52 protein-coding genes and 1 pseudogene (1 of these 53 only partly in view) are annotated in these 56,790 nt (G+C 61.0%); 15 read left to right on the top strand and 38 right to left on the bottom strand.

Going from position 1 to position 56,790, the window contains the following annotated elements:
• Positions 1-32: 32 nt before the first annotated feature.
• From PSV26_RS21095 to PSV26_RS21140, 10 genes are all read right to left on the bottom strand, one after another.
• Positions 33-1,658, bottom strand: a complete 1,626-nt coding sequence (locus PSV26_RS21095) for an NAD(P)/FAD-dependent oxidoreductase (protein WP_300573809.1) — start codon at positions 1,656-1,658, stop codon at positions 33-35.
• Between the two features lie 13 nt (positions 1,659-1,671).
• Complete coding sequence (locus PSV26_RS21100) at positions 1,672-2,589, bottom strand: alpha/beta hydrolase (protein ID WP_300573812.1); 918 nt, start codon at positions 2,587-2,589, stop codon at positions 1,672-1,674.
• A gap of 22 nt (positions 2,590-2,611) precedes the next feature.
• Complete coding sequence (locus PSV26_RS21105; protein ID WP_300573815.1) at positions 2,612-3,802, bottom strand: ABC transporter substrate-binding protein; 1,191 nt, start codon at positions 3,800-3,802, stop codon at positions 2,612-2,614.
• 68 nt (positions 3,803-3,870) lie between these two features.
• Positions 3,871-4,569 (bottom strand): ABC transporter ATP-binding protein, encoded by a 699-nt coding sequence (locus PSV26_RS21110; RefSeq protein ID WP_300573817.1) that lies wholly within the window; start codon positions 4,567-4,569, stop codon positions 3,871-3,873.
• Positions 4,570-4,627: 58 nt separating this feature from the next.
• Positions 4,628-5,347 (bottom strand): ATP-binding cassette domain-containing protein, encoded by a 720-nt coding sequence (locus tag PSV26_RS21115; protein WP_300573820.1) that lies wholly within the window; start codon positions 5,345-5,347, stop codon positions 4,628-4,630.
• On the bottom strand, positions 5,344-6,321 hold the full coding sequence (locus PSV26_RS21120) for a branched-chain amino acid ABC transporter permease (RefSeq protein WP_300573823.1): 978 nt from the start codon (positions 6,319-6,321) through the stop codon (positions 5,344-5,346). Before PSV26_RS21120 ends, PSV26_RS21115 begins: the two co-directional genes overlap by 4 nt.
• Positions 6,322-6,335: 14 nt before the next feature.
• Entirely contained in the window at positions 6,336-7,184 is an 849-nt protein-coding gene (locus PSV26_RS21125; RefSeq protein ID WP_300573826.1) for a branched-chain amino acid ABC transporter permease, read from the bottom strand.
• Between the two features lie 11 nt (positions 7,185-7,195).
• A complete protein-coding gene (locus PSV26_RS21130; protein ID WP_300573828.1) occupies positions 7,196-7,534 on the bottom strand; it encodes an NIPSNAP family protein in 339 nt (112 codons plus the stop codon).
• Positions 7,518-9,290 (bottom strand): FAD-dependent oxidoreductase, encoded by a 1,773-nt coding sequence (locus PSV26_RS21135; protein WP_300573830.1) that lies wholly within the window; start codon positions 9,288-9,290, stop codon positions 7,518-7,520. Before PSV26_RS21135 ends, PSV26_RS21130 begins: the two co-directional genes overlap by 17 nt.
• Positions 9,291-9,321: 31 nt before the next feature.
• A complete protein-coding gene (locus tag PSV26_RS21140; RefSeq protein WP_300573833.1) occupies positions 9,322-10,140 on the bottom strand; it encodes a glucose 1-dehydrogenase in 819 nt (272 codons plus the stop codon).
• A 169-nt stretch (positions 10,141-10,309) separates the two neighbouring features.
• Here PSV26_RS21140 and PSV26_RS21145 point away from each other — a divergent pair, with 169 nt between their 5' ends.
• The 3 genes from PSV26_RS21145 (at position 10,310) to PSV26_RS21155 (ending at position 12,097) form a co-directional block, all read left to right on the top strand.
• Complete coding sequence (locus PSV26_RS21145) at positions 10,310-11,263, top strand: helix-turn-helix domain-containing protein (protein WP_366946021.1); 954 nt, start codon at positions 10,310-10,312, stop codon at positions 11,261-11,263.
• Positions 11,264-11,474: 211 nt separating this feature from the next.
• On the top strand, positions 11,475-11,873 hold the full coding sequence (locus tag PSV26_RS21150; protein WP_300573836.1) for an SDR family oxidoreductase: 399 nt from the start codon (positions 11,475-11,477) through the stop codon (positions 11,871-11,873).
• 74 nt (positions 11,874-11,947) lie between these two features.
• Positions 11,948-12,097 carry an SDR family oxidoreductase gene (locus tag PSV26_RS21155; protein WP_300573839.1) on the top strand — a complete coding sequence of 50 codons (150 nt, stop codon included), beginning with the start codon at positions 11,948-11,950 and terminating at the stop codon, positions 12,095-12,097.
• Positions 12,098-12,135: 38 nt separating this feature from the next.
• On the opposite strand, the gene PSV26_RS21160 is transcribed toward PSV26_RS21155, so the two are convergent.
• Genes PSV26_RS21160 through PSV26_RS21185 form a run of 6 tightly spaced genes read right to left on the bottom strand, consistent with a single transcriptional unit; the run spans position 12,136 to position 21,139 of the window.
• On the bottom strand, positions 12,136-13,104 hold the full coding sequence (locus PSV26_RS21160) for a tripartite tricarboxylate transporter substrate binding protein (RefSeq protein ID WP_300573842.1): 969 nt from the start codon (positions 13,102-13,104) through the stop codon (positions 12,136-12,138).
• 43 nt (positions 13,105-13,147) lie between these two features.
• Positions 13,148-15,421 carry an acyl-CoA dehydrogenase gene (locus tag PSV26_RS21165; RefSeq protein WP_300573845.1) on the bottom strand — a complete coding sequence of 758 codons (2,274 nt, stop codon included), beginning with the start codon at positions 15,419-15,421 and terminating at the stop codon, positions 13,148-13,150.
• 25 nt (positions 15,422-15,446) lie between these two features.
• Positions 15,447-16,235, bottom strand: a complete 789-nt coding sequence (locus PSV26_RS21170; RefSeq protein ID WP_300573848.1) for an enoyl-CoA hydratase-related protein — start codon at positions 16,233-16,235, stop codon at positions 15,447-15,449.
• Between the two features lie 33 nt (positions 16,236-16,268).
• Entirely contained in the window at positions 16,269-18,407 is a 2,139-nt protein-coding gene (locus PSV26_RS21175; RefSeq protein ID WP_300573850.1) for an acetate--CoA ligase family protein, read from the bottom strand.
• Between the two features lie 6 nt (positions 18,408-18,413).
• Positions 18,414-20,006 carry an acetyl-CoA acetyltransferase gene (locus PSV26_RS21180; RefSeq protein WP_300573852.1) on the bottom strand — a complete coding sequence of 531 codons (1,593 nt, stop codon included), beginning with the start codon at positions 20,004-20,006 and terminating at the stop codon, positions 18,414-18,416.
• Entirely contained in the window at positions 20,003-21,139 is a 1,137-nt protein-coding gene (locus PSV26_RS21185) for a nitronate monooxygenase (RefSeq protein ID WP_300573855.1), read from the bottom strand. Before PSV26_RS21185 ends, PSV26_RS21180 begins: the two co-directional genes overlap by 4 nt.
• Positions 21,140-21,560: 421 nt before the next feature.
• Here PSV26_RS21185 and PSV26_RS21190 point away from each other — a divergent pair, with 421 nt between their 5' ends.
• Both PSV26_RS21190 and PSV26_RS21195 read left to right on the top strand, forming a co-directional pair.
• Entirely contained in the window at positions 21,561-22,154 is a 594-nt protein-coding gene (locus PSV26_RS21190) for a hypothetical protein (RefSeq protein ID WP_300573858.1), read from the top strand.
• On the top strand, positions 22,151-22,489 hold the full coding sequence (locus PSV26_RS21195) for a hypothetical protein (protein WP_300573860.1): 339 nt from the start codon (positions 22,151-22,153) through the stop codon (positions 22,487-22,489). Before PSV26_RS21190 ends, PSV26_RS21195 begins: the two co-directional genes overlap by 4 nt.
• 139 nt (positions 22,490-22,628) lie before the next feature.
• On the opposite strand, the gene PSV26_RS21200 is transcribed toward PSV26_RS21195, so the two are convergent.
• The 5 genes and pseudogenes from PSV26_RS21200 to PSV26_RS21220 all read right to left on the bottom strand — a co-directional run bounded on the left by PSV26_RS21200 (position 22,629) and on the right by PSV26_RS21220 (position 28,366).
• Positions 22,629-23,498 carry a competence protein CoiA family protein gene (locus PSV26_RS21200; RefSeq protein WP_300573862.1) on the bottom strand — a complete coding sequence of 290 codons (870 nt, stop codon included), beginning with the start codon at positions 23,496-23,498 and terminating at the stop codon, positions 22,629-22,631.
• Between the two features lie 129 nt (positions 23,499-23,627).
• Positions 23,628-24,041: pseudogene (locus PSV26_RS21205) on the bottom strand (hypothetical protein); the annotation flags it as partial.
• A gap of 867 nt (positions 24,042-24,908) precedes the next feature.
• The gene (locus PSV26_RS21210) at positions 24,909-26,198 is read right to left on the bottom strand and encodes a hypothetical protein (protein ID WP_300573865.1); all 1,290 of its coding nucleotides are present in this window, start codon (positions 26,196-26,198) and stop codon (positions 24,909-24,911) included.
• A 16-nt stretch (positions 26,199-26,214) separates the two neighbouring features.
• Positions 26,215-27,951, bottom strand: coding sequence for a hypothetical protein (locus PSV26_RS21215; RefSeq protein WP_300573868.1), 1,737 nt, complete (start codon positions 27,949-27,951; stop codon positions 26,215-26,217).
• Between the two features lie 223 nt (positions 27,952-28,174).
• The gene (locus PSV26_RS21220; protein WP_300573870.1) at positions 28,175-28,366 is read right to left on the bottom strand and encodes a hypothetical protein; all 192 of its coding nucleotides are present in this window, start codon (positions 28,364-28,366) and stop codon (positions 28,175-28,177) included.
• A 501-nt stretch (positions 28,367-28,867) separates the two neighbouring features.
• Here PSV26_RS21220 and PSV26_RS21225 point away from each other — a divergent pair.
• Complete coding sequence (locus PSV26_RS21225) at positions 28,868-29,674, top strand: GntR family transcriptional regulator (protein WP_300574311.1); 807 nt, start codon at positions 28,868-28,870, stop codon at positions 29,672-29,674.
• A 33-nt stretch (positions 29,675-29,707) separates the two neighbouring features.
• Here PSV26_RS21225 and PSV26_RS21230 read toward each other — a convergent pair whose 3' ends face one another.
• A complete protein-coding gene (locus PSV26_RS21230) occupies positions 29,708-30,391 on the bottom strand; it encodes a nitroreductase (RefSeq protein ID WP_300573873.1) in 684 nt (227 codons plus the stop codon).
• Between the two features lie 111 nt (positions 30,392-30,502).
• Here PSV26_RS21230 and PSV26_RS21235 point away from each other — a divergent pair, with 111 nt between their 5' ends.
• Genes PSV26_RS21235 through PSV26_RS21255 form a run of 5 tightly spaced genes read left to right on the top strand, consistent with a single transcriptional unit; the run spans position 30,503 to position 35,166 of the window.
• Positions 30,503-31,765: a CoA transferase gene (locus tag PSV26_RS21235; protein WP_300573876.1), complete on the top strand. Its 1,263-nt coding sequence runs from the start codon at positions 30,503-30,505 to the stop codon at positions 31,763-31,765.
• Between the two features lie 41 nt (positions 31,766-31,806).
• Positions 31,807-33,000, top strand: coding sequence for a thiolase family protein (locus PSV26_RS21240; RefSeq protein WP_300573879.1), 1,194 nt, complete (start codon positions 31,807-31,809; stop codon positions 32,998-33,000).
• Complete coding sequence (locus PSV26_RS21245) at positions 32,997-33,452, top strand: OB-fold domain-containing protein (RefSeq protein WP_300573881.1); 456 nt, start codon at positions 32,997-32,999, stop codon at positions 33,450-33,452. The genes PSV26_RS21240 and PSV26_RS21245 overlap by 4 nt, the downstream gene beginning before the upstream one ends.
• A 45-nt stretch (positions 33,453-33,497) precedes the next feature.
• The gene (locus tag PSV26_RS21250) at positions 33,498-33,971 is read left to right on the top strand and encodes a MaoC/PaaZ C-terminal domain-containing protein (RefSeq protein WP_300573883.1); all 474 of its coding nucleotides are present in this window, start codon (positions 33,498-33,500) and stop codon (positions 33,969-33,971) included.
• Positions 33,972-34,008: 37 nt separating this feature from the next.
• On the top strand, positions 34,009-35,166 hold the full coding sequence (locus PSV26_RS21255; protein ID WP_300573885.1) for an acyl-CoA dehydrogenase family protein: 1,158 nt from the start codon (positions 34,009-34,011) through the stop codon (positions 35,164-35,166).
• Positions 35,167-35,323: 157 nt separating this feature from the next.
• On the opposite strand, the gene PSV26_RS21260 is transcribed toward PSV26_RS21255, so the two are convergent.
• The 6 genes from PSV26_RS21260 to PSV26_RS21285 form a co-directional block, all read right to left on the bottom strand.
• A complete protein-coding gene (locus tag PSV26_RS21260) occupies positions 35,324-36,751 on the bottom strand; it encodes an IS1182 family transposase (RefSeq protein ID WP_300573887.1) in 1,428 nt (475 codons plus the stop codon).
• 122 nt (positions 36,752-36,873) lie between these two features.
• Positions 36,874-38,271, bottom strand: a complete 1,398-nt coding sequence (locus tag PSV26_RS21265) for an MmgE/PrpD family protein (protein ID WP_300573889.1) — start codon at positions 38,269-38,271, stop codon at positions 36,874-36,876.
• Positions 38,272-38,332: 61 nt separating this feature from the next.
• Complete coding sequence (locus PSV26_RS21270; protein ID WP_300573891.1) at positions 38,333-39,292, bottom strand: tripartite tricarboxylate transporter substrate binding protein; 960 nt, start codon at positions 39,290-39,292, stop codon at positions 38,333-38,335.
• A gap of 72 nt (positions 39,293-39,364) precedes the next feature.
• On the bottom strand, positions 39,365-39,718 hold the full coding sequence (locus PSV26_RS21275; protein WP_300573894.1) for an NIPSNAP family protein: 354 nt from the start codon (positions 39,716-39,718) through the stop codon (positions 39,365-39,367).
• Entirely contained in the window at positions 39,715-41,463 is a 1,749-nt protein-coding gene (locus PSV26_RS21280) for an FAD-dependent oxidoreductase (protein WP_300573897.1), read from the bottom strand. Before PSV26_RS21280 ends, PSV26_RS21275 begins: the two co-directional genes overlap by 4 nt.
• 96 nt (positions 41,464-41,559) lie before the next feature.
• Positions 41,560-42,528 (bottom strand): tripartite tricarboxylate transporter substrate binding protein, encoded by a 969-nt coding sequence (locus tag PSV26_RS21285; protein WP_300573900.1) that lies wholly within the window; start codon positions 42,526-42,528, stop codon positions 41,560-41,562.
• A gap of 123 nt (positions 42,529-42,651) precedes the next feature.
• Between PSV26_RS21285 and PSV26_RS21290 the strand changes: the two genes are divergently transcribed.
• The 3 genes from PSV26_RS21290 (at position 42,652) to PSV26_RS21300 (ending at position 45,701) form a co-directional block, all read left to right on the top strand.
• Positions 42,652-44,142 carry a hypothetical protein gene (locus PSV26_RS21290; RefSeq protein WP_300573903.1) on the top strand — a complete coding sequence of 497 codons (1,491 nt, stop codon included), beginning with the start codon at positions 42,652-42,654 and terminating at the stop codon, positions 44,140-44,142.
• A 6-nt stretch (positions 44,143-44,148) separates the two neighbouring features.
• Positions 44,149-45,279: a CaiB/BaiF CoA-transferase family protein gene (locus PSV26_RS21295; protein WP_300573905.1), complete on the top strand. Its 1,131-nt coding sequence runs from the start codon at positions 44,149-44,151 to the stop codon at positions 45,277-45,279.
• A gap of 254 nt (positions 45,280-45,533) precedes the next feature.
• On the top strand, positions 45,534-45,701 hold the full coding sequence (locus PSV26_RS21300; RefSeq protein ID WP_300573908.1) for a hypothetical protein: 168 nt from the start codon (positions 45,534-45,536) through the stop codon (positions 45,699-45,701).
• Here the strand turns inward: PSV26_RS21300 and PSV26_RS21305 are convergent.
• The 6 genes from PSV26_RS21305 to PSV26_RS21330 form a co-directional block, all read right to left on the bottom strand.
• Entirely contained in the window at positions 45,692-45,832 is a 141-nt protein-coding gene (locus PSV26_RS21305) for an MbcA/ParS/Xre antitoxin family protein (RefSeq protein WP_300574313.1), read from the bottom strand. The two genes, PSV26_RS21300 and PSV26_RS21305, sit on opposite strands and share 10 nt — an antisense overlap.
• A 20-nt stretch (positions 45,833-45,852) precedes the next feature.
• The gene (locus PSV26_RS21310) at positions 45,853-46,821 is read right to left on the bottom strand and encodes an AMP-binding protein (protein WP_300573911.1); all 969 of its coding nucleotides are present in this window, start codon (positions 46,819-46,821) and stop codon (positions 45,853-45,855) included.
• A gap of 495 nt (positions 46,822-47,316) precedes the next feature.
• Positions 47,317-48,876, bottom strand: a complete 1,560-nt coding sequence (locus PSV26_RS21315; protein WP_300573913.1) for a YfjI family protein — start codon at positions 48,874-48,876, stop codon at positions 47,317-47,319.
• A 579-nt stretch (positions 48,877-49,455) separates the two neighbouring features.
• A complete protein-coding gene (locus PSV26_RS21320) occupies positions 49,456-50,274 on the bottom strand; it encodes a hypothetical protein (protein WP_300573916.1) in 819 nt (272 codons plus the stop codon).
• Positions 50,275-50,440: 166 nt separating this feature from the next.
• Positions 50,441-51,595 carry an inovirus-type Gp2 protein gene (locus PSV26_RS21325; protein WP_300573919.1) on the bottom strand — a complete coding sequence of 385 codons (1,155 nt, stop codon included), beginning with the start codon at positions 51,593-51,595 and terminating at the stop codon, positions 50,441-50,443.
• Between the two features lie 523 nt (positions 51,596-52,118).
• Positions 52,119-53,174, bottom strand: a complete 1,056-nt coding sequence (locus PSV26_RS21330; RefSeq protein ID WP_300573922.1) for a hypothetical protein — start codon at positions 53,172-53,174, stop codon at positions 52,119-52,121.
• 257 nt (positions 53,175-53,431) lie between these two features.
• Here PSV26_RS21330 and PSV26_RS21335 point away from each other — a divergent pair, with 257 nt between their 5' ends.
• Positions 53,432-53,737 carry a helix-turn-helix transcriptional regulator gene (locus PSV26_RS21335; RefSeq protein ID WP_300573925.1) on the top strand — a complete coding sequence of 102 codons (306 nt, stop codon included), beginning with the start codon at positions 53,432-53,434 and terminating at the stop codon, positions 53,735-53,737.
• A 23-nt stretch (positions 53,738-53,760) separates the two neighbouring features.
• On the opposite strand, the gene PSV26_RS21340 is transcribed toward PSV26_RS21335, so the two are convergent.
• The 4 genes from PSV26_RS21340 to PSV26_RS21355 form a co-directional block, all read right to left on the bottom strand.
• Complete coding sequence (locus PSV26_RS21340; protein ID WP_300573928.1) at positions 53,761-54,447, bottom strand: hypothetical protein; 687 nt, start codon at positions 54,445-54,447, stop codon at positions 53,761-53,763.
• Positions 54,434-55,138 (bottom strand): lambda-exonuclease family protein, encoded by a 705-nt coding sequence (locus tag PSV26_RS21345; protein WP_300573931.1) that lies wholly within the window; start codon positions 55,136-55,138, stop codon positions 54,434-54,436. The genes PSV26_RS21340 and PSV26_RS21345 overlap by 14 nt, the downstream gene beginning before the upstream one ends.
• A gap of 123 nt (positions 55,139-55,261) precedes the next feature.
• Entirely contained in the window at positions 55,262-56,242 is a 981-nt protein-coding gene (locus PSV26_RS21350) for a DUF932 domain-containing protein (protein WP_300573934.1), read from the bottom strand.
• A 165-nt stretch (positions 56,243-56,407) separates the two neighbouring features.
• Positions 56,408-56,790, bottom strand: the 3' portion of a protein-coding gene (locus PSV26_RS21355; protein ID WP_300573937.1) for a hypothetical protein. Its footprint extends 106 nt past the window's final position; 383 of the gene's 489 nt are visible here — the last part of the coding sequence; its start codon lies beyond the right edge, outside the window; its stop codon occupies positions 56,408-56,410.

Here is a 56,790-nt window from a genome sequence, read left to right on the forward strand (position 1 = left end):
TGTAGATTAAAAAAAAAGCCTATCAGCCCATATCAGCTCAGCAAAAACCCGCGATAGCCGTCGATCACCACCTGGTCGCAAACAACCCGGTAGTTGCCAACGCCGCCTGCATAGGGCATGAAGACGCGGGGCTTGCCTTCCACGTTGGCGCCCAAGTACCACGAGTTACCTTTGGGGAGCAAGGTGGCGTTGGCGGCTTCGTTGACGGTCTGGACCCAGCGGTCTTCCGCTGCAAGGTCCGCATCCATGCGGGCGATGCCGTGCTGGCGCAGATGCGCCAGACAGTCGGCAATCCACTCCACGTGCTGTTCAATGGAAGTCACTACGTTGCTAAGCACCGAGGGGCTTCCCGGTCCGGTAATCAAGAACAAGTTGGGAAATCCCGATGTCATGAGGCCTAGATAGGCGCGTGGTCCCGCCTCCCACTTTTGCGCCAGTGACTGGCCCCCGGAACCACGGATATCGATGCCCTTGAGGGCACCAGTGATGGCGTCGAACCCCGTGGCCATTACGATCGCGTCGAGTTCGTACTCGCGCGCCGTGGTGCGGATGCCGTGTTCAGTGATCTGATCAATTGGCGCTTCGCTCACATCGACCAGTACCACGTTCTCGCGGTTGTAGGTCTCGAAGTACTGGGTGTCCAGGCACAAGCGCTTGGTGCCGATCATGTAGCGCGGCGTGAGCCTCGTCGCCACGGCTGGGTCGCGTACAACCTGCTGGATGCGCATTTTCACGAAATCGGATGCCGTGGCATTTGCCACTTCGTTCTTGAGGATGTCGGTGTAGATGCGCGTGTACCCAGTGCTACCGCGTTCCCAACCCATGCCGTAGGCCTCGGTGCGTTCTTCGGCGCTCACCTCGAGTGCAGATTGAGTGGGCACCGGGAAGCCCGCGATGCCGATGGCGGATTGACGTGCCGCTTCGCGGTGCTCTGGATAGCGTGCCTTGTAACGGGCGGTTTCGCCTGGATCAAGCGGCCTGTTCTTCGCTGGCACGCTGTAATGCGGCGTCCGCTGGAACACATGCAGGTGTTTGGCCTGCTGCGCAATGTGCGGAATGACTTGCACGCCCGAAGAACCGGTGCCGATCACACCCACCCGCAAGCCGGTGAAGTCCACGCCTTCGCGCGGCCACAGACCCGTGTGGTACAGACGGCCGGCGAAACTGTCCCGACCCTTGAATGCGGGTAGGCTGGGCAGCGAGAGACAGCCCACCGCCGAGATGCAGTAGCGCGCGGTAAAGGTCTCGCCCCCCTCGCTACTCAGCGTCCACAGGTTGTTCTGCTCGTCGCGCGCGGCCGAAGCCACCCGGGTGTTGAACCGGATATCGCGCCGGAGATCGAACCGGTCAGCCACGTGGTTGATGTAGCGCAGGAGCTCTGGCTGCGTCGCATACCGTTCCGACCAGTGCCATTCCTGCTGTAGCGCGTCGTCGAACGAATACGAATACTCCAGACTTTCTACGTCGCAGCGCGCGCCAGGGTATCGATTCCAGTACCAGGTTCCGCCCACATTTTCGGCGGCCTCCAGCACCACGGCTTTCATACCCAGCGCCCTTAGCTTGTGCAACATGTACAAGCCCGCGAAGCCCGCGCCGATAACCACGACGTCCAGCGGTTCGCGCTTCTGTGTTTCATCCATCAATTGATCTCCGTTCATTTGTCATTCGTCATCAACTTGACGCCGCCCGGCGAATAGCCGCAGCCGCGGCATCGACCGCCTCGTTGGCTACATCCACCAAATTGAACCAGCGAGCAAAGCCGTGGGTGAGACTGGGCCATGTTCTGGTTTCCACGGCTACACCCGCCTCCTTGAGTTGCTGTGCGTAGCGCTCGCCGTCGACGCGCAACACGTCGTATTCGGCTACGGCGATCCACGCCGGCGGTGATCCCGCGAGCGGGGCGCGCATCGGAGCGATGCGCGGATCACTCCACTGCGCCTCAGGAGCGTAGTTCGAGAAAAACCAGCGCATGTCTTCACGCGTGAGCGAGAAGCCCTCAGCGCATTCCTGATAGCTCGACGTGTCAAAGTCTTGATCGGTCACCGGATAAAAGAGCAGTTGCAGCGCGATCTCGATCTCGGCCGCGAGAGCGCGCGCCGCCACGGTGACGAGGTTGGCACCCGCACTGTCACCGACCACGATGAGTGCAGCATCTTTAACTGCCAGCTCGGCGCGCTGAGCCCAAGCCCAGCGAATTGCATCTTCGGCGTCTTCAAGGCCGGCAGGGAAGGGGTGCTCCGGCGCTAGGCGGTAGTCCACGCTGAGCACCGCGCAGTCGCTGCGGGCGGCTAACGCCCGGGCCAGTGCATCGAAGCCTTCCACCGAGCCCGCCACCCAGCCGCCACCGTGCACGTAGACCACCAGGCCGAGCACCTGACCCGCTGGCCGGTACAGCGTGGCCGGCACCGGGCCGCTGCGCCCGGGCAGCGTCAGCGGACGAACCGATCCGAGCTCCGGTCCGACCCCCAGCGACTTGGCACCGGCGGCCACCGCCTCGCGCGCGGCGGCGATGGTGCCGGCCGAGAGCGCCGGCCGACCCGCGGCTTGGGCGGCGTTCAACGCGGCCTGAAATACAGGATGCAAGGGCATGGCAACGGTCCTTCAGGAAGGGTCACATCTTGCAAAGCGGCGAGGGCGGCGGCGTGAGCGCGGCGCCGAAGCGCTGCTCGACCACCGGTCTCAGCACCCCCTCAACGCGCTTGACGCGCCCGGCATAGTTCGGTAGGACCAACTGGTTGTCCTGTGCACGCATGAGCGCCGGACCATACAGGCTCTCGACGGTGGCGCCGCGCAGCGCCTTGGCCACATCCTCGGGCTTGACGCTGCCGGCCTTCTTGACACCATCGAACATGACCAACATGCCGTTGTAGGCCTGGCCTTCGTTGTCGGTGGGCAGGCGGTTGAAGCGCGCCTTCCAGTTCGCCACGAAGGCCTTGTTGCGCGGGGTGTCGATGTCCGGCGAATAGGCCGTGTTTCCGATGGTGTTCTCCAACGCAGTGCCGGTGGCGTCCACCACGAAGTTCTGGATCAACGCATGGCCGATGATCTTCTTGGCGGGGATCAGGCCGAACTCCTGAGCCTGCTTGATGAACGCGATCGCATCGCGTCCGACTTCGGCCACCCAGATCGCTTCGGCGTCAGAGGCCTTGAGCTGGGCGATGTAGGGCGAAAAGTCCTTCGTTCCCAGCGGCGCGTAGAGGCTGAGCGACACGCTCTTGCCCATCGATTTCACCGCGCGTTCGAAGGCTTCGCCGGAGTCACGTCCCCACACGTAGTCGGCACCCAGCACGGCGAACTTTTTCTCTTTGAAGGTCTTCGACCACTCGACGATCATGGCTAGATCCATCGCATCTGAATGGTTGGTGCGGAAGTGGCGGGGGCGGCAGGTGTCACCGGTGAGCTTGTCGCTCTTGCTTGCCACGGTGAAATACAGCGCATTCCAGCGGTCTAGGCTCTGGGACAGGGCCAGCGATGCCGACGAAGGAATCGATCCGATGAGCAGGTTGTGACCGTCACGCGCCAGCTTCTCGGCCACGCGCCGTGCCGCCTCGGGTGTGCTCTCGTCGTCAGCCGTCTGTACCAATACCTGTCGGCCGTCGACGCCGCCCCGCGCGTTGGCCTCTTCCACTGCGAACTGCACCGCGCGGATAACTTCCTCGCCCTGTTGTGCAAAAACGCCTGACTTCGACGACGCGAGCCCAATCTTCATTGGCTCCTTGCCTTGCGATAACGCCGCCAGGGGTGCTGCGGCCAGCAGCGCAAATGCCGCGATCGTGCGGCGGGTAAAACGGAATGCCTGCATGTTGTCTCCTTGTGTATGCTGAAAAAACCGGCGTGCCGGCAACGGCACTCCGTCGAATGACGTGCCCGCTACACCATGACGTGCTGATGCAATGTCTCCAGGCTGGCTGCGTCCACATCGCCCTGCGCCACGATCGACCCCTTGGCCATGGCGCAATAGCGCTGCGCGACGCGCATGACCAGGCTCATGTTCTGCTCGATCAGCAGCAGGGAGATGCCCTGTGCGGCCACCTTGTTGAACACCACCGCCAACTGATCGACGATCACCGGCGCCAGGCCTTCGGTGGGTTCGTCCAGCAGAATCAGCGACGGGTTAGCCATGAGCGCCCGGCCGATCGCCAGCATCTGCTGCTGGCCGCCCGACAGCGCCACCCCGGGCGTGTACGCGCGCTCTTGTAGGATGGGGAAAAGCTCATACACCGCCGGCAGGTTCCAGGGGCCTTTGCGCCTTGTGGCGGCGCCGAGCAGCAGGTTTTCCTCCACCGACAGATTGGCCACGATGCGCCGGCCCTGCGGCACCACGGCCACACCGGCCTTGGGTGCGATGTAGGGCCGCGGGCGGGCCACCATGCGATTGCCCACATTCACCGTACCGCCACGCAGCGAGGCCAGGCCGAGCACTGTGTTGACCACGGTTGTCTTGCCGACGCCGTTGCGGCCGATGAGCGCCAGGCGGTCGCCCTCCCCGATCGACAGGCTCAGTTTGTGCAGGATGTGGGCCGAGCCGTAGAAGGCATCCACGTCTTCGAGTGCGAGCAACGTGCTCATGGGGTCACCTCCGTGCGATCTTGCGCACCCGCCGCCGTTGAGCGGTTCAAGACTCGGTTCATGCCGTGCTCCCCAGGTAGGCCTCGCGCACGCGCGGGTTGGCGCGCACGCTGGCGGGCGAGCCGTCGGCGATCACGCGGCCCAGTTCGAACACGGTGATGACGTTCGAAATGCCGAAAACCACGTCCATGTCGTGTTCGACCAGCAGTACCGAGACGTTGCGCCGTGTTGTCAGGGCCTGCAGGTGCTTGGCCAGATCGTGCGACTCTTGTACCGACAGGCCGGCCATCGGTTCGTCCAGCAGCAGAACAGCGGGCCTGCCCACGAGCGCGAGGGCTAGGTCCAGGCGGCGTTGTTCACCATAGCCAAGGTCGTTCGCCAGCACGTCGCCTAGGGGTTCGAGCGCGAGTTCGCGCAGCACGTCCCGGGTGTCGGCCTCGGCATTGGCCGGGTCCATCATGTGCGAGGCAAGTTCCACCTGCCGGCGCACCGTCATGCCGCCGAAGATGCTGGTACGCTGAAAGCTGCGGGAGAGTCCGCGCTGGCGTCGAGCCCGCACGTCGAGCGCGCTCACATTCTGGCCCAGCAGGTGGACCTGGCCGCGCGTGAGGCGCCGCCGCCCGGTGATGGCATCGATGACAGTGGACTTGCCGGCACCGTTCGGGCCGATCAATCCACGAATTTTTCCGCGCTCCAGGCGCAGATCGACGCCGTCTACCGCCTTGACCCCACCATAGTGGATGGCGACGTCGGTCGCCTGTAACACGACGTCGCTCATGCCTTGCCTCCTTTGAGATGACCGGGCCGCGCTATCGAGCGGCCCAACCGCGCCAGCGCGCCGGCGATGCCTTCGGGGGCGAACACCGTCACGACGATGAGCGCGATGCCGAAGATCGCCATCCAATGGTTGGCAAAGTCGCCCAGCAAGTCCTTGACGAGAAAGTAGACGATGGCTCCTAGTGCTGGCCCCCAGAGCAGGCGTGTGCCGCCCACCACCACCATCATCAGCGCCACGCCCGAGACGCTCCAGTGCAGGCTCTCGGGCGAGACGAAACCGGTGTTGATGGCCGATAGCACGCCGGCCACCGATGTGATCCCGGCCGACAGCGCGAAGATCGCCGCGCGCGGCAGCAGCGTGCGGATGCCGATGAAGCGCGCGCGCTCCTCATTGTCGCGCGCGGCTTCGGTGATGGCGCCAAACCTTGTGCGAAGCAACAGCGTGAGAATGATAAGCAACACGATCAGGCTGCCCCAACACACCAGAAACATCGCGCCTGGTTTCAGGATCATGGAGGTTGACACGCCGAACAAGGTGGAAGGCCAGTCGATGTTCATGCCGTCGGCGCCGCCCGTGAGGCCGCGCGAGCGCGACGCGGTGAGGAAGAACATTTGCCCGATCGCGAGCGTTAGCATGCCGAAGGCGATGCCCGGCACGCGCACGATGATCAGACCGAGCATGAAGGCGAACAGACTGACGCCACCCACCGCCAGAACGATGGCGAGTTCGGCAGGCAGGCCCCGCACCTGCAGCAACAGGCCGATCGCATAACCCGTGGTGCCGAAGAAGGCGGCGTGGCCGAAGCTCGCCATGCCGTTCTGACGCAACAGAAGCCCCAGGCCCAGCGCGAACACGGCATAGATGGCGGCCTGGGTGAACAGCGACAGCACGGTGTTGGAGCCGACCGCAGTGGCCAAGACACCCCCGAGCGCGAACGCCGCAGCAGCGAGAAGAAGGATGCGCAACAAGCTCATGCGATATCCCCTGCTCAGGTGCGGCTGCCAGCGAGGCCGGAAGGCCTCCACAGCAACACGGCGATCATCAGGGCGAACGGAAGCACTGCGGACGCCGCCGGGAGATATACCGCGCCTAGCGACTGCACCAGACCCAGCACGATGGCCGCAACGAAGGCGCCAGCGAGACTGCCTAAGCCGCCGATCACCACCACTACGAAGGAATCGATCAGCACGTCGCTGCTCATGGACGGTGAGAGCGCCAGGAAGGGCGCGGCCACCACACCGGCCAAGCCCGCCAGCGCAGTACCCAAGCCCACCACGCCGGCCGACAGAGCGTCGGTGTTGACGCCCTGCATAGCAGTGGTGGTCGGGTCGGTGCTGGAGGCCCGCACGAACAGGCCCGCGCTCGAGTAGCGCAGCCACAGGCTCAGGCCGATAGCCACCAAGGTGCCCACACCGATCACGGCCACGCGGTAGGCCGGCACGGACATGCCCAGCAGTTCGATTGAGGTGCTCAGCAGGCCGGGCGCGGGCATGGAGAGATTGCCGCGTCCCCACACCGTTTGCACGAAGTCCTCGACCACGAGCAGGAGCCCGAAGGTCACCAGCACGACAGTGAGCGGATCGCGGTCCTGCAGAAGGCGAAAACCAAAGCGGTCTAGCAGGACGCCCAGCGCCGCCATTACGGCCGGCGCCGCGACCAGGGCCACCCAGAAGTTGCTGTGCACGGCGATCGAGTAGCCCAGATACGCACCGAGCATGTAGAGCGAACCGTGGGCGAAATTTACCACACGGCGTAAGCCATAGATGAGCGCTAGGCCAGAGCACATGACGATCAGCAGCGCGCCATAGACCAGTCCGTTGAAAATGTGGATGAGCATCGGTGTCCTTGTCAGAGTTGCCGGACGCAGGGCAGATCGGTGCGACGGATGAGTTGTGTCTCTTGGGAGATGATGAGGTGCTCGGAGGCCGAGAGGTAGGCCGGGAAGTCCGGATGCGCATCGCGCCCCCTAGAGCGGCGCTCGTAGTCGGTCATGTCGTCGTAGCCCCAGAGGTGAACGAACTGATTCTGCCGGCCGACGAAGCTGGTGTAGAAACCCAGAGGCGTGCCTAGGGTCTTGAGCAGCACCGGCATGGCCAGGCGGTCGAAGACCTCCAGGAACTCCGGCATCTTGCGAAGCGTGATGGTGTAGATGCGGTGATCGACCAGCGCTTTAGACGGCGACAGCATGGGCCTCCTCCTGTTGAACGGCTGTCTCCAGGCCAGGTTCGAGGCCGGCCATGAAACGCCCGGTGAGGTAGCCGAAGGTCATGATCGGCCCCAGAGTGATGCCCGCGCCGGGGTAGTTGCCGCCCATTACGCTGGCGCGGTCGTTGCCTACGGTGAACAGGCCGGTGATCGGCTCACCCTGTGGGCCGATCACGCGGCCGGCCACATCGGTGGTGATGCCATCGAAGCTGCCTAGGTCGCCCACCAGCAGCTTGAGCGCGTAGTACGGGCCATCACCGATCGGTGCCACGCAGGGGTTGGGCTTGTGTTCTGGGTCGGCCAGGTAGCGGTTGAACGAGTTGCGACCACGGCCGAACTCGGGGTCTTCGCCGCGCACCGCCCCTTTGTTGTAGGTGCGCACCGCCTGCTCCAGGCCGGCAGGATCGATGCCGGCGCTCTTCGCCAGATCGTCCAGCGTGCGGCCCTTGTTCAGGTACCCATTGCGTACAAAGCCGCCCAGGGGCATGGGTGCGGGCTTGGCATAGCCCAGGCCGTACTTGCTGATGGTGGCCTGATCGCAGATCAGCCACATCGCAGTCTCGCGGTCGTTCTTGCAAGCCTCGATCATGGCCGCGCCGACGTCGTGGTACGAGTTCGATTCGTTGGTGAAGCGCCGCCCGTTCCTCAGCACTCCGATGATTCCGGGCTTATAGCGGTCTAGCAGGTGCGGGAAGGCGCCAAAGCTGCCGTCCTTGCGGGGCACCTTGGACGTGGGCATCCACGCTGCGGCCGAGGCGAAGCGGATCGGCACCGAGCCACCCACCTGTTCGGCCATGCGCGCACCGTCGCCGGTGTTATCGGTGGGCACGGGCGAGAAGTGCTCGCCGCCGCGCCGCACGTGCGGGTAGGCACTTTGCAGGCGCTTGAGGTCGTGCGCGAATCCACCGGTGGCCAGCACCACGCCCTTGCGCACGCGGATGACGCGTTCGCCGTCCGGGCCGCTGACGCGCGCGCCAACCACGCGGCCGTTCTCCACCAGCAGCTCTTGCGCCGGCGTGGCGGTGTGAATGGGAATCCTTAGATCCAGCGCCGACTTGGCCAACCGCGCCGCCAGCGCGTTACCACTGGTGACCTGCACGCCGCGGTGGTAGAGCACCAGTTCCTGGACGTGGTTGACCAAGCGCTTGCACACATACATGGCCGACTTCAACGACTTGGTCGCGTTGAAGAAGTGTTTGAGGTCGGCGTTGGACGAGTTGAACATCATGCCGATGAAGGTGATGGTCTTCAGCGGCGGGCGCAAGCGCGCCATGTCTTCACCCAGGCCGCGAATATCAAACGGTGCGGCCAGAATCGAACGACCAATATCCACGCCACCGTCGACATCGGGGTGGTAGTCGGGGTAGAGCGTGGGGATGAACTTGACCTCGGTCTCGCGCTCGAAGAAGTCCACCATCTCCGGGCCTCGGTCCACGAAAGCCTCGACCGCCGGACCATCGAAGTAGGCGCCCGTTTCGGCGCGCATGTAGCGCATCACCGCTTCGCGACTGTCCTGAATACCGGCTTTGCGCGCGTGTGAGGTGCCGGGAATCCAGAGCACGCCGCCCGAGAATGCGGTGGTTCCGCCGAACACTGGCGCTTTCTCGACCACCACCACGTCCAGCCCGTGGTGCTTGGCGCTGATCGCGGTGGACAGGCCACCGGCGCCCGCGCCGATCACCAGCACGTCGCATTCGGTTATCGGGGCCTTTGGCCGTATTGCAGCAGAAATAGTCATTTGCGAAGTGCCTCGTAAAAGGGCGATGCCGTCACAGCGGCCCGCCGTCATTGAAACCCGGCCTGGGCACCAGATCCATGAGCATGGAAGACATGCCGCCATCGACCAAAATATCCGTTCCGTTGACGTACGCTGAACGCTTACTGATAAGAAAGAGTGCAACGTCGGCGATGTCACAAGGCTCGCCGATGCGCTTGCTGGCCGTGATGGCCGAACGCCGTTGCTCGATGCCGGGCTGCGCATAGAACGCTGCCGACAGTGCGGTACGGATCATCCCGGGGCAGATGGTATTGCTGCGGATGCCCAAGGGACCCCACTCCACCGACATCTGCCGGGACAGTAGGCGCACACCGGCTTTGCTCGCGCTGTACGCGCCGCTGTTCGTCTGGGGGAAATGGCCCGCGATGGAGGCCACGTGCACCATGGCACCGCCGCCCTGCTCACGCATGTCGCGCGAAAACGCGCGCGCGCACAAGAGATAACCCGTTAGGTTGACGGCCATCACGGCATTCCACTCCTCCAGCGAGATGTCATCCAAGCTGTTCGAGCGCAGCATACCTGCGTTGTTCACAAGGCCTGTGCACGGCCCCAGCCGCGCGCGTACTTCATCGGCGGCAGCGGCGACCTCGTCTTCGCGTGAAGTGTCGCAACCGATGGCAATCACCTCCGAACCCGTCAGGGACAGTTCTTCCCCTACGCGCTGGCAGTTGCCCTCGTCTCGGTCTAGCAATGCCAAACGCGCACCAGCCTGCGCCAGCGCGCGCGCCACGGCCGCGCCAATGCCGCTTGCGGCTCCGGTGACCACGCAGACGCGATCCGACAAGTCCAACCAGTCGCGCAAATCAGCCACGCTGCGTCCCTGCTTCGATGCTCAAAAAGCTGGTGAAAAACCGGCTGTGAGATGGGGCAATGACGAGATGAAAATCGAACATTGCGCGAACGCTATCGCTAGGTTTATACATAGAAATGTCTCCTGACTTTTATAACCGGAAGTGTGCATTGAGGGGAAGGATGAAACCTTGACGATTTCTGCAAAAACCAGGACAATTTCGGCATCAAAAGCCAGTGTTTTCCCTATGTCACGAAACATTCCCGACTATGCGCTCTACGGTGATCAAGCCCAGCCCAGCTGGATCGATTCTTTCCATTTCGAACGAATTCCTGACCGCTCACGGCCCTACAACTGGGAAATCCAGCCCCATGTGCACAACGCTTTCATTCAGTTGTTGCTGATCCAACGAGGGGGTGGAAAGGTTCTGCTGAAGGGCGCGAACTGGCCGATCAATACGCCTTGCCTGGTCAAGATTCCTGCGCAAAACGTGCATGGATTCCACTTCTCGTCCGACATTGATGGACCGGTTGTAACTGCAACGCAGAAGCCCCTGGAATCGCTCGCCGGTATCGTCGCGCCTGATTTGCTCCAGTCCATCCGGACGCCCGAGGTACTGCCGGTCACCGCGCGCGACTCAGACGCGTTGATGCCGCTGTTCACCGCGATCGAACATGAATGGCGCACCAGCGCGGTGGGAACGGTGGCGGCCGGCATGTTAATCGTCACTGCGCTGCTGGTGCAGGTCGCACGAATCAGCGATGCCCTGAAACCGGTGTCCCATCCTGCCCCAGCGCGCAAGGCAGTGCAATTGGAAAAGTTTCGGGCACTTGTTGACGAACACTTTCGCGAGCACCTGTCGGTCGATGCGTATGCTCAGGAACTAAGCGTGACCGGCGGACAGCTCACCAGAATCTGCCGCGATGTGCTGGGCATATCGGCGCTGAACGTGATCAATGCCAGATTAGTGCACGAAGCTCAGCGCGACTTGGTATACACCATCAGCAGTGTGAAGATCATCGCGATGAACCTTGGCTTCGCCGATGAGGCCTATTTTGCACGCTTCTTTCGCAAGCACACCGGTCTGAGTCCAAAAAATTTCAGGAACAAAGCCCTGGACAACATCGGAAGTCTCCGTCGTTGACTGAGGTTTCATTGCACGGTTGACTTTTCGATCCGTTTTTCTTGTTGCGTCAGGCGTATCAATATGCCCTACGAGCGCAGCGCATCCGGGTGTTTTTGACCAACAGTTTCTCTCTTGCTTTTGCCATGTGCGAATTTGCGCTTGGCTGCTGGCCGTGATGAATCTCGATTGAGCCAGCGAACGTGCTGCCGGCTAGAACCGCAGCTACGATGTGATCAACAAATTAGCTCGAGCCAAGCAGGACGGCAGCATTGACGAATTCACCGCGTCGTTCGCCTTGCAGAAGTTTGGCCGACTCGATGTGCTGGTCAACAATGCCGGCATCGGCGAGCAATCGGTCGGCACGCTCGAACAGACGGTGGCTGGCTTCGACCTGACGCTCGGCGTTCATCTGCGGGGAACGTTCCTCGCGAGCCGCGAAGCGGCACGTGTATTCATCCCGCAAGGCAGCGGCGCCATCGTCAACATCAGCTCCATCGCCGGTTGGGGTGGGCATCCTGGCCGGAATGCCTACGGCGCCGCCAAGGCCGGCATATCCGCCCTGACGGCCACCATGGCCAGCCAATGGGCTCGCGACGGCGTGCGGGTCAATGCGGTGGCTCCGGGCTAAGTGCTGACCGAGCTGGTCCGCGACCTGGCGAAACGCGGCGCGCTGGATCTTCAGCCCACGAGGGACATACGCCCATGGGCAGGCTCGGAGAAGCCGCCGAGATTGCCGAGGCCATCGCGTTCTTGGCCTCCTCGCGTGCCAGCTTCATCACGGGCGCCACCATGCCGGTGGACAGTGCCTGGCTAGCCTCCGGCGCGCCGGAAGGCAAGCTGCCACCGCTCTAACCGAAGCGGGTGAATTGAAGGTTCGCCCTGAAGCCGTTCTAGCCGCCGAACCGGATCGGCACAGTTTCCATAATCTTGCGGATGTTGCCGTCTTCACGCTTGAGGATTCGCGTCACGTCTGCCGCTTCTCCCAACGCCAGCGGCACACTGAACGCGAGGAATTTCTCCGCCATGCCCGGCTGCGACATACCCTTTTTGATGGCAGCGCGCAGACGGTTCGCGACCTCGGGCGGTGTTCCGGGAGACGACCATGCAGCGAAGTTGATGTCCTGTACATAGTTCGGCACGAACCGGCTAATCGGAACGCCGCCTGGAACAGCCGGTGATGGATCGGCCGAGGTGACGCCGATCACCTTGAGCTTGCCCTGCTTGATGAATTCCGTCATCGCAGTCGAAGGCGGGCAGAAGAACACGTTCACCTCTCCCGCGAGCACCGCCTGTAGTGCAGGTGCTTGGCCGCGATAGTTCACATTGGTGAACTTTAGCTTAGCGTCGCGTGCGAGCAGTGCCGTCGCTACTTCGAGCGTCGGCCCGGCCACGGCGACGTTGACCCCGTCCGGCTGCTTCTTCGCCCATGCGGCGAACGACGGGAAGTCGTTTGCCGGCACTTTCTCGTTCGCAATCAAGACCAGCGGAGTCATGGCGAGGTTGGCCAACGGCACCAGAGTGTTGATGGGGTCGAACCCGCTCTCTTTCAGAACCATTGGTGCCTGCACTACTGTGGTTGCCGTCGTGACAAGGAGCGTGTAGCCATCGCCGGGGGAACGCGCGACAGCCTGAATGCCGATCGCGCCCGAAGCACCGGTACGGTTCTCAACGACGACAGACTGCCCGAGTATCTCCGTGAGCGAGTTGGCAAGTGTGCGAGCGATGATGTCCCCCGTACCGCCGGGCGCAAACGTGTAGATGATCTTGATCGGGCGGCTCGGGTAGCTGCTTTGGGCCATCACTGCACCGGCAAGTCCGGTTAGTAACGTGGCTGCGATGGCGGTTCTGCGGTGCATCATGTAGTCTCCTTGGGGTTGGTGAAAGTTTGGCTCCGGCGATGGATCATCGCGGCAGGCCGAGGCCGCGCAATGCGATCAGGGTTCGCTGAATCTCGTTCGTGCCGCCTCCGATGGTGTAGAGCGGCGCGTCACGCACCGCGTACTCGAACCGCCCGTCCACCAGCGCCGAGACACAGCCACGCTCCAGCGCGGCACCGGTCCCCAGCAGGTCGAAAGCGGCCTCTGCCAGGCGCTCCATGAGTTCGCTGCCATAGACCTTGGAGATGGCAGCTTCGTACTGCGGCACTAAGCCGCGCTGAATGATCTCCGCAGTCTGGATTGCCAACAGGCGAGCCGATTCGATCTGCGCGGTCAATTCGCCGACACGGTCGCGCACCAGCGGGTCGCCAGCGGCGGGTCGCCCATCGACCGTCGCGGCGCGCAAGTGATCAAGCATCTGGTCGAAGTAGCCGCGCGCGCGGGCAGCGATACCGGCCAGTGAGGCGCGTTCATAGGCGAGAGCGTCAGTAATGATCTTCCAGCCGCCGTTTTCAAGGCCGACCAGCGCATCGGCCGGCAGCTGTACATCGTCGAGAAAAACAGTGTTGGCGCGGTGACCGTTGAGCCCCATCATCGGATGCATCGTCAGCCCGGGCGCGTCCAGGGGAACGATGAAGACGCTGATACCGCCGTGTCGGGCGTTGTCGGGGTCGGTACGTGCCGCAAGCCACAGGTGGGTCGAGAAGCCTGCAGTGGACGTGAAAGTCTTTTGCCCGCGGACTCGCCAGCCGCCATCGGGCGTCCGCGTAGCGGCGGTCCGCAGGCCGGCCAGATCGGAGCCATGGTCCGGCTCGCTATAGCCGAGCGCAAACGAGATATCCCCGCGAGCGATGCCGGGCAGGTAGTACGCCTTCTGGTCAGGCGAGCCATGGGTGATAAGCGCAGGCCCGATCATGTTAGCCGCCGTGTTATGGAACGTCACCGGCGCCTCGGCGTAGGCCATTTCTTCCTCGAACACCATCTGCTCAAGTGCGCCGCGCTGTTGCCCGCCGTATTCGCGCGGCCAGCTCACACCCAGCCAGCCCTGTCGACCCAATTGGCGGCTGAAGTCCTGACGGGCCTTCTGGTGATTCACCGGAAGATGTGCCGACGCCTGCGGATAGCAGTGGTCCCAATTGGTTTCTAGCCAGCCCCGCACTTCCTTGCGAAAGTCGTCGACAGCGGCACCGAGCACCGGATCAGGCATACGCGTCCCTACGGGCGCCTCAAGCAGCTGTGCGCCGAGTATGCGGCGAGCGGCATGCACACCACCGAGCCGGGTCACATCGCTATGAACACGCCTGAATAGCTGCGGCATAGCGTGTTCTTCCCAGAACCCGATTCCGCCGAAGCCGTGCAGGAGTTCAAGCGCCACATGCCGCAGAACGCCGCCCGCATTCGAGGCCGCGACAGCTGCAGCGTATGGCCTACGGGAGGCCTCGGCCTCCCCGGTTGCTTGCAGGCTGAGGCGGCATATCTCGATGCCCATTAGGCAGTTTGTGAGCTTGTGCTGGATCGCTTGGTACTGGCCGATGAACTGCCCGAATTGCTTACGCTCCTTGGCGTAGCCGGTCAAGAGCTCAAGGCCGAACGCTGCTGCGCCCAAGGCACGGGCCGCCAGAAGCACACGCGCCACAGGAATCAGAGTTGCGAGGTCGCAGCCGATCTGCACTAATTCGAACTGCGTGACGCCGTCTAGCGTGACTTCAGAAAGGGCCGGTCGGCTGAGGCCGGGCGAAGCCAGAACGCTGACGCCCGGTGCATTAATCGCGACGATAGCAATCTCGCGCGCGCCGCCGGTCGGGACCAGCAGGTGGGTACAGGTTTGCGCGTTTTCGACAAACGCGGCCCGGCCGTTCAACCGCAAGGGCTGCGCGTCGGGGCGCTCAAGGCTCACCGTCAATGCACCGGCCTCGCCGCTGTCCGCGTCCCATGTCCATGTGGGACGCATCTGTCCCTTTCCTAATGCATCGCGCACCGCAGTCGCGTTCGCAGCGGCGCAGCCCTTCAACGCTGCGTTCAGTAGAACCGAATCAAGGAGTGGCAAGGGGCACGATGCTCGTCCGAATTCCTGCAAAAGCACCAGCGCAGTCGAAAGCCCATCCAGTTCCTCTCCATCGACTTCAACTGCGGTCCACCCCTGTTCTGCAGCCAGATGCCACAAGGCGGCAAAAGCTTGTGGCGACGGCTCGTGCAGCACCTGTTGCGGTGGCCACCGATCCGTCAGCAGGGCGCGCGCCGATTCACGCACCATCCGGAGTTCCGAGGAATCGCCTGCAGCGAGGAGATCTAAGGTCATTGTTGGTGTTTCCAGCCCGGAGGCATCATTTGTTAGTCCATTGCGGCTTGCGCTTCTCGGCAAACGCACGCGGCCCTTCGCGATAGTCTTCGCCGGCGTACATGCGCTGCACGGCCGGAAATTGACGCGCCTCCAAGAAGTTCTGCTCAAAGTTTGTGTCGAGCAAGGTCTTCCGGGCAACTTCCTTGATCGCACGCAACGCGCTGGGTGAACAGGCCAGCATCTGGGCCGCCCACTTGCGGGCTTCTTCCAGCGCTCCCGATGCCGGCGCCATCGCGGTCAGAATTCCAAGCTCCATGGCCTCTCGAGCGGGGACCCGACGGCCCGTTAACAGGATTCCCATGGCGCGTGGCATTCCAATGGCGCGAGGCAGGTACTGAACGCCGCCAGCAATCGGCGCAAGGCCGACCAGTGGCTCCGATAGTGCAAAAAAAGCATTCTCCGCCGCGATGATGACGTCGCATGCCAGAGCCAGTTCGAAGCCACCCCCCATGGCGATTCCGTTGACCGCCGCAATAACAGGCTTGTCCAGGTTGAAGCGGCGCGTCAGGCCCGCAAAGCCTCCTGGCGGGAACTCACGCGCAGTGTCCTTCGCCGCATGCGCCTTGAGATCATTGCCGGTGCAGAAGGCGCGGTCGCCAGCGCCCGTAACGATCGCAACCCACTGGTCGGGATCTGCGGCAAAATCATCCCAGACACTCTGCAGTTCCAGATCTGCTTCGTAGTGCAGGGAGTTCATGACCTCGGGTCGGTTGAGCGTAATAATGGTTAGATGGCCGTCCCGTGCCACCGAACAGTATTGGTAAGTCGGCATATGTGTGTAGATCCTGTCGCTTTGATTGGGTTGCTAATGCGCTGAAGTTCCCGGTCGATCAGCGTAAGTGACCAGAGCGTCGAGGGCCTCGACGCGGCTGCCATCGACGAGGAGCGGATTGACTTCGAGCGTGTCCAATGTCGCGCCAAGTGCGAGCGCGGCGTCGCCGATGCGCGCGACTGTTTGCGCAATGCGGTCGAGGTCGGCCGCAGGTGCGCCTCGAAATCCTTGCAGCAACCGCGTGCCACGCAGTTCGCCCAGCATGTCATGTACGTCGACTGACGTGATCGGCAGAAGACGCAGGCTGACATCCTTCAGAGCTTCGATCCACACGCCGCCCAAGCCGAGCGCAAGCACGTGGCCCCACTCCGGGTCCCGGCGCACGCCGACGAACAGCTCCACGCCCTGGCGGCGCATCGGCACCACGAGCACGCCATCGATGCGCGCAGCGGGCGCCGCCGCAGCGACGGAAGTCGTGATCGCTCGATAAGCCTCAGCCACTGCGTCTGGGCCTGATAGGTTGAGCTTGACGCCACCAACCTCGGTTTTGTGGGCGATGTCCGGCGATGCGATCTTGAGCACCACCGGCCCTCCCGATGCCTGCGCGGCCGCGATGGCCGCGTCGGCGCTGGTGGCGAGCACCGCGGGCACCACGGGCACCTCGAAGCCGGCGAGATACCGCAGCGACTCCCATTCCGAGTGCGGGTGTTCGGCCGTTGCGGTTGCGACTGCGTTGCCCTGCGGAAAGGCCACAGCGCGGGACCGGGCGTATTGGGCCGACCAGGATAGCGCATGCCGAACCGCCTTCATCCCCAGGTCGGCACCAGCGGCCAGGTAGGGCACGGCTGCTTCCGCCGCAAGCGCTCGTGCCTGATCGGAAACGTATTTCATCGTGTGGCTGATCACGACGACAGGACGTTTTGCCCCCGTGGTGGCTCGGCCGATCTCATGGACCGAAGAAACGAAGTGAGGGGTCCAGTCGTCGTTGAGACCAGTGGGGACGTCAGCAATGCACACCGTCAAGGCTACGCCGGGGTCGGCCATCACGGTGTCTAGCGCTCGTGTAAGCAGACGTGGATCATTGATAGCGCCGCCCGTCATGTCCAACGGGTTGGCCGGTGTAGCATAGGCGGGAAGCGCTTCGCGCAATGCATCAAGTGTGGCCGGCGCAAATTCCGGCAGAAAAATATCCTCCATATGCGCGTAGTCAGCGCCCAATTCGCCCATTCCACCCGACACCGAGAGGAATGCCACGCCCTTGCCATCAAGCGGGCCCAGCATCGCGAGCAAACGTGACGTGAGCACCATTTCTTCGATCGAGCGCACCCTGACCAAACCGAACTGCTTGCATACGCCGTCGAACACGCTGTCGTCGCCCACGATCGAGCCGGTGTGGGACTGGGCCGCCTGCGTTGCAAGGGGAGAACGACCGACCTTGAGCACGACTAGCGGTTTGCCCAATTGGATGGCGCGCCGCGCGAGGGCCCGGAACCGAGCGACATCACGAATGCTCTCTATGAACAGGGCGATAACCCGGTTGTCGGCATCGTCCAGAAGGTGGTCTGCGACGGCGGACAGATCCAGCATTGACTCGTTGCCCGTGGAGATCACGCAGTGAAGCCCAATGCCCTGCTGGTGCGCAAAATGTTTTGCGAAGGTGGCTATTGCACCGCTCTGGGACACGATGCTGATCGGGCCGGTGAGCGCTGGCGCCCGCATAGAGCCTGTCCAGCAGGCGGCACGCCGCGTGAAGTTGATGAAGCCCAGGCAATTGGGGCCGAGCAAGGTGATGCCGAGCTGGTGCGCCGTGCGCACCATTTCTTCCTGCAGTTGGCGGCCCGCGTCGCCCGTTTCAGCAAAACCGCCAGCCAGCACGACAGCGTAGCGCGCGCCGCAGCGGGCAACGTCGCGCAGCACCTCGTCCATGGCTGCGATCGGGACCATAACCAGCGCGACGTCGACGACTTCGCCGATCTCGGCGCAGCTACTGTGGGTCTGTTGTCCGTGTGCCATGCCGCCGCTGCGGCTCACCAGATGCAAAGCTCCCGAGTAGCCCAAATCCTGCAGGTTTTTCCAGGCGGAACGCGAAAACGCAGATCGGTCGCTTGCGCCAACGAGGACGATGGCACGGGGATCGAGCAGACGGGCGAGGTTGGAGGATTCGAGGGACATATTTAGCTATAGAGAAGAGAGGTATTCGGGGCTCAGGAGGCTGGCCAGAGGCGAGACACGGCTGAAGTCTGGTGTAAAGATGTTGCGGCCGTCGTGCTGTTTGACGAAGCCGGGCAGTCGGAGGCAGTCGATGGCTTCAAGCGCCGCCATCGTTTTCGGGTCTGACGGTGTATTGGCGACGAACCGTTCGCCGGTGGCGTCGAGACGGCCGAAGATGAGGCCGGTCTCGGGCCCCTGTTTGCCATGCAGGACTGAGTAGGTTTCGACCGTGGCCGGGCCAATGGGCGATGCAGCCAGCACCAAGGCTTGTGCCCGGTCGATTTCTGCCTGGATAGCCGCGTCGTCAATTCGGAACGGCGTAGCCGGCCGCACAGTCGAATAAACCCCCATCGACTGTTTCGTGACGAGGCCGCCATTAGCCCCGACAAGGCCCCAGCTGCCTGGCCGCTTGCGCACGCAGTCGACCATTTGCGCAATTGCATGGGTGACATAGTTGTTGCCGGGACCGCCGAAGAAGGGCAGGCCGCCGGTGACCGTGAGGCCGCGTGCATCCCCGGCCGCGATACCGAGTTCCCGGCAGGCCATCTGCACCGCAGACGGAAAGCAGCTGTACAGGTCCAGGAACGCCATCTCGTCGAGCCGCTTGCCAGACTGCGCGAGGGCATGGCTGGCGGTCAAGCGCATTGCGGGGGATGTATGGAGATGACTGCGTTCGCTGACAAACCAACTGTCATGGGCGTGCGCCGTGCCGTGCAAGTAAACCCGCTTGGCTGTGGGAATGCTGAGCTCGTCCGCGCGCGCCTCGGACACCACCAGTACCGCTGCCGCTTGGTCGATGTAGGCGCTTGCCACCATGCGCTTGGTGTAGGGGAAACCTACGTAAGGGTTTTCTGCCGAGACCGTCGCGAGATCAGCTGCCGAGCAGCCGTCCCGTCGCGTCGCGAGCGGATTGTCCTTCGCGACTGCGGCAAAGCGCGCAAACAATTCGGCGCTTTTCGCGCGGTACTGATCCATACTCTGGCCGTCGACAGCGCGCAAGGCTTGGCCGATCAACGCATACATCGCGATCGCCGACCGCATGCCGTGCGCCTCCTCGGCCGCCGTGTACATTGAAGGCGCGGCCTCGAGCGTGTCTGGAACTTTCGGCGCGTCTTCGTCCCATTGCAGCTTCAGGCCCGCGCGGCGAGCCGCTAGTTCGGTGCGCAGCGCCTCACCCCCCGCAACTAGCGCCGCCTGCGACTGACCCTGGGCAATGCGCTCGCACGCCCTGGCAAGCATAACCTGGGGTGAGTCGCCGCCGGCCGGCGGATAGACTAGATCGCCGGGCTGCGCGCCCAGCCGCAGGGCGAGGGACCAAGGAGGATTGGCAGGGCTGCCGAACGGCGACTTGAAGCGCGGAACGCTGTCCCCGAACAGCCGGATCACGGTGATTGAGTCCAGATTGCGGTACAGCTGTTCACCGGCGCCGCTGTCGTGAGCGGCAAGCAACGCAGCGTCACGGATCAAATCGATCGGGGAGCGGGCCTCCTCAGGAGGGGAAACCGTGTCGGTGATCTGGCCCACACCGACAATAACGGGAATGCGCGTGGAATCGTTCATTGGGTGTTTGGTTCCTGGTAAAGCGATACGAGCTGCTCGCTGATCTCCGCATACTCGACGAGAAAGTCCTGCATGACCTGCTTCACAGACGTCTCCTCGTGCATCGTCCCCACTACCTGGCCGGCGGGGAAGGAACAATAGTCGGCCCGCCCCGCCCGGTCGATGCGTGCCTTTGCCGTGTAATACAGGCTATTTTGGAGTGGAGGCTTCAGGTGCTGGGGCGCGCCAGCCTGCTCCCAGGCTTCGGAGGCCTTGCTGCGCAGCATGCGGACGGTTTTTCCGGTCATCCATTTGCGCTGCACTGCATCCTCCGACCGCGCCTCAAAGAGCACCCGTTTTTCCATTGGTGTCAATTCGCTCTCGCGGGTGCCAAGCCAGATCGTCCCGCACCATACGCCTTGTGCGCCCAGCGCGAACGCCGCCGCGATGTGGCGGCCCCGGCTGATCCCACCCGCCGCCAGCACGGCCATCCCCGGTGTGCAGACGTCGACAATGCTGGGCACGAGAACCATAGTGGAAATGACCCCTGTGTGACCGCCGGCCTCTGTTCCCTGCGCAATGATGATGTCAACACCGGCATCGCGTTGCGACACGGCATGCTCAGGCTTCCCGCACAGTGCGCCCATCAGCATATCCCTGGCGTGAAGCCGCTCAACCAGAGACTTCGGCGGCGTGCCCAGTGCACTTACGATCAACTTCACCTTGGGATGCCTGAGGGCGACTTCTATCTGCTCTTGGGCACCTTCTGGCGTGGTGGTGCGCTGGCGTGCGGCAAATCTGTCCTCGACCTCCTGTGCCATGTCGGCGGGGAGTTCGGCAATGCCGGCCCCGGAAAGCATCTCCTCAACAAAGCGCCTTTGCGCCTGCGGGACAAGCGATGCCACTAAAACCTGGTTTCCGCTGACCTGCTTGTCGTAGTTCTCGGGGATCAGGACGTCCACGCCGTAACTACGATCGCCGATCCGGTCATCGATCCAGCACAGCTCCTGTTCAAGTTGCTCGGGAGAAAAAGTGACGGCGCCCAGTACCCCGAAGCCACCTGAACGGGTCACCTCGACCACTACGTCGCGGCAATGGGAGAAGGCAAAAATAGGAACTTCGCAGCCGAGTTTGTCGCAGATGGGGGTATGCATTTCGTATCTAAAAAAAGTAAACCACGGCGCGCCGACGCATCGGCCGAATGGCTGCAGTGCTCCAGCGGGGGTGCGCGACCGTGTGCACAGATCGCTCGGTCCAGGCCGCCAAAACAATACATCAAGCCACTACTTTAGTTGATATAACAACCTATGCTGGCAGGGTTTTCCATAGGTTGACTTATAAACATAAACGGCAGATGAGGTGAGAGAGTGCGCGCCCCCCGGCCTGCGGGCGATTTTGTTGCTGCCCGATGAGCGGGCACATCGCTGACGCAGCCAGATTAAGACACTTGCCCATGAACTGAACGTCCCCTACAGCGTCTTAGCACTCGATGACGGCAACCTTGCCGAATCTCTGGCTGGTGTGTCTGTCTTGCTGAACTGCGCGGGACCATTTGCCAGAACTACCGAGCCGCTGATGCGCGCCTGCCTTCAGGCTGGCGTCCACTACCTCGACATCACGGCGGAAATCAACGTTCACCGGCTGGCCGAAGGGCTCGGCGTCGAAGCAACTCGCGCTGGTGTGATGCTGCTGCCTGGTGTGGGGTGGGATGTGGCGTCGACGGACTGCTTGGCACTCCAGCTTTCCCGTCGCGTGACAAACCCCGTCTCAATGAGGATTGCTCTTCAGGTCGCCGGCTCCATGTCGCGTGGATCAGCCGTCAGTGCGGGCGAGATCGCGGGCGCTGGCTTGATGGTCCGTGTGAACGATGCACTAAAGCCCGCACCCGATGCATCGATGTTCAACTTCGACGATGGCGATGGCGATGGCGATGGCGATGTATCCTGCTTCCCCTTGCCCTTCGGTGACCTCGTCACGACATGGCATTCGACACGCATCCCCAATATCGCCATGTTCGTGAATGTCACTGGCGATGCCTTTCCTGCAGGAGAGTTGTCAGCGCTTCCTGATGGACTAATCAAAGAGAACGCGACGGGCAGCGGGCCTGTGCAGTGGTGGAGATCACAGGATCGGACGGCAAGGTCCTACGGGCGCGAGTGGAAACCGTGAACGGCTACTCATACACGCCGCTGGCGGCGGCGGCGGAAGCGGCGCACAGGGTGCTGAACGGAGAGCACCTGCCAGGTTTCCGAACTCCTGCTCAGGAGTTCGGCGGCAACTTCGCGGAAGGTGTTGCCGGGACTAGAGTCACAATGCCCGCGCTGTCACCATCATGGACGCCAGGATACCTCTCCCTACTAAGAGGATGCCTGGAGTTCATGAGAGTCTCTCAGAGACTTGGAAGTGAAAAGACTATGAATAGAGCTAGGCCAAACAGCCTAGCTCCTATGCCGTTTAGAACGATCCCAAAGAGCAATTGGTTTGGCAGGTATTACTTCAATTGAAGGTTGGACAGGAACAAAATAAGCTCCCAAGAGCTTTTCTGTTTATCCCTCCACCCGGAAACTCTCCCGCTTTACGCCCAAGCAGCTCAGCACTCCGAGTGCTTACCGATATGGCGGGCTTAATAGCACCCTTCCGTATTTACTTGACGATAACCAGTACGCGTTGGACCGAATCCAGCGAATGACATTGCAGACCGCTCTTGCGAGCAAGGGGCCGCAGTGATGCAGATGCATTGAGAAAGTCTTTAACCTCATACGCACCAGCGTCAAGGTTAGCAACGCCGACGTTCGGCGGGAATCGAATTTCCCATCCTTCTCCTGGCACGGGCCATTGCCGCAAAACAAAACATCCATCCGAGTTTTTGTACATGATCCAGTCGGATCCATCCTTCAGGGGATAGACCATGATCGGTGCGCCAATGCCCTGCGCCAATGCCAGTTTCTTGACTGCAGGCGATGCGGAACGACGCTCTCTTTGCGGGTCAACCCGAGACTCAGCACCACGCCACTGGAGACGGGCGTACCGGGTAATGAAGTAGTTCGCAGATTGACGATCCGTCAGCACTTCCGGCGTGGGGGTCTGGCATGAATACAAAAGGTGGTCAGCACCATCCCCTACGTCCAAATAGCGCCGCTGCTCCTCTACACACGCATACACGGCAATTTGGCGACCGTCCGAGAGTTCAGCCAATCCAACGGTTGCGCCCTGACTGCTAGGCCGTACTGCGCTCACGATGACCTCTGCCAGCCCCTGCACAGCGATGCCCGCGCCAGCTGCCTGCAGATGCTCGATCAGTAAGCGGGAAAAAAGATTGAGTGCCCCAACCAGGCATTCAGGGTGTTCCTGGCCAGACTCGTGCGCAAAATGCCACTCGTTGATCCGCCCCTTCTTGGCAACGAGTGGACTACGGCACGCAGGGCAGAAACAACCGCAGTCACCGCCTTTGGCCACTTCACCAACGAATTTAATGATGTCGTTCCCGTCAAGGGCGATAGTCAACTGGGCCATTTATCCTCCTTCGTCTCGCTGCTCAGGGTTCCCTTCTTGGCCGATCATAAAGGCCTGAACAAAAAAAAGGGGTGCAGGCAAATCCAAGCAGTCCTCCACCTTTAAGGGGGAGGATCTACCTGGATTCGATCACAGCGTAGGTACTGCGCCGTCAACACTGTTGAGTTTTGCCGCCTTGTGATGCAGCTTTTCCCCTAGGTCTCGCTTTTTCCCTGATTGCATCAAACCGCCTTGCTGGTTGCCGCCAGATTCATCTGGATAGAACTCCTCCACCAGATCAGCGCCCTCCTCCTCCGATTCCTCGAATGCCCCATTGGCAAAGCCCAGTCTGGCAGCGTCCTCCAGCGCCATCTGATCAAAACCTGCTCCCTTGCGGTGCTCATCCTCAGCCCTGGCACCCGCAATGGCCTCTGCCAGCGCCATGCCAGATCGCATGGTCAGATCCACGTAGTAGATGGGTGCCCGGTGCGACTGGGTTGTGGACTTCCCCCGCAGACGCAGTTCCAGCGGCAGTGTGGACAGCAAGCCGCCCGATACCCTTGAGATTCGAATCAATGTAGGAGCGCAGCGATCTGTCGATAGCCTGCCTCACCCTTTCCTTCGCGACGCCCGCTGGATTAAGGACCGCCGCCCCGACATCACTACCCAATAACGAGGCGACTTTTGTCATGAGCAACTGTTGCGCCTGCTGCTCGTTCGTGGGAACACCGATCGCCTGCGATATTGAGCGACGCAGTTCTTCTGTTCCGCTCTGTGAGGTGACGAGGCGAGACACCGTTGTAGAAAATTCGTGCGCTGACGCACCTGCCGGTGAACCAATAACTTCCAGATCAGCCAGCAGCGTCGCAACTTGTTTACGTGCGGCCGCGGAATTCACAGGCGGAAGATTTGTCAGCTGAGATCGAGCTGCACTCGCCATTGCAGTTTGCAGCTTTGACTTGATCTCGTTCGATGCGTTTTGACAACGTCTCAACTCGGCAAACGAGTCACTAACGCATGAGAGTGATCGCTCCAACATGAGGCGCATGACAGCATCATTCACTTCTGTTTGGGCTACAGCGTGGTCATACAAGCCAAACACCAATAGAGATACCAGCATGGTCACGCGGGAGCCCGGGTAACGCCGGTGCGACTGGGGCAGGGACTTATGCTTCAACGCATGCGAGTTCATGTAGCTCCCAATGTTTGGAAAGACTTTAGCAGTCTGCTGGCGACCCGAAAAGTAAGTCGATAGCGGGGTTAACCCTCGATCGGGCGCAGCGCCCGCTAAGGGGTTCCACGTGAAAAGCATCATTTTGAGTGCCGATCAGACGGGCTTAATCGTTCAACGATGGCCCGTCGTCGGTGGCTCAACCTTGGCTAGCTATCGATAATCGAACATTCTCGAAAGGCAAAAAATTGCTGTACCTGCTATTTCCGAAGATCAATATAAATTTCCTCGTAAAGGACACCAGCACCAAGCCGATGCGTTGAGTGCAGTTCGCTCTCGCTGTCCAAAGCCTGGAGCAAAGTCCGCCGTGGTACTTCGGTGTTGGATTTCTCGTTCCCATGTTTACCCGGTCTGGTGGACATAACCGTTTTCAATCGGTTTTTCTGGCCGACCTTGCCGCGCTTGCTGAAGTCAGTCCACAGGCTTTTAGGCGTTGCGTTCAAACTCCCATGGTGACCTACCTTGTAGAGATCAACATCCTTCAGGAGCGCCCTGCTGCTGCTTTGCGACAAAGCGTATTGCCAGTTTTCCAGCTGGGCATCACCGGGAAACAAGAGCTTCTTCTTGCCGGCTTCAAACAGCAGTATCAGACTCGTGTTGTTCATCTGGTCATCCAGGATGGTGACGATTTGCTGCAATTGTTCACCCCTGGCATCCTTTAGCCTCAGCGCATACCAGCGTGCGCTCATGGGCAGCTTGCCACCGTCGACAGAGGGATGATTCGGAAACAGCGCCCCGGGCTTGCCCTGCAGCTGGTTGTCGGCATCAAGGCTGGCCATCTGCAAATGCCAGAACTCATCCGGATCCCTCGATCGTTGCTTGCGAATCGTGTCGGTTTGTCTGAGGGTTGGCGGGCCCAGCACATGGGTGGTGACACCGGGAAGAACCGACTGGGTCAGCCCGGAAGGCCCGCCATGGTAGGTGTAGATGGTTTTGGGCGCCATCGTTGCAAGATTCCTGACGGCGGACTTATTCGAAATGTTGTCTTCCCCGACAAAGCGGAGCTTTTCCTTGAGTGCCGGAGAGACGGACTTGGGAAATGCATCGAGCAACTGGACCACCTTTTCGGCAGTAAACCCCATTCGGCGAAGTGCCAGGCTGTGTTTTTTGGCAGCGGCCGGCGCGGTCGCGTCTTCGGCCAGGTCGGGTTGTTCCGTCCAGGGCTGGATCACAACCTTGGGTTTCAGGCCTGCGATGACATCGCCGGAGGCCGTTCCTTTGGCATTGGTTGCAAAGCCGCTGATGTGGTCGGCGTGCCGGTGCGTTGCAATGACAGCATCGAGCTTCCCTCCGCACCTGTCGACGATGTCCCTGGCTATTTCATCCATGTGGCTGGAAGCGACATTCGCTGGCAGCCCGGTGGTGCCGAAGTCAATCAGGAGATGCTTGTACTTTTCACCAGGATAAACAAAGCGCAACAAAAAGCAGTCGCCAAAGCCGACCTGGTAGGCAAAGATGACCGCTTCAATCGGTTTTGAACTCGTCGCCATAATGTCTCCCGGTGTGTCAGTGTCCGCCGGCGCGCACACGGTGCGCCACTGCGAATTGATTGCGACTGTCTTGCACCTGCTCCAGTCCCCCCGAATCCCACAAGTAGTCCAGCCGGCGCTTCTGCCTGGCCGCATCGTCCAACCGTCGTTCAATGTGGTACTTGATGCGCCCGTATTGGTCAAACACCAACACGCCACCTCCATAGGCACGCAGCCGCTGCCGGGACGACATCCCTTCGGGGCGGCTGATCTTCAGGACTGCCGTCACCTCGGCGCCAAACAGATCGGCGATCTGGACATACTCGCAAATGGTCTCGCGCAGCATGAAACCGTCCGGTCCCTGCCGCATGCTCGGCCTGACCGAAATCACCTGGGTATAGCCGCGATCATCAATTCTCAAGAGGTGGCGGTTTTCCCAGATGAAGCGGAACACTTCTTCCCCGTCCCTGAGCATGGATTCGAAGTTGGTTCGCTTGTAAACAATGTCTTCGTTTAAATCAAACGTCTTCCAGCAGGCATCGGCATCGGTTTCTGGTCCTGGTACGGTGATGCCGTAACTGGCGAAGGTTTCCTTGATCGCATCACGGTAGCTATATCGCGCGTCGTCCGGCGCAACTTCCCGGTCAACCGTCAGCAAGGCCGCCAGGTAGTCGCCAAACTCCAGATCGACCGGCGGGCAATAGTCGAGGGCCCGGATGGCCATGGTCAGGAGCTGGTTGGCCACTTTTGTACCCTCGTCGATCACCATATCGAGGTTGTAAAGCTGGCGCCCAAAAGTGCCGAGCTGCTGGATCCGGGCAACCCACAGGGCCAGGAAAGACCGAAGCAAGGCCGCGGCCAACAGTTCGCCGCGCGCATGCGGTTCTTCATATTCGGACCTGTCGAGATAGTCTTTCCTGGGTTCCAGGGCGATGGAACGTCTGAGCGCATTCACCCGCGCGCCACCGAGCTGCTGGCCAAACTCCTTGCCAAGACCAAAAAGAATCGAGTCGGCGATGGCTTGTTGGGTCAGCCGGCCTTCCTGAATCAGCCGGAGCCCGTCTCGCTTGATGATCCGTCCCTCGCCAAGGGTAAGGCCGAGCTCCACGATGGGCCGCAGGGAAAAGACCGAAAGCAGCGCCACGATATCGGAGAAGCCTTCATGGAAGGCGGCTTGGTCCGGACCCGAAGGGTCGGTGTAGCGGTTTCTTAGACCGTCGAGCAATGCGTGGGTCGCTTCGTGGGCCACGATGTCATGCGACAAGCAGGTGAATACCCGCTGCTTGCTACGCACTCCATCGAAGTAGCCAAACATCAGCCCACGATCCTTTTCCGAATAGAAGGCATTAGCGTCGCAAAAAGCATGGGGCGCGATGTGTATCTGATGTCCGTTAAAACCCCAGGGCACGCGCCGGCCAAGGGCATATTCAAATCTCGCAAGCGTTCGCATGACCACCGCATAGACATGCTGCGCATGAAAATTCGGGTTTTGCAGCAGCTCCTGATCAAACGCGAGACGGGCTTTCCGGGAGAGCTTGGCACTTGGCAGTGCAAAGGGATCCACAATCTGGCCGTCCGGTTGGTAGACGTAGGGGTGCGGCCGATAAAGCGTGTTGGTTGTCGCATCGAAATCCACCACCTTGACGCGATAACCCACCGGGCCGTCAGCCAGCATTTCATAGGGAATTTCGACTTGGGCCAGGACCAGCGCACCGTTTTGCTTAACCGCAGGATCTTGCGCGAGTATGGTCAGCCGTTGGGTATTTCCAGTCATCGTCATCCCCGTAGTGGAACTTGCTGAGTGGCTATCTTCTTCCGACAGATTTACTGGATACTCGCCTGCGAGTTGGTCGCTGCGGAGTATGTGGTTCCCAATTGTGGCGAATATGGCAAGCTGCGGCCCCCTCTAATTGGAGGAGAAAGATCTTGGCTGGGCGGACACAGATCGCAACGGCCGCAAGGACCTGTCGCTCACTGAATCGGGCGGATCGCCCGCGTTACTCCTGCTGATTGGTCACGGGACTGAGCCACAGCGCTGCTGCCTCAGCTGGTGGCAGCGCACGAAGGTGCGAATCGCGCCAAAGCTCCATCGCCACCTCTTCCAGTTGAGCAGGCTCCACCGTGTGCCAGCGGTCGTGCAATCGCTCGGCACACCTGGTAACCCATTGGGAGGGAGAGAGCTCGTCCATGGTGTTTATGATACTGTACATAAATACAGTTGTCCAGTAGGATGGCTGGCCCATGAGACCTGACAGAGACGACCCCATGCAAGCATTTAATACCCCGCCGGCGCGCGCGCCGGTCCAGCCTTTCACGCTGCCGCCCGGTATCCGCCGCTACCCACCTTGGCCATTCCCAGTCGCTCCGGTCAGGCGTCCTTCCAGCGATGTGGCTGCCAATGCAAGAAGGGGCATTGCGACCACGGCGCGAGCGTTCCTGGCGCAACTTTCCTCATGAGGCCCGGCGCTTTACAACTGCCATCGCAGCGTATTGGCAAGCGCATCCTTAACCCGCTCCGTTTGTCCATAATTTGGGACAGTCTTCCACTTGAATCGTTAGTACCTGACGGATATTCAATGAAAAATTGAGAGGCCATGGCTCAGTGGTTCTATCATTGGGCCAAAATCAAAGCCCGTTTAGCCTTAAAGTAACAACAACAGAGGTTTCCCTTGCCCCCCAAGTCCGTTCCAGTGACACGTGAGAATTCGCCAGCGGCCACGTTCCGCGCCATACATTCCACGCGTGCGTTTGAGGAGGTTGCCGCGCAGATCCGCGAGGAACTGGCCAAGGGTCGCTTGAGGATCGGCGACCGGCTGCCCTCGGAACGCGCCTTGTCCGAACAGTTTGGCGTGTCGCGCAATACCCTGCGCGAGGCGCTGCGCTCGCTGGAGCATGCCGGCCTAGTGCGGCTTCAAAAGGGCGCAAGTGGCGGCGCATTCATCACCGAAGACAGCGGTGATGCCATCACCACAGGCATGCTGGATCTTTACCACGTGGGCTCCATCCAACCCGCCCACCTGACAGAGGCGCGCATATGGCTGGAATCCATCATCGTGCGCGAAGCCTGTCAGCGCGCCAAACCGGCGGACCTTCAGGAATTGCACCAGAACATCAAGGACGCCGAGGAAGCCACCGAAAAGGGCAACTTCAGTCGCCGGGCCGAGGTGAATCTGAATTTCCATCGAATCCTGGCCCGCATGACAGGCAACCCCATTATGGTCATCGTGATGGACGGGGTACTGTCCGTGCTGCGGCACTACATCGATTCGATCGGCGAGTACGAGAACGCTTTTGTGCTGCCTTCGCGTAAGCGCTTCATGAAATTCATGGAGAAGCCTGATATCGAAGGCGCCGTCGCGGAGATGGAGGCGAGCCTCAAGCGGCTGCAGCGCGGCTACCTGTCGCACGCCAAGCACGCTGCAGTGGTGGCAGCGGCCGGGCTGCCGCCTGCGGCCAAAGCCGCGCCCAAATCCCGGGCCGCGCGCAAGCCCGGCTGAGGAGGCCAGGCGCTTTCGGATTCCGCCGCCGCTTCAGGTAGCTATCCATGCCGCTGCCGCGCTGACCTCGGCGCGGCTGGTACGAAACGCATTTGCCGGGTGGCCCACGTCGGCATAGCCGAAAGAAATGCCGCAAACCACACGCCGGTCATCCCCCAAACCGAAGAACTTGCGCAGCGCCTGCGAGCGCGAGGCCAAGGCAGCTTGCGGGATGGTAGCCACGCCCAAGCTGGTGGCGGCCAGCAGGAAGTTGGACACGTAGGCGCCGCAGTCGATGGCACCGTACACCTCGAGCGCATCGTCGCTAGTGATGATGGCCACGTGCGGTGCGCCGAACAGGCGGAAGTTTTCCTGCCCCTGCCGCGCGGACGCCTCCCGGTCGCCTCGTGCGATGCCCACGCTGTCGTACAGCGCAAACCCGCATTCACGCCGGCGCTCCTGGTAGACGCCGCGGTACTCCCTTGGCCAAGGGAAATCCGCCCCTGACTCGCCCTGCTGGGGCGTGGTCTGCAGCGCATCGCGCAGCCGCTCTGTCGCCGCGCCTTCGGTGATGTGTACCTGCCAGGGCTGGGAATTGCACCAGGACGCCGTTCGCTGCGCCATCTGCAGCAGGCGCTCCTGCACCTCACGCGGCACCGGGTCGGTCAGGAAGGCGCGACAACTGTGGCGTTGCGCCAGCAGTTCATTCAATACCGCAGAGGGGGAAGAAGGGTTCATGCATGGCTCCGTTCTTTGTTGGGGGGCTGAGCGCCCGGCAAAGCACAGGCATTGCCGGCGCGCATGGATCAATAGTATAATGGTTCTACCAAAATCCACCTGGACCTTGCCGTGTTTGATCAAGAACGAATCGATGCCCTGCCGATCCACCGGAGTGCGACACCGAGCGCCGAGCCTGTGCTTGCCGGTCTGCGCGTTGTGGACTTCACCCATTTCGTTGCTGGCCCGCTGGCCACGATGACGCTGGGTGATTTTGGCGCTGATGTCATCAAGATCGAAGCGCCGGTCAAGGGTGACGACTTCCGCCACTATCCCACCGTGGACCCCGAGATTCCGGCACAGGGTGGCCCCTATCTCTGGACCAACCGCAACAAGAAGAGCCTGGCGCTGGACATGAAGAGTGCAGCGGGCCTGGAAATCGCCAAGGAGCTGATCGCTGATGCCGACGTGCTGGTGGAAAACTTCTCGTCGGGCGTGATGGATCGGTTTGGGCTGGACCATGCGACGTGCCTGCAACTCAATCCCCGGCTGATCTACTGCTCTGTTTCGGCCTATGGCCGGGAGGGCGCGTATGCCGACCGTCTGGGGTTCGATCCCATCGTGCAGGCCGAAAGCGGTTTCATCTCGATGAACGGATATGAGGACCGCCAGGGCGTTCGCACCGGTGCGGCCATCATGGACACGGCCACCGCGATGTCCGCCACCAATGCGATCCTGCTGGCCTTGCTTGCGCGTGCCAAGGATGGCAAAGGCCAGCGCATCGAGGTCGCGCTGTATGACACCGCCATTCTGATGACGGGCTTCGGCGCGATGCAACACTTGACCACCGGCCACGAGCCCCGGCGCAACGGCAACGTGAGCCCCGACACCTGCCCCTCGGGTGTGTTCATGACGGCCGACAAGCCGGTCTATATCAACTGCGGCAACGACAAGATCTTCCAGCGGCTGTTCGAGCAGGTGTTTGAGCGGCCCGACATCGCCCACGATCCTGTGCTGTCGCTGCGGGCAGAGCGCCTCAAGCACCGGGAAGAGATCTTCAAAATCATGGACGAGGCCTTCGCGCAGCATCCCTGGAGCTATTGGGCACCGCGACTGCGCGCGGCCAGCGTGCCGCATGGTCAGGTCAAGACGCTGAGCGAGGCCCTGGCCTCGGACGAGTCGCGCTCGCGCGGTCTTGTCACCCGCATCGCACACCCAGTCAAGGGCTGGGTTCCCAATATCGAAACACCGCTGCGCCTGACGCGGACGCCGGCGGTTCCTCCGCAAGCCGCGCCTGCCGTGGGTCAGCACTCAGAGCAGGTGCTGCGCGAGACGCTGCATTACGACGATGCGCGCATTGCCTCGTTGCGTGCGGCCGGTGCCTTCGGGCAATAAGCGAGCACTGCATCCACTGACCCAACCCGAAAGGACACCCTGTGAACAGGAGAGTCGCCATTGTCGGCACCAGTGCCATCCCCATCGGCCGCCACCAGAGCGCGGACGACGACGAGCTTCAGACACTCGAGCACGAGATCATGACCCGCCTGGTCTCAGAAGCCGTGCGCGATGCCGGTGTGGAGAAGAAGGATATCCAGTCCCTGATTTTCACCCTGCCCCGCCCCTACACGCGCCAGAAGTACTTCCACACCTTCCTCATGGGGCAACTGCGCCTGGCGTGTCGCGGCAGCGTGATGGAGGTCATGGGAAACGGCATGACTGCAGCGCTGGCTTTCGACAAGGCCTGCGATGAAATTTTGCTCGGTCGCGCCAACGTGGCACTGGCGCTGGGCATCAACATGGAGAGCGCGGTCTCGGCGTCCGAGCACATGATGAGCAGCATGCGCACCACGGGCGACGTGGATTTCCACACATCGGGCGGCTTCACGCCCATCGCCTGGTATGCGATGGACGCCATGCGCTACATGCATGAGTACGGCGCCACCCGCGAGCAGCTCGGTTCAGTGGCCGTGAAGAACCGCTTCCACGCATCGCTCAATCCACTTGCGCAGTACCGCAACCCCATCTCTCTGAATGATGTGATAAGCCAGCGTCCCATTGTCGAGCCCCTGGGCCTGTACGACGTTCCCCCGCGCGGCGATGGTGCTGCCTGCATCGTGCTGGCCAGCGAAGAGGTGGCCCGCAGCCTGGGCAAGCCCTACGCCGTGGTGCGCGGGCGGGGTTTTTGCCACGACGGCACGCATCAGATCAGCGATGTGCCCAATGACATGATTGCCTTCGACTCAGCGCGCGATGCAGCGGCAACTGCCTATGCGCAGGCCGGTGTCGGTCCCAGTGACATCGACCTAGCCGAGCTGTACGCGCCATGCACCATCGTGGAGGTCCTGGTAAGCGAGGCGCTGGGTTTGCAGCCCCGTGGGCAGGGCGCGCGAGCCGCCTTCGAAGGCGAGACGCGCCTGGGCGGACGCATACCAATCTCAACCTCCGGCGGGCTCACCTCGCGGGGGCACCCGGCCTACGTGACCTCTCTGTACAACTACATCGAGCTGGCAGACCAGCTGCGCGGCCGCGCTGGCGAGCGCCAGGTCCTAAATGCGCGCCTGGGCTTGGCCACGGGTGAGCTGGGCAACTACAACGCCGCGCTGATCCACATCCTGGAGGCCATGCAATGAGCCACGACGTGACCATCCCCGCCGCCCTCCCCTACATCAACTTGCTGGGCAAGCGCGCCTATCCTCCGCGCCTGTCCGAATTCACCCAGCACTTCTGGAACGGTCTACGCCAGGGCGTCTGGCAAACCAGTTGCTGCCAGGATTGCAAACGGCAGACCTTTCCACCCAAGCCGCTGTGTCCGCACTGCTGGTCGCCCAACGTGGGGTGGAGCGCGCTCAGCCCGCGTGGTCTGCTGTATTCGTGGACGCGTATCCACGCTGCACCCGCGGTGTTTACTGCCGAAGCGCCTTACCCAGTGGGCATTGTTGATCTGGACACAGGTATCCGCATTGCCTGCCGCCTGGTCGATGTGCCCGGCCAGGCCTTTATTCCCGACATGCCCATGGAAATGCTGGTACTGCAATACGAGGACGGCCCCCTGTTTGCAGCCCGTCCCTGCCTGGCGCCCTGAGTCCCCCACACGCATCCCTTATTACAACTGCCAAAGGAGTCAATCATGCGAGGAAAATGTATAGAGGAATTTGAAGTCGGCCAGGTGGACGAGAGCCGCGCCCGCACCGTCACCGAGACCGATGTGGTCACCTTCTCCTGGGTATCGGGCGATGTGAATCCCATGCACACCGATGCGGTGCACAGCGCCAAGTCACCTGTGGGCCAGCGAATCGCCCACGGAGCGTTGGGCCTGTCCATCGCTACCGGCCTGAGCGCCAGCTTGGGCTACCTGGAAGGCTCGGCCGTGGCCGCGCTGGGCGTGGATGAATGGCGGTTTCTCAAGCCCATTCTTTTCAACGACACCATTCACCTGCGCGCCACCGTGGTTTCGACGCGTCCCACCTCCAAGCCCGACCGAGGTGTGTTGGTACGCCGAATGGAGCTGGTGAACCAGCATGGTGACATCGTGCAAAGCGGTCTGATGACCACTATGGTGCTCACCCGCGCCGGGCGCGACGCTGTCCTGAGCCAATCCTGAATCCACTGAACCAACGAACTCCCAAAGGAAGACTTCCATGTCCGCATCCCTGATCAATACCACCGGCCTGAACGAAGAGCAGCGCATGATGCGTGAAGGCGTTCTCGATTTGCTGAACAGACACCTGCCCTGGGACAAGATCCGCAAGATGGACGAAACCCGCGAGTTTCCCCACGAGGCCTACAACGCACTGGCCGAGGCCGGCTATATCGGCCTGTTCTACCCCGAAGAACTTGGGGGCATGGGTGGCAGCTACAAGGACATTGCCGTCTTTTTGGAGACGCTGGGCTACTACTACACCGGTATCGCCCAGGCCATCACCACCACGGCGATTTATGCCGGCATGCATGTCGCCAAGTTCGGAACACCCGAGCTGCAAAAGGAGATCGTGCCCAAGATCATCTCCGGCGAGATCAAGCTGGCACTGGGCATGTCCGAGCCGGGTACGGGTTCCGACGTTGCGGGCATCAAGACCTCGGCTATACGTGAGGGGGATGAATACGTGATCAATGGCAGCAAGGTCTGGATCACCTGCGCCCACGTGGCCGACTACATCGTAGCCATCGTCAAGACGGATACACAGGCACGCCACAGCGGCATCAGCACCATCCTCGTGCCCACTAGCGCCAAGGGCGTGACGGTGCGCCCGCTGTCCATGCTGGGTCGCCGTACCACCCATGCTAACGAGGTGTTCTTCGACAACGTGCGCGTGCCAGCCACCAACCTATTTGGCGGCGAAGGCCAGGCCTGGAAGAACATCATGAAAGCCCTGGGCTTGGAGCGCTTGGGTCTGGCCGCTATCTCGGCAGGCCATTGCTTCAAGATCACAGAGTACGCACGCGACTATGCCAAGGAGCGCATCCAGTTCGGCAAGCCGATCTCCGAGTTCCAGGTCATCCAGCACAAGCTGGCCGACATGCTGATCATGTCTGAGACGGCCCGCCAATCTGTCTACCGCGTGGCGGAACTGCTGGACGCGGGTCAGCCGGTGGTGACGGAGGCTTCCATCGCCAAGATCGTCTGCACCGAGAACAACTTCAAGTGCGCGGACATAGGCATGCAGGTCCTGGGCGGCGCGGGCTACTCCAACGAGTACGACATGCAGATGTTCTTCCGCGACTCGCGCGTAGGACCCATCGGTGGCGGAACCAACGAAATCCAGCGCAACATCATCGCCAAGCAATTGGACCTGTGATGCATGGGTGAAAATGGAGGCTTGGTGAGCTTTCCCCGGCTCCTACAACGCAAAAAGACCGCCGAGCAGGCTGTGTAAATAGTCTGATTTGAGTCGGTTGAAGTGAAATGCCCCGCGAAAGCGGGGCATTTTTGTTGGTGCGCAGGAAAGAAGGGCCTCAGCCCTGCAGCGCGGTGCGCATCCAGGCTGCTCCCTTGATATTGAAGGCTCGCTTGAGGTTGTAAGCCAGCACGGCGATGGTCAACTCGCTTCTGGCGCCGTCCAACCCTCGCATCAGGAGCCTGGCGTTGCCCAGCATGAGGTGCTTGAGGTCGGCAAAGGGGTGTTCCACGGTCTGCTTGCGCAGCTGCATCATCTCGGCTCGCTCAGCCATCCGCTGGGCGTTGGCTTGCAGGGCGTCTTCATACAGGTGGCGGCTGACGAAACGCTGTGCAGCCGTCGTGCATTGCGCCTTGTTGGCGCATGCGCCGCAGTCCTGCGGGCGTGCAGCGTAGATGACCAGCTTGTCTTTGCTGTGCAGCTGCTTGCGCGCCAGCGTCTTGCCCACGGGACAGGCAAAGCTGTCTGACTGCGTGTCGTAGGTGAAGGCGCTGCGTTCATACAGTGTCCCGCCCGCCTGGGTATTGACGGCCCGTTTGACGGCCACGAAGGTGGTGATGCCCTCATCGCCCAGATTGGCAATTTGCTCGCCGTTGGCATAACCCGCATCGGCCACCGCAATCACCGGCTCGCCCAGCGCGCGGCTGGCCGCTTGGGCCATCGGCTGGAGCTGGCGCTGGTCGTTTGCCTCGTTGGTCACATCGTGCGCCACGATCATGTGGCTTTGGCTCTCCACGGCCGTTTGCAGGTTGTACGCGGGGACCCGGTTGCCCGCCTGCACCATCACCTGCGCCTGGGGCTCGCCTCGCACCGCTGTCTGTCCGCGTCCTTGCTGCAGCCGCTCAAGGCTCTTCTGCACCTGGGCCTGCTGGCCCTGCAACCGCTGCAGCGCACGGCGTACGTCTTGCGCACGCGCATCGCCTGCGCTGTCCTGCCGATCCTGTGCGTCCAGCATCTGCAGGTACTGCTCGATTTGCTGCGCGTTGTGCCTGGCCTGCTCGCCCAGCGCCTGTTGGTCCATGACCGCCTTGCGAGAGGCTACCGCGCGAATCTTGCTGCCATCAATGGCAACCGTGTTGCCCGCGATCAGGCGCTGCGTGCGGGCAAACTGCACGAATACCGCGCACGCAGCCACCAGGGCGTGTGTGTTGGTGCGGCGAAACTCGGCGATCGTCTTGTGGTCCGGAGCCAGCCGACCCAACAGCCACATGCACTCCACATTGCGCCGGCACTCGCGCTCCAGCGCCCGCGAGGAGCGCACCGCACTCAAATAGCCCCAGATGTACAGCTTGAGCAAATCGGCCGGATCGTAGGGCGGAGCACCCAGCACCTGAGCCTGTGCCTTGCCAAACCCCAACGCCTTGAGCTCTAGCGATGCAACCCATGCATCGACCACGCGTACCAGCGAATCCTCGCTCACCAGCTCGTCCAGCATCACTGGAAATAGCGCCGCCTGGCGCCTGCCTTCCCCTCTTCGGTGTCCCATCACGCCTCCCAAATGAAAACGCCCGCCAGACTCAACGTCTGCCGGGCGCCTGGGGCCGACTTCAACCAGGACTATTTACACAGCCTGAACAGCGGGCTTTTTTGCTGGGGGCCATGCCCGTATCAAGTCTTTGCGGCCATGCCTGCCACCCAACTGCGCACATTCGCTACAGTATCGAGCGCCAGGGTCTGGTTGGCAAACGCCCGGGCAGCGGGTTCGCCCAGCACCGGCGCCGCGAGCGCCATGAACTTGCCTACGACCTCGTCGTCGTCCAGCGGTTCCTGAGGGGTGCCACGCGGTGCATTGATGGACTGCGCGGTGCGCACGCCCGATGCATCCTCATGCATTACCTGGCAGTGGTGGTAGTGTGTGACGGTCGCATCCTGCACTACGCGGATGCGTTGCATCGCGGACCGCACTTCAGGGTGAGCCAGGTGCCTGGCCAAGTCGATGCTGTGGCCTGGCAGGATCACGTCCGCCCCGCAAACGACCAACGCCAGGCAGTATTGCAGGTGAAAACGCGCGTCGTTGGGCGACAGCGGCTGTCGCGGCTTACTCACCACGTCGGCCACGTAGGGCGCCACGCTGACCTCGATATGTCCCTGGGCGAGTGCCGCCGCACCCAGGCGGGAGCGCAGGCGGCCCACAGCGTCCACTGCCGAATGCAGATAGCCGCAGCAGGCATGCAGCTTGCGGCGCGGCTGCGCCAGGGCCCATGCCTCGTGGTCATGAAAGCGAGCCTCCAGCGCGCTCGTGCTGAAGTAGCCCAGCGGACCATCCAGCAGTGCCTGCGGTCCCGTCATGCCTTGGCGGGCGTAGAGCGCCGCCGTGACGCCGGTGGCGCCCGGCTGTGCGCCAAACAGCAGCGGCTTCACCGTGCCGCCCTGGCCAAAGATTACCTCGGCCGGACACCAGCCCGCCAGGGCGCCGGCAATGGCCATGGCGTGCAAGCTTTGGGTCTCGTCCAGGCCAAGAAGATCGGCTGCCGCTGCAGCACTTCCGATCGAAGATGGAATGCCCACCGGCACCAACGCCGATTCGGTATAGCGCTTGAGCGTAGGGTATACCGCGTTATAGACCAGGGTGGTCACCTCGATGCCGCGCACCACGGCTTCCAGCAGCCGCTCACCGCTGCTCCCCTCGACCTCGGCGACGGCCATCGCAGCCGACACGTTGCCGATGCTGGCGTGCCCGCCAATCAGGTCGTTGAGTTCGAGAACATCGCCCAAATACCCATTGACGCGTAGCGCCCCAAGCATTGGTAGCCGCTCTGCATGGCCCGCGATAGTGGCGGAATGTACTGTCGAGCCCTCGCCGCCAGCCAGTGCTCGTTCGCAGGCCATCATGAGCGCCGCTTCTTCGGTGCGGCTGCCTGCCAGCATGCAGCCGATGGTGTCGAGAATGCACAGGCACGCCTGGCGTTTGACGACTGCAGGGATGGATGCGGCTTTTATGGTTGCTGCCCGGCGGGCCAGCGTGGCCAGCGCGATGTGCCCTTGATCTGCTTGCGGTGAAGTCATCGCTGTGATCCTTCCGATACGGGGCAGGAGTCGGGGGATGGGAAAGATGGCTGCGGCCGGATCATTCCTTTTCGATGCCCGCTTTTTTGGCCACCGATTCGTACTTGGCAAAGTCCTTTTTCATCTCGTCGCTATAGGCCTGGGAGGACAGCACGATCGGTTCCAGGCCCAGGCGGGCGTATAGCGCCTGCACTTCGGAAGATTTCACGGCGGCGGCGATCTCCTTGTTCAGCCGATCAATGATGGGCGTGGGTGTCCCGGCAGGCGCCAGCACACCCAGCCAGCCATTGAACTCGAAGCCCTTATAGCCGAGCTCAATCATTGTGGGCACTTCCGGCAGCGAGGAAGTGCGGTTGGTGCCCAACACGGCCAGGGCTCGCATGCGCTTGGCCTGGAGCATCGGGCCGGCTGCGCCCAGTGCATCCGGGTTGACGGTGAGACGGCCTGCTAGCAGCTCGGTGGCCGCCTGAGCAGGCCCCTTGAATGGAATGCCCAGCAGGTCGATGTCGGCCTGGTGGTTCAGCGCTTCCATGGCGATGCGGTACAGGCCTGCTGAGTTGCCGTAATTAAGCGTCTTGGGGGCCTTTTTGGCGGCGGCCACCAGGTCGGCAACACTGGTGAGCGGGGAGTCCTGCGTAACGGTGAGCAGCAGCGGGGTGTTGGCCATCGTCGCCACGGGTTTGAAGTCGGCAAACAGGTCGAACATCACGGCCTTGGAGATGATGGCCGGCACGACGGTGGACGACACCGTGCCCACCACCAGGGTGTAGCCGTCGGGCTTGCTGCGAGCCACCGCCTGCATCCCTATGCCGCCATTGGCGCCCGGCCTGTTGTCGATCATCACCGGCTGGCCCAATTGAATCGAGATTTTTTGAGCAACCGCCCGTGCCGTCACGTCCGAGCTGGAGCCCGGCGTGAAGGGAACTATGAGCTTGATGGGCTGGTTGGGGTATGCGGACTGCGCTTGGGCGCAGAGAGCCACACATGCTGCAGCGATCACAAGTGCTTTTTTGAGGGTCATTGCTTGTCTCCGTTTTTATCATTTAAGGAAAGCCAGGCCGCATCGCCGAGTCTGGCCGGGGGGGGTGAAAACTTAAAGAGCGGCAGGCGCCAGCAGCAGCGCAACAGCCCGGATCAGCCGCGTCTCCTGCGCGGTGATCAGGTGGCCCGATGCCGCCAAGTAGGTAGCAAAGTCTGGGTGGGCGTCGCGTGCGCGGCAGCGCCGCTCATAGTCGGCCAGGTCGTCATAGCCCCACAGATGCACAAACTGGTTTTGCGGACCCACCAGGCTGGTGTAGAACCCCAGCGGATGGCCCAGGGTGTCCAGCAGCACCGGCATGGCCAACTGGTGGAACACCTCCAGGAACTGCGGCATCTTGCGCAGCGCAATGGTGTAGATGCGGTGGTCCACCAGCGGTTTGACTTGCGGCAACACGATACGCGTCATGCCGGCACCGCCTCGCGTCCGACTGCCTGGCCGGCCCCGTTTGCGACAGCTGCGATGTGCAGGGCCGTGAGGTAGCCGAAGGTCATGTTCGGTCCGTGGGTGATACCGGCGCCGGGATAGTTGCCGCCCATGATGCTGGCGCGGTCGTTGCCCACTGCATACAGCCCCTTTATGGCCGTGCCATCGCTGCGCATCACCTCGCCCGCCACGCTGGTCTGGATGCCGTCGAAGGTGCCCAGATCGCCCATAACGAGCTTGATTGCGTAGAACGGCCCGTTTTGCACTGGCGCCACGCAGGGGTTGGGCTTGCTTGCGGGATCGGCCAGATAGCGGTTGAAGCTGGTGCTACCGCGTTCAAACGCCGGGTCTTCACCTTGGGCGGCACCGACGTTGTACTCGCGCACGGTCTGCTCCAGCGCTGTGGGGTTGATGCCTGCGCGTGTGGCCAGCTCCGCCAGGGTTTTGTCCTGCAACAGGTAACCGTTGCGGACGAAGCGACCGATGGGCATGGGCGAGGGCTTGACGTAGCCCAGGCCGTATTTTCCCAGCGTGGTCTTGTCGCAGACCAGCCACATGGCTGTTTCGGGCAAATCCCTGCAGGCCTTCACCATGGCAGCTCCGACGTCGTGGTACGAGTTGGATTCATTGGTGAAGCGCTTGCCGTTGGACAGTACCCCGATTACACCGGGCTTGTACCGATCCAGCAGGTGTGGAAAGACTCCCACCTCACCGTTGCCATAGTCGACCCGGGTGACCGGCATCCAGGCTGCTGGTTCTTTGAAGCGGATTTCCATGACGCCGCCCACGGCCTCGGCCATCTGGATTCCGTCGCCGGTGTTCGATTCAGGCGTGGGGGAGAGGTGTTCATGCCCCCGGCGGACATGCGGGTACGCCTTTGCGATACGCTGGATGTCGTGCGGAAACCCGCCGCAGGCCAGCACCACGCCATGGCGCGCGCTGAAAATGCGCTCGGCGCCTCCATCCGCAGCAGTTGCTTTGGCGGCGACACCCACTACCCTGTCACCTTCCATGATGACCCTGTGGGCTGCCGTGGAGGTGAGGATGGGGATGCCCATATCCAGTGCCGATTGAGCCAGCCGCGCGGCCAGCGCGTTGCCGCTGGTAACGTTGATGGCGCGCTTGTACAGCGCCAGCTCACGGATGTGGTTAGCCAACCGTCGGGCCACGTACAGGAAGGAGGTGAGCGACTTGGTGGCCTGAAAGAAATGCTTGAGGTCGGCGTTAGACGAGTTGAACATCATGCCCATGAAGGTGATGGTCTTGAGCGGTGGCTTCAACCGCTTCATGTCCTTGCCTAACTGGCGGATGTCGTAAGGCGCGGCCAGGATTGAGCGCCCGATGTTCACTCCCCCGGGCACATCGGGGTGGTAGTCTGGGTAGAGCGTGGGGACGAACTTCATCTGGGTCTTACTCTCCATGAAGTCGACCATCCGGGGGCCATTGGCGATGAAGGCGCTCACGCTTTCCTCATCGTAGAAAACGCCGGTCTCCTGCATCAGGTAGGTGCGCACGGCCTGTACCGAATCGGCGGGGTTCTGCTTACGGCCGTGGTGGTTCAGTGGTATCCACAGTACACCCCCCGACAAAGCGGTGGTGCCGCCAAACACCGGTTCTTTTTCCAGCACCACGACGTTCAGTCCGCGCGCCTTGGCGGTGATCGCACAGGACAGGCCGGCGGCGCCGGAGCCCACCACGATCAAGTCATACTGGGTTTCCTGGGTCATTGCTGTTTTTTGTTCAGAGGAATGGAAGTGGGGAAGGCGGCCCTGGCATCGCGCGCAGGGCCGGAGTGACCCTGCACGGGCAGGGCTCAGTGAGGCTCAGTCGGCCTTGATGTTGTACTTGCCGATGATCTCGCGCCACTGGGCCGACTCGCGCGCCATGATGGCCCCGAACTCGGCGGGGGTGGAGGTCTGCGGCACAGCGCCGGTGGGCAGCAAACGCGCGCGTACGCCGTCATCGGCCATTACCTTGCGCACGGCGGCATTGATTTTTTGGATCACATCGTCCGGTGTAGCGGCCGGTGCCAACAGTCCAAACCAGACCTCGGAGACAAAGCCGGGAACCACCTTGTTGATCGTCGGTACGCCGGGCACTACGGACGAGGGGGTGGCGCTGGCCACGCCCAGCATGGTCAAGTTGCCCTGCGCCACTTGGCCGAGCATAGCGGCCGATGGCGTGGTCATCAGCATTTGCACCTCTCCCGAGCGCGCGGCCATGGTCGTTGCCGCCTCCCCCTTGTATGGCACGTGCTCCACCGTCAGCCCTGCCATCTGCGAGAACCGGGCGGTGGAAAGATGGCCGTACGAGGCAGCGCCGGCCGAGGCATACATGATGCCGCCGGGCTGCTTCTTGGCGTACTCGAGGAAATCGGTCAGGTTGGCGGCCGGCACCGCCTTGTTGGTCACCAGCACCATGGGCACGTTGGTAACTGTGGTCACCGGCTTGAAGTCCTTGAGTGGATCGGACTCCGACTTTGGGTTAAGCAGCGGCGCGATCAGCACACCGTTGTTGGGATAGAGCAGGGTATAGCCGTCTGCGCGGGACTTGGCCACGTACTGTGCGGCAATCACACCGGACGCCCCGGGCTTGTTGTCCACGATGACAGGCTGGCCCAGCTCCTTGCCCAGCTGCGCCTGGATCATGCGGACCTGCGCATCGCTGGTGCCGCCGGCAGGATAGGGCACGACGATCGTAATAGGGCGGGAGGGGAATTTTTCCTGCGCGAAGGCCGTGCCTGCGGCAAGGCCCGTCAATGTAAGTATCAAGGCATGCGTGGTCAGTTTCATTAAATGTCTCCAATAAGTGTGTCTGCAGCCGCACCAAGGACGAAGCTCCAGGTGGAGCCTCCCATTATGACCGCAATTTTATCAAGGGTTCAATGGTTGGTCCAATAATTGTATAGTAACGGCATGAAAAAAGACAAACGGCTTTGCAATCCCGAGCCCGGGCTGTCTGGTGGAACGCTAGCCGTCCCCCTTGGCCGCGCTCGCACGGGGGCCGCTGTTCGCGAGTGGCTGGTGCCTTTGCTGATGGTGCTCATTCCGGTGCTCACGCTGTTGGATGCGAAAGGGGGGTGGTACTGGCCCCTATGGGCGCTGGCAACCGTCAGCGCCCTGTTCATCGCGTTGGAAGGAAGGCATGCCCCTGCCGCCGTGCGCCGCACCTCGTTGGTACTGGCGGTCATCACCGTGGGCCTGCTGCCCATGATCGATGCCCCCTGGCAGGCGCTACAGCGGGGTATCCGCATTGGCGGGTTGATCGCATCGCTGCTGGTGACGGTGAACCTGCTGTCGCGCGTGGCACTGCGCATCGTCCGTGTTCGAGAGGTGGTTGGTGGCCTTTACCAGTTGCCGCAGCACCGCCGCTACCTGGGCCTCACGGTGGCCAGCCAGTTCTTTGGCGGGCTCCTGGGTCTGGCGGGTATTGCGATGATGATGGAGATGGCCGCGCGCGAGGCCGACATGACCGACGCGCAAAAGGTTTCGGCGTTCTCCGCCATTGCGCGCGGCTATGCGGCCGTGAGCCTGTGGAGCCCAATCTACAGCAACATGAGCATTGCGCTGGCGCTTTATGGCGGGCCGGACTGGGTGGGCGTGTTGCCCTATGTTCTGGCCGTGTCTGCCCTGCTGATGGGGCTGGGGCTGCTGCTCGACCGTGTCGAGCGCCCGTGTATCCCTGGCAGCGACAGCCCCGCTGACCCCGCCGGGGGCGGGCCGCAGGTGCAGCGCGTGGGACCACTGCTTCGGCAGGCATTGCCGGTGGTGGCTGTCATGTTGTGCTTTCTGGGCTTCATGGTGCTCGCAAGCCGCCAGTTGGCACTGCCTATCTCGGCCGTGATCATTGCCAGTGCGCCTGTGGCGGCCTGGCTGTTGAGCGTGGCGCTGGCTTCGCCCGGCCACCGACGCCTGACAGAAGGCTCGCGCATGCTGGGCAAGGATTTCCTGGGCTTCAAGGTCATGGTGGGCGAGGTGATGATGTTCTTTGCCTCCGGGTGCGCCGGGACCGTTATTGCCAGTGCGATTCCCCCGGCCTGGACTGGCACCGTCGGCCAATGGGTGGCGGGCTCGCCCATTCTGGGCAGTCTGTTCATCTCGGCAGCCATAGTGTTGCTGTCAGCCACCGCCATCCACCCCATGCTCAGTGCTGTGCTGATCGGCTCCAGTTTCTCCCCGCAATTGCTGGGTTTGCCGGTGGGCGCGCACTTGTGCGCCGTGCTCACCGGCTGGGGGCTGGCCATTATCGTCACCCCGTTCTCGGTGCTCAGCCTGATGGCCAGCCGCTACTCCGGCATTCCCATCCTCGTGATCAGCCTGCGGGCGAATCTGGTTTACGTCACGCTAGCCGTGCTGGTCTCTTCGCTTCTTCTGGGCGGAATGAGCCGCTTCATTTCCCTCCCCTGAACTGATATGACTTCTTCATCGAATCCCTCTTCGTCCCTCTCCAACGGGGCCTCAGGTCCGCTGCGCGGCGTGCGCGTCGTCGAGTTCTCTGGCCTGGGGCCGGGCCCTTTTGCCTGCATGCTACTGTCGGACATGGGGGCAGAGGTGATAAGAATCGACCGGCCCGGCGCTCCGCAGACCGACCCGCGCGACATTACGGGGCGAGGCCGCAAGACCGTGCTGCTGGACCTGAAAGATCCACGGTCCATTGCCCAGGTGCTCGACATCCTGGCCCATGCTGACATGCTGGTGGAAGGCTTTCGCCCCGGCGTGATGGAGCGGCTGGGCCTGAGCCCGCAGGCGGTGGCCTATCGAAACCCGCGCCTGATATACGGCCGCATGACCGGTTGGGGGCAGGACGGGCCACTGGCCCTGGCCGCAGGCCATGACATCAACTACATCGCGATCACCGGCGCACTGGCTGCCATTGGCGAATCCGGGCGCGGGCCGGTGCCACCGCTCAATCTTGTGGGCGACTACGGCGGCGGCAGCCTCTATCTGGTGATGGGCCTGCTTGCGGCGTTGCTGGAAGCGCGTGCGAGCGGACGCGGACAGGTGGTGGACGCCGCCATCTGCGACGGCGCTCTCTCGCTCATGAGCAACAACCAGTCGCACCGGCTGCGCGGCCTCTACGAGGATCGGCGTGGCAGCAACATGCTGGATGGCGGTGCGCCGTACTACACCACGTACGAGACATCGGACGCGCAGTACGTCTCCATCGGGCCCATCGAGCCCAAGTTCTTCGCGCTGATGTGCCGCATGATCGACCTGCCACCCGCCCTGTGGGATGCGCAGAACGACCGCACCCGCTGGCATGCACTGCGCGATGCCATGGCCGCGATCTTTCGCACGCGCAGCCGCGCTCAATGGTGCGATCAACTCGAAGGCACAGATATCTGTTTTGCACCGGTACTGACCTTGGGGGAGGCAGCGGAACATCCGCACCTGCGTGCGCGTGGCGGCTTTGTCGAGGTGGCGGGCGTGCAGCAGCCTGCCCCCGCGCCTAGATTCTCGCGCACGCCGTCGGCTGTTCAGGGGCCTTTTGCGGAAGCGGAGGTTACACCACAACAGCTGGTCGAGGCTTGGCTGCAGGGATGATGTCCAACCAGCAGCGGCAGTGCGGACGCACCTTCATTAGTTTCGCTTCACTTTGGAGCGGTGTTCCGCTGGCCGACGGTGAGGCCGCGCCTGCCTAGATGCACTCGCTGCTTCGCTCGCAGCGCCGGCATCACACAGTGGCGCTGCGCCTGCCGCTGGGGGCAAAGCGCGGAGGCACTGGACATTGTCGAAAGCGGCAAGATGATGGGACATGTGCTGTTGGATATTGGTGGGCCACCACAGCAGTCCGGTTCTTGATCCAGATCATCCGCGACGAGCAAACGGCGATCGCTGCGCTGTTGCGCGCTCTCAAGCTGCTTGTTGTGCGAGGCCACGGGGGTAAACCCCAGCGGTTCTTCGAGGTGGTCCGTTCGATGTTTTTTTACATCGACGAGTTTCCCAAGCGACGGATTCAAGCGTAGACCCCATAACGCATGCGTAACAAAAGTTGAGTGACCTGCGCGATGCCATCTATCGTTTGCATGAGATCAACGGGTCTACGCTGGTCCAAGCCCATCGCGGGGGTCATCAACCACTGCTCGGCAGCCGCGATGCTTCCGAGCTCCTCAACAGCTAGGGCGCGGCCCCGATGGGGCTGGAGGCTTCGCTCATGCCGTAGCCGGTGCGCACGCCGTCAATGCCGAAGCGCTCCCGAAACTTTTGCAGGTCCGCAACCAAGGGCAACATGCTTACCCTTCGGATCGCATGCGCAGTGTCCGCTGCCTGGACCGGTTGCGCCATGAGAAAGCTGGCCTGCGCGCCCAGCAACGTCGTGTAGGTTGCCTGGAGTTGTGCCGCGTCGTGCCAGAACCGGGAGGCAGAAAATCGTTCGAGCAGCGCGGCCGTCGCTCCCGCAATCCAAGCCTGATAAACACCGGCCCACTGCCCGCCAATGTGGAACAGAGGAAGGCCGACAAGCACGACGTCCCGGCTCGACGGCCCGTCCGTTCCACCAGGCAGACAGTGCTTGTAGGCATGCGCATGCGTAATACGAACGCCCTTGGCCGGCCCGGTGGTGCCGGACCTGTACATGATGGCGATGAGATCCCAGGGCTTCCTGTCAACGATGAGGGGTTCTCCGCAAGATTTTTCCAGCGTTCGCAGGCTCGCATTACCGCCCTGCCCGGTGGTGTCGACTATGTGCTTCAACCGCGGGGTCCTGTCGGCAACCTCCTGAAGACGGGGCAGGAATTCAGGATCGGTGACCATCGTGCTGGCGCCCGAATCATTGATGACGTGCGTCAGGAAATTTCCCACAAACGCCGGGTTGACGGGTACTTCAACTGCTCCACAAAAACTGATGCCGAGCCATGCTAGGACATGTTCAATCGTATTACCGACCATTAACAGAACGGGCTCGTCCCTGGCGACTCCCATATCCGTCAGTCCGCGGGCTATGTGCGATGCGCGTAAGACGAGTTGCTGGTATGAAACTTCACCGAAATTTCCCCGAACCGCAGGATGAGCGGGCTGAATTGACGCCATTCGCTGCAACAGGGATGCAAGAGTGCGCTCGCCGATCGGCGCATCTTCTTGGTGCATGCTTTCATCGTCGGCGCGCGCGCGGCTGGGTACAAATGCGGGGTCCATTCCAGTGAATCTACCGCCCGCAATCCGGTTTGCCCATTGCAATGATGTTCAGAATGACTGGCTGAATCGCACGAGCTGAAAGATCAGGTGCCCGAGTAGATCGGGAAACAGTTTCCTTTCCAGCCAGGCCGAATTTTGGCGTTGGTTTTCTGCTTTTTTTTAACGGCTGAGTGGAGGCAAGGCAAGGCAAGGCAAGGCAAGGCAAGGCAAGGCAAGGCAAGGCAAGAATAGAGGATTTAATCTCTCCCCTCCAAGTCTTCGCGAGTGCGTTGCCCATCAAATACTTACTCAGGCGTAAGTGTCTTTAACCAAAAAATCAAACGTCGACAGCATCTCAGAACGTTAATTCATCGGCGACTCAGGCAACTGAAAGCATTGGGAATTTTTATTGTCAACCTCGTCCGCTGCTATTTTGCTACTGAATAGCAAAATAGCAGGGATGCGGACTTACTGCAAAAATAATCCAGGCCAGAGTTCGTACCCTTCGGACGGAATCGGCGAAGAGGGTGGGGTAGGTTGACGCACTAGCCTTCGTTCCCAATTGTCAACAATCGTGCGAGATGCATCGCCGATATTCGCCGTCGCGTTGGGGCCAAGTGGAAACCAATCGACCAAGTCAACGTGCCACGCGCCACCTTTTTGGCCCCAAACACGCACCTTACCCCGCGCCTCAAGAGCCTTCACAACACCCCACATACGCTCGACCGGCCGGAGACGATGAGGACCGTGGCGGCACAGATAGGGACCGGGAACCGTCTTGTCCTTCGAAAATCGTGGGGCGACTTTGTCTGTAATGAAGTCATCAAGTGCGATCATGTCCAGTTCAAGCTGCGACAGGGGGCAAAACCGCATTCGATATTGATTGAGAAACCACGCGGCGAGTTTGATCGCATTCCTCAATACATCAACTCCGATCAACCCATCCCGTTTTTCCATCGTGTGCAAGATAGCGGCGAGCCTGACACAGTTTTCAGTTATTTTGGATGCCGGGCCACGCATGGCAAAAAACCGCTTTCCTTCGCCCAGCTCCTTCTCAATTTCATACTGAAACCAGGTCAGCAAATCGGCCGCAGCTTTACTTAGACCAACTTCTCCAGGCTCTGGAGGGATCGGTCCGGCGCACCGGTCCAGCAGTTCATGAATCCGCTTGTAATAGGGCTCGATGTCTCCAGGGTCAACCTCTTCAAACGTCGGAAACCTGTTGCCCTGCTCCGAAGCGGGCGATACGAACAGACACCGGCTGGACAATCCGCTGCTGTGAAATCGCGTTCCGTGACTTTTGAGAGCCTCATTCAGGATGTCGGGCTGAACCTGAAAATACAGTGTGAGGTGAGCGCGGTGCAACTCAATTGGGTCTCGAGTAATGCGATGCGACCTCCAAACACCCAACTCCCAAAGCTTGTTGAGGAGGCCGACGTCGCGCATCGCACCGCCGGCAAACACTGTCGCCCCCTCGTCGGACATTACAGCGGCGTAAGGATACACACATCCAAGGTGATGGGCCAACGCTTGTGGTGTCACGTTCTCAAGATAAAAATCAGGGAATTTTCCTTTCTGCGGCTTTTCCGCAACGAGGCTCGCCATGCGCGCTTCATCGTCGGCGGTGCACCGTTCCTTCACAAAGTTCTTGGCAATCATGTGCTTGAGCTGCTTGACCTTCTGTTCCCAAATTTCGATATCTGTTGAATATGTGGACGCAGCTGCGGCAGAAAGCAGCTTCTGCTCGGCTTCAAATTTTCGATGCGGGACATTTGCAAGCGTATCGTTGGCGCTTTTACGTTCCCCAGTGACTCCTTCACTGATGATGTACAAGCTGGTTGGCGAAATGCGAACCTTCCATCGAACGTTAGTAAAAGTCTGACAAGCTACTGAGCAACCAGCCAAAACCGAGCAAGCACTCAGTGCGAATGGTGCTTGAGTCGTGAGATTGATAAAGTGCGCTGCGCCTCCAACTACGTCCATCAGCGCGTCTTTTGGGAAGGGTGGATCAAATGGTTTTTCAGTCATGATCACACGCCTACCGTGGACTTACCACCTGTTATAAAAACTGGTGCATATCCGCGCAATTGTGGAGCGTCGAGGTCTCCATGGGGACTAAGGATGACCCGCGCGCTCATGCTGCGCTCCTTGGGAGCTTCTTGGCTACAAGGTGCTGGATTGAGTCATCGGGCCACAACAACTTACGGTTTGGAAGGGGCAACGGGCGCACGCCAAAGTACGATCCGGTGGCGGAATGCTGTTTACGTACAGTCTGGGGCTTTACGAGGTTGCGCTTCGCAAACTCTGCAGTTGAAAGGCAATAGTTGCTTGCGGAAAAGGTTTCCGGTGCAGGTGTGGATTTCATCACGACTCCGATTGGGTTGAACTAAGTTCGTGCCGAGCGCAGTCAAGATAGAAACCCGAAAATTGAGCACTCCCATCCACGCCGATCACGTGACCCGAATTTGCTACGAACTGAGGGCATTTGGGTGCATCGAAGCGCGGGTGAGCGTGCCCGAGCGCGAAAGAGCGGGCCTGAGCGCGGGTGAGCGTGCCTGAGCGTGTGGAACACCCTCTACAAACCACCATAGAGTGGCCGGCTTCAAACTACTTTGGTCTGTGTTTCCTTAGACACTGACGAAGTGCATCTCTCGTATAACGTTTCCACATCTTTCCAGCCGCCGGTATTGAAATTTCGCCTTCGCCATCGAATTTCAGGTCATCATATTTTTTGCTCTCAGCCATCTTGCACAGCTGAGTCCATACTGACTTCAGTACCCGCGGATTTTCGGAGCGACCCAGTGCTTCGATTATTCGCTTGGCAAGGACCGGCTCGACGGTGCGACGTAAGGAGGCGCTCAATTGTTCAACATACGTGGCGTCGTCGGAGGACACAGTCTGGGGTATCGACTTTGTCGGAGTGCTCCCAATGCTGTTAAGTGGCACCAGCTTCTCGAGTGCCGCGGCGCGAGTCACTAAGCTACTAGGTGCGGGCAACGGAACATTGTCCTGATGCTTCCACTCCAAAAGTGCCAGTAAGTAATCGAGCCAGGGTGGTGTCAAAAAGGCTGGGGAACCGTCGTAATCCTCCATAGCCCAGAGAAGAAACTCGGAAGGCTTGATTTCGGCCTTTAAAGCTTGAATTCTGGATGCCTCGTCATCATCGTCCACATTACCGTCAAGCCAATTCTCAAGTACCTTGCGAGCCCACTTAATCTCTTCTTCATTGGCAGCCACCGCAAGGTTACGTACGGAACAAATGGCGCCAGCGCCGACCGGGATGCCATGAGGGCGTCCAGCGGGAACGAGGCCGGAAACGAGCAGCGCTCCCATTGCCGGCGTCCAGGAATCAAGGCCTGTAAAGCTTTTGAAAGTTGCATTGATCCGCTCGCGTTCCTGCAATTCATTTGATGTCGAATTTGACATATGGCACCGTCCTCCTTTGTTAAATTTGGATGCAATTGTAAAACCGCTTTGCACGCGCTCGTGGGCGCTCCCGATGATTCCGCTCAACGCAACTTTTCAGCTTAGAGAACACATGACTGGCTCCGCTCGCCGGCTCACAAAGCGGGGACTTCCTCAGGTAAATTTCTCAAATGAACGTGAGTCGACTGGCCACTGCCTCGTCTACCGAGATCTTGATGCGCGATTTTGATGGCCGGAGTTTCGAGCGCCCCGATTTATCAGAAGGTGCTGAAAATCGGCCCTTGGCAAACGTGTCATACCGGTCCTGAATATCGAGCTTCACGAACAATGGAGCCAGTGTCATATAACTCACAAGAAATTGAAGACCAGTGACAGCCTGGGGGTCGTCTAAACGTATGCGGCCCACGGCTGGGTACCTGAACCCTCTTCTTCTTGAATTCACGTTGTCGAATTCACCCCGTCCACTCGTCAGTTCTTTCCATTTCGTTTCCAACGACTCGACCAGGCTCACATCATCGCCAGGAACTCCGTGTTTTAAGAACACGAGGTAATGGAAGTGAAATCCGCGTTCCCTTCCAAATTCAAGCACCCACGCATATCCCAGTAACTCTCCACCAAAGCGACGATCGAGAGAGCGGTGGAAACGCTCTCGGAGACTCATTAACTCATCAAGGATCTGAACATCGGGCTGGTCGCCGAATTTCACCGGAAGTGAGCCCGCCCTACGGTAATACAAGTCAAACCGAAGCGCCGTCACGCTCACTCGGCGTTGTGATAGCGCGTCGATGGAATCGATCAGTCCATTGAAGTTGTCGATTGCTTTACGGCGAAAGTTATTGTGAAGTCGCCTTAGGTAGGACCTGCGAAGCATTCGCTGCAAGAGCCCCAGCGCCCTAACGGCTACTTCGAAAATCTGTTCTGCAGCATGCCTTGGCATCAGGAGGTCAAAGTAGGAAGCCGGGTTGAAAGGTATCAGATGACGAAATTTCATGAATACCATCATCACTGGCGAGAATTTGTGCAGCGGGTAGTCCATCTGGGCGCGATCAAAGTTTGTGGTGAACACGCGCAACAGTCTTGCGCCTAAAGGCGAACGACGCACCCAGCTGCCGCGTCGCGGATCGTGCTCAATGCTGAACAGCGGATAGCCTGCCCGTAAGATCTCCTTTGCTACTTGGTGAAGTTGAGAAATGGCTCGATCATGATCGTCGGTGCGAACGCGTTGTCCATTATCCAAATGGTAGTTCCGTTCACGTAGCGCCATTGCTCCAAGGCCATCAAGTCGGTTTTCCTCATGCTGCTCTTGATCGTTCTGCTGCATGTCATCTTTGCTTCGTCTCATTTTTACTATGCTCCACCTTGGCGTTTTAAGTACAACGGTACGACCGAGTTGGTCGTAGCCAATTCATTTCCATAGGATGGTGATTTGCAATAGTTATAGTGATGTTGGTAATGTTTCGGGTAGCTGCCCGGGCAAGGTCGGCCCGCTGTCGCCAAAAGTCCTGAGATTTGCTTGATTTGACGCGTGTAACGGATGCTGGCGTTTTAGCTCCACAGCTAAGCGGTGCTTCCTCGAGTCGGCTCCGCTTTAACGATGAGTAAGTTCGGAAACGCTGATCATTAGGATTGGCCATGCTGGCATTCAAAAAGCGCCTCCAAAGCGACCTGCAAGAGGGGTTCCGCTATTAGCAGTCCCCGGTTTGGGGAATAGTGTTAAATGCAAAAAAATTAGCTGCAGAGATCGGCTTTGCGACCTTCTCTGCAGCTAGACGGCATGATGCGTTCACTCACGCGAGGAAGCTGCGAATGACCGTAGCTGACCTTGTTTGCCGTGCAAGAGCAATTTATCTGAGCTCGCAACCAGCGGAAATGTTCTCATTGCAAACAATCGGAAAGGAGTTGATTGCCGCGCGACTGTCAATTTCGCGCTTCAGACGGGCTTTTCGCGCGAGGCTCAGAACCTCCTCAAAACTCTTTGGATTCAGCAAACTGGCTCCCAAGAACATCAAGTTGACCGGCCCCGCATCCTGCCCGTCATAGGTCCAGGTCGCTGACCCAATGTCCACGGGCGACTTCTTCCTGACAAGAAAAGCCACCTTCATCTGCAGCTGGCGATCTGTTGCCGCCCGCAGGAATTCCTGTGCCCGGCTCATCTCCCGCGTTTCGAGCTCGGCGATGGCCGCGTAATAGCGGTCTTTCCAGAACAGCATGCCGTCGATCATCTGCTGATACTCCTCAGCACTTCGCTGGCCGCGCTGTGAAGAAAACTGATTGTGGGCATAGCCAGGATCATTCTGGTTCTCGGTTGCTTCCGCGATCCTGCGCTGCGCCATCCCCACCTCCCTTTCAGCCCGGTCAATAGCCAATTGCTTGCGCTCCCTACCCTCTGCTAGCAGTTGCGGTGTGTAGCCGCTCGCTCCATAGCCAATGTAGTTTTGGGGTGTGCTGGCCAACGCTTGGTTCAGTTTGGCTTGGGCAACCTGCAACTGACTTTGACCTTCGCTGAGTTTGGTGTCGTTGTATTTCCGGGCCTGCGCAGCCGCACCCAAGACGGTCTCTTTACGGGATTCCAGGTTTTTGAGCGTTCGCTGCCACCCGTCGTCGAGTGACTTGCTCAACGCCTTGACCTTGTTGGTGTTGTCCCTTTCTGCAAAGTCCACCATTGCCTGGGGCGTGTCGACCGTGCAGGTATAGCGGACCACTGCCCGCCCGTTTTCCTCCTGGCTATCCCACTCTGTGGTTTTGCAACCTTTGGCGTTGTCAAAGATTTCCCCAAATGTGTAGTCACTCTCTGCGACAGACGCCTTCTTGACCTCGGTGATGCTGGCGTCGGTGCATGCCATCAAGGTCAGGCAGGCGAGGATGGATGCAAGGATTTTGTGTAGCTGAATTGATTTCATGTGTTTTTTTCCTAGTGTGTTTGTTTGCCTATGAGGCTTCTCCCAACCCGCAATTGACCGGCTCCGGGAGCCGGCCAGACCGAGTTCGCTTGTGTCAAGCATCTATAAAGATGCTTTTGAATCTCCTTTTTTGACGACAGTGCATATCTGATTTTTAAAAATGGCCGGATTCAACAGCCCGGCAAGCCCCAATTCCGAATTTTAAAGAGCTTCAAACACCGTGGTATCAAATACCTCATATCTGGAGGATAGACGGCATGCCCAAAGCCCCTGCCCCCTCCCTTCGCTTGGTGTTTGCCCGAAATGTCCGCCTGGTCCGCATTGATGCCGGAATGTCCCAGGAACGCCTGGCCGATGAGGCCGAACTGGATCGCACCTTTGTGGGCACGCTGGAACGCGGCCTGCGCAACATCTCGATCGACAACATCGAATTGCTGGCTAAGGCCCTTGGAACACCGGCCGGGGAGCTTCTGAACCCCGACCTGGCTCGGGAGCGGGGGCTGGACGTCACGGTGACCCGCGCACCGCGCACCGCCCGGCCCTATCCGGTCAGGAAACGCTGAGGCGACAGTTGCTGCAGCCAGTCCTATGCTGCGCGCATCACAATCAGACAGAGTAGACGCACCGCACAGGCTTCCCCCGTCAGGTGCCGGCAATTGAGCGGGAAACCGGGACTGGCTCGCACCGCCTTGCCGGCCGCAGCCTGCAGTTCGACCCTGACGTTGTGCGCGCAAGCCCAAGGGCGGCTTGCGCTGGAATCGAGCAACAGCAGTGCCCGGCTTTGACTTTTCATCCCAGACGCCTCAGCCTTGCGGTCCAGCTCCACGCCTGTCACCATCGCCCACCGGCTGGACCGGGCTGATTCGAACTGCAACAGACCGACCTGCCCTGCCCTCAGCGCGCGGTGGGCGACCATTCCCAGATCGTCACCACTACCGGACAGGTGCACCTCCGCACGGGCTGTGCAGAGGGCCTCGATGATCGTCATCAAGCTATCCGGGGTCACCTCGCCCTGCTCTTGGCGCTCCCGGGGCTGGTGGCGTTGGCTCCAGAGTCTCCGAGCAGCTCGGCTTAGATTTTTGACATCCCTCACGGGAAGCTGGTCAAGAACTGCGATGCATTGCGTCAGGCTGGACAGCGCGCAGGTTGAGGCACAGTCAAACTGACCGATCGGCAGGTTCTCGTACACCAGCGTTTCACCCTGGCGGGCCATGTACTGAATCTCGGTATCAAAGCGCAGTCCGGCGGCAAACAAGTGTTCAAGATGGGCCATGTCCACCGCATAGCCCTGTAAGTCGTGGTGTAACCAGAGCGCCTGGAGGCGGCTCGTTCAACTCGACATAACGCCAGAAGTGGCGCTCCCGCAGAATCAGCTGCTTGATCAGGGGCTCGTCGCGCTCCACCCGGTGGATCTGCAACTCCTGGCCGCACATCAACACGGCCATGTCAGCAGCAGAGGCACCCGTGACTGCCAACATGTGCTGGACGTTGAGCCGCATGTGTGCCGGTACGCCATCCCTCCACCAAGGCATCTCGTTTTCCCCGACGCTCAGGCATTGAAGGATCTGTGCTCCTGACGTGTCCATGACTTCCCAGCCCATGTGGGCCTGCATCCAGGGATGGCTGGGATGGCACACAACAGTGTTTACCCGTTTGAGGCGATGGCCGGTCCGCTTGGTGTACACCGCTGCAAGCAGCGGCTCCAGCAGAGTCTTCCAGTAGCCAGGGTGGGTTTCATCCTGTGGGGCTGGATCGGAATGCTCGAGCTGTCGCCCTGTCTTCTGGCGCCAGAGGGCCATGGCGGACCTGGTGGGATCGCAGCCCACGGCTGCGGCGGCCTCCGACGCGGTGATCCCTGCCTGCCCAGTCACCACCTGCTCAACAAGAGCGGGTTGACTTGTATTGACCAGTTCCAGGGCAGGTCTTGCCCGCTCGGGCCGTACAGTCGCAAATGTGTTGCGCATGTGAACTCCTTGAAGTTGAATTGTTTTTTCTCAAATAAGAAGCCCCCGTCCGACTGCTCGGGCGGGGGCTATGACGTGACGAGGAAGCCCCGAGCAACGCGAAGACGTTGCCGAAGCCGGTGGTCAATCGACCAGTGCCAAAGCCTGCCCAAGCGCCCTCTCTTTGAGCAGGGCGCCTGCGCCAAACCATGCAGAATCCAGGCGGTAGTCCTGGCTGCGGGCCCGCCGCTCGTGATCCACAAACTGCGTCACCGCATTGAGCAGGCCCCACGCCGTGCCTTTGGCCGACGTCAGGTCTGCGCCCCGTCCCTCCCCGGCGAAGAGGCTCTGGACGGTCTTGAGGGCCCGGGCCTGGCTGAGGCGTTCGTTTGCACTGACGGGCGCATCGGTCTGGCAGATCAGCTTGCGCAGGAACTTCTCTGCGGCAGCATCGTTGACCTTGCAGTCAGTCAACTCCTTCATGCGAGCCATGAAGCCGTCCCACTGGGAGACGGCAATGCCGAGCTGGGACTTGACCTGGGCCGGATCGAAAGTGGTGCTATGGGGTACCTTGACGGCGCCCCGGGCGTTGTCCAGGGCGACGGCCAGGGTGTTGGCGCACACGACACGCACGGTGGTGTGTGTGGCGACAGTGGCCAAGGTGCCGTCGCAGGATGTGGCCAGCAGGATGTAACCCTGGACCAGATCGTTGCCCCGGAGCTTGGTCTCCTTGCCGGTGCGGGCCAGCGCCCAGAACTTACGCCCTTCCTTAAGCACCCCTGCGGTCTCCAGCTCATAACCGGAAGCGTGCGTCAGATCCCTGTAGAACTCTAGGACGGCGCGGGGCTGGACGACCTTGTACCGCTTCGAGACGACGGACAGGGCTTTGTGGTTGTCGCTGCGGTAGAGGACTTTCTGGTCCTCGAAGGCCAGCATGTTGCCTTGGCCTTCTGATTCGGTTTGCTTTCCAGCAGCAACGAAGCGGACAGGCGTTTCGCAGATCTTCCAGTCCATGCCGGCTTTCTGCGCCCAGACCTCAAGAGGTTGTTTGGCGGGCAGGCGGCTGCCGAGGGCGTGCCAAGGGGTGCCTCCGACGTAGGCCATTTGTTCAAGATGATGAGCCATGAGATTGCTTTCATAAATTTCAGGCGTGACTGGGCCTCTGCGGTCAGTCAGATTCAGACACGACTGCGATTGGGGGGAAGGAAAAAGGGGGGGGAAGGCAGGAAAGCCGGCGCTTCACGCAAGTGCTAAGCGACCTGAGTCAAGGCGCTGACTTGCCAAGTTCGGTCAGCCTGGACGCGGCAGACCATCGGGGAAATCGTCGTCAAGATCTAGGTCGTCGTCACCCGACCCGGTGGGGTAATGGGGTGTGTTGGGCCATGGCGAATGGTTCAGGCGTCGCGGAGAAGCGACATCGTGACCATGCGGGAAGCCACAGTGCTTGCACCGATCGGACTCCAGGACGTGGTGGTCAATGAGTCCGCCCAGCGAAGAGCCAATCTCGCAGCCAATGGTGCCGCCGATGATGCCGCGCAGGGTTGCCGCGGCGAGGCCCGTCATCACGGAGCCGACCGGACCGGCGATGGCACCGACCGTCATGCCAAGGCGGGCCGCGCTCAGAATGCCGGCGACGCCTGCCGCTGTCCCGGCGATACCACCGACGGTCCCGC

The organism is Polaromonas sp. (assembly GCF_029945685.1).
In the GTDB taxonomy this organism is placed as follows: Bacteria; Pseudomonadota; Gammaproteobacteria; order Burkholderiales; family Burkholderiaceae_C; genus Polaromonas.

Excerpts from the sequence above, each read along its gene's own strand:
- PSV26_RS21095 (WP_300573809.1), bottom strand. The coding sequence starts at position 1,658 with ATGAACGGAGATCAATTGATGGATGAAACACAGAAGCGCGAACCGCTG.
- PSV26_RS21100 (WP_300573812.1), bottom strand. The coding sequence starts at position 2,589 with ATGCCCTTGCATCCTGTATTTCAGGCCGCGTTGAACGCCGCCCAAGCC.
- PSV26_RS21105 (WP_300573815.1), bottom strand. The coding sequence starts at position 3,802 with ATGCAGGCATTCCGTTTTACCCGCCGCACGATCGCGGCATTTGCGCTG.
- PSV26_RS21110 (WP_300573817.1), bottom strand. The coding sequence starts at position 4,569 with ATGAGCACGTTGCTCGCACTCGAAGACGTGGATGCCTTCTACGGCTCG.
- PSV26_RS21115 (WP_300573820.1), bottom strand. The coding sequence starts at position 5,347 with ATGAGCGACGTCGTGTTACAGGCGACCGACGTCGCCATCCACTATGGT.
- PSV26_RS21120 (WP_300573823.1), bottom strand. The coding sequence starts at position 6,321 with ATGAGCTTGTTGCGCATCCTTCTTCTCGCTGCTGCGGCGTTCGCGCTC.
- PSV26_RS21125 (WP_300573826.1), bottom strand. The coding sequence starts at position 7,184 with ATGCTCATCCACATTTTCAACGGACTGGTCTATGGCGCGCTGCTGATC.
- PSV26_RS21130 (WP_300573828.1), bottom strand. The coding sequence starts at position 7,534 with ATGCTGTCGCCGTCTAAAGCGCTGGTCGATCACCGCATCTACACCATC.
- PSV26_RS21135 (WP_300573830.1), bottom strand. The coding sequence starts at position 9,290 with ATGACTATTTCTGCTGCAATACGGCCAAAGGCCCCGATAACCGAATGC.
- PSV26_RS21155 (WP_300573839.1), top strand. The coding sequence starts at position 11,948 with ATGGGCAGGCTCGGAGAAGCCGCCGAGATTGCCGAGGCCATCGCGTTC.
- PSV26_RS21160 (WP_300573842.1), bottom strand. The coding sequence starts at position 13,104 with ATGATGCACCGCAGAACCGCCATCGCAGCCACGTTACTAACCGGACTT.
- PSV26_RS21165 (WP_300573845.1), bottom strand. The coding sequence starts at position 15,421 with ATGACCTTAGATCTCCTCGCTGCAGGCGATTCCTCGGAACTCCGGATG.
- PSV26_RS21170 (WP_300573848.1), bottom strand. The coding sequence starts at position 16,235 with ATGCCGACTTACCAATACTGTTCGGTGGCACGGGACGGCCATCTAACC.
- PSV26_RS21175 (WP_300573850.1), bottom strand. The coding sequence starts at position 18,407 with ATGTCCCTCGAATCCTCCAACCTCGCCCGTCTGCTCGATCCCCGTGCC.
- PSV26_RS21180 (WP_300573852.1), bottom strand. The coding sequence starts at position 20,006 with ATGAACGATTCCACGCGCATTCCCGTTATTGTCGGTGTGGGCCAGATC.
- PSV26_RS21185 (WP_300573855.1), bottom strand. The coding sequence starts at position 21,139 with ATGCATACCCCCATCTGCGACAAACTCGGCTGCGAAGTTCCTATTTTT.
- PSV26_RS21190 (WP_300573858.1), top strand. The coding sequence starts at position 21,561 with ATGCGCGCCTGCCTTCAGGCTGGCGTCCACTACCTCGACATCACGGCG.
- PSV26_RS21200 (WP_300573862.1), bottom strand. The coding sequence starts at position 23,498 with ATGGCCCAGTTGACTATCGCCCTTGACGGGAACGACATCATTAAATTC.
- PSV26_RS21210 (WP_300573865.1), bottom strand. The coding sequence starts at position 26,198 with ATGGCGACGAGTTCAAAACCGATTGAAGCGGTCATCTTTGCCTACCAG.
- PSV26_RS21215 (WP_300573868.1), bottom strand. The coding sequence starts at position 27,951 with ATGACTGGAAATACCCAACGGCTGACCATACTCGCGCAAGATCCTGCG.
- PSV26_RS21220 (WP_300573870.1), bottom strand. The coding sequence starts at position 28,366 with ATGGACGAGCTCTCTCCCTCCCAATGGGTTACCAGGTGTGCCGAGCGA.
- PSV26_RS21230 (WP_300573873.1), bottom strand. The coding sequence starts at position 30,391 with ATGAACCCTTCTTCCCCCTCTGCGGTATTGAATGAACTGCTGGCGCAA.
- PSV26_RS21245 (WP_300573881.1), top strand. The coding sequence starts at position 32,997 with ATGAGCCACGACGTGACCATCCCCGCCGCCCTCCCCTACATCAACTTG.
- PSV26_RS21250 (WP_300573883.1), top strand. The coding sequence starts at position 33,498 with ATGCGAGGAAAATGTATAGAGGAATTTGAAGTCGGCCAGGTGGACGAG.
- PSV26_RS21255 (WP_300573885.1), top strand. The coding sequence starts at position 34,009 with ATGTCCGCATCCCTGATCAATACCACCGGCCTGAACGAAGAGCAGCGC.
- PSV26_RS21260 (WP_300573887.1), bottom strand. The coding sequence starts at position 36,751 with ATGGGACACCGAAGAGGGGAAGGCAGGCGCCAGGCGGCGCTATTTCCA.
- PSV26_RS21265 (WP_300573889.1), bottom strand. The coding sequence starts at position 38,271 with ATGACTTCACCGCAAGCAGATCAAGGGCACATCGCGCTGGCCACGCTG.
- PSV26_RS21270 (WP_300573891.1), bottom strand. The coding sequence starts at position 39,292 with ATGACCCTCAAAAAAGCACTTGTGATCGCTGCAGCATGTGTGGCTCTC.
- PSV26_RS21275 (WP_300573894.1), bottom strand. The coding sequence starts at position 39,718 with ATGACGCGTATCGTGTTGCCGCAAGTCAAACCGCTGGTGGACCACCGC.
- PSV26_RS21280 (WP_300573897.1), bottom strand. The coding sequence starts at position 41,463 with ATGACCCAGGAAACCCAGTATGACTTGATCGTGGTGGGCTCCGGCGCC.
- PSV26_RS21285 (WP_300573900.1), bottom strand. The coding sequence starts at position 42,528 with ATGAAACTGACCACGCATGCCTTGATACTTACATTGACGGGCCTTGCC.
- PSV26_RS21290 (WP_300573903.1), top strand. The coding sequence starts at position 42,652 with ATGAAAAAAGACAAACGGCTTTGCAATCCCGAGCCCGGGCTGTCTGGT.
- PSV26_RS21295 (WP_300573905.1), top strand. The coding sequence starts at position 44,149 with ATGACTTCTTCATCGAATCCCTCTTCGTCCCTCTCCAACGGGGCCTCA.
- PSV26_RS21310 (WP_300573911.1), bottom strand. The coding sequence starts at position 46,821 with ATGCACCAAGAAGATGCGCCGATCGGCGAGCGCACTCTTGCATCCCTG.
- PSV26_RS21315 (WP_300573913.1), bottom strand. The coding sequence starts at position 48,876 with ATGACTGAAAAACCATTTGATCCACCCTTCCCAAAAGACGCGCTGATG.
- PSV26_RS21320 (WP_300573916.1), bottom strand. The coding sequence starts at position 50,274 with ATGTCAAATTCGACATCAAATGAATTGCAGGAACGCGAGCGGATCAAT.
- PSV26_RS21325 (WP_300573919.1), bottom strand. The coding sequence starts at position 51,595 with ATGCAGCAGAACGATCAAGAGCAGCATGAGGAAAACCGACTTGATGGC.
- PSV26_RS21330 (WP_300573922.1), bottom strand. The coding sequence starts at position 53,174 with ATGAAATCAATTCAGCTACACAAAATCCTTGCATCCATCCTCGCCTGC.
- PSV26_RS21335 (WP_300573925.1), top strand. The coding sequence starts at position 53,432 with ATGCCCAAAGCCCCTGCCCCCTCCCTTCGCTTGGTGTTTGCCCGAAAT.
- PSV26_RS21340 (WP_300573928.1), bottom strand. The coding sequence starts at position 54,447 with ATGGCCCATCTTGAACACTTGTTTGCCGCCGGACTGCGCTTTGATACC.
- PSV26_RS21345 (WP_300573931.1), bottom strand. The coding sequence starts at position 55,138 with ATGCGCAACACATTTGCGACTGTACGGCCCGAGCGGGCAAGACCTGCC.
- PSV26_RS21350 (WP_300573934.1), bottom strand. The coding sequence starts at position 56,242 with ATGGCTCATCATCTTGAACAAATGGCCTACGTCGGAGGCACCCCTTGG.